Source organism: Pseudomonas sp. B14(2017) (assembly GCF_002113255.1).
In the GTDB taxonomy this organism is placed as follows: domain Bacteria; phylum Pseudomonadota; class Gammaproteobacteria; order Pseudomonadales; family Pseudomonadaceae; genus Aquipseudomonas; species Aquipseudomonas putida_Z.
In genome coordinates this window covers 1-55,751 of sequence record NZ_NEJY01000001.1, presented here as the reverse complement: position 1 = coordinate 55,751, position 55,751 = coordinate 1, and the positions used below count along the sequence as shown (strand labels likewise).

Annotated in this window: 51 protein-coding genes, 2 pseudogenes and 1 riboswitch (1 of these 54 running past the window's edge); of the genes and pseudogenes, 19 read left to right on the top strand and 34 right to left on the bottom strand. The window is 63.7% G+C overall.

Going from position 1 to position 55,751, the window contains the following annotated elements; all coding sequences use genetic code 11:
• On the top strand, nt 1–313 hold the final stretch of the coding sequence (locus tag CAG34_RS00280; protein ID WP_085587385.1) for a TatD family hydrolase. 464 nt of this gene lie to the left of the window's left edge; the window shows 313 of its 777 coding nt (coding positions 465–777); the start codon falls outside the window, past its left edge; it ends in the stop codon at nt 311–313.
• A gap of 126 nt (nt 314–439) precedes the next feature.
• On the opposite strand, the gene ampE is transcribed toward CAG34_RS00280, so the two are convergent.
• From ampE to CAG34_RS00265, 3 genes are all read right to left on the bottom strand, one after another.
• Complete coding sequence (ampE, locus tag CAG34_RS00275) at nt 440–1,270, bottom strand: regulatory signaling modulator protein AmpE (RefSeq protein ID WP_025337724.1); 831 nt, start codon at nt 1,268–1,270, stop codon at nt 440–442.
• The gene (gene ampD / locus CAG34_RS00270) at nt 1,267–1,839 is read right to left on the bottom strand and encodes a 1,6-anhydro-N-acetylmuramyl-L-alanine amidase AmpD (RefSeq protein ID WP_085587383.1); all 573 of its coding nucleotides are present in this window, start codon (nt 1,837–1,839) and stop codon (nt 1,267–1,269) included. Before ampD ends, ampE begins: the two co-directional genes overlap by 4 nt.
• Before the next feature lie 209 nt (nt 1,840–2,048).
• Nucleotides 2,049–4,196 carry a DUF1631 domain-containing protein gene (locus CAG34_RS00265; protein ID WP_085587381.1) on the bottom strand — a complete coding sequence of 716 codons (2,148 nt, stop codon included), beginning with the start codon at nt 4,194–4,196 and terminating at the stop codon, nt 2,049–2,051.
• Nucleotides 4,197–4,438: 242 nt separating this feature from the next.
• Between CAG34_RS00265 and nadC the strand changes: the two genes are divergently transcribed.
• Nucleotides 4,439–5,287, top strand: coding sequence for a carboxylating nicotinate-nucleotide diphosphorylase (nadC, locus tag CAG34_RS00260; protein ID WP_025337721.1), 849 nt, complete (start codon nt 4,439–4,441; stop codon nt 5,285–5,287).
• A gap of 162 nt (nt 5,288–5,449) precedes the next feature.
• Here nadC and trxB read toward each other — a convergent pair whose 3' ends face one another.
• Nucleotides 5,450–6,412: a thioredoxin-disulfide reductase gene (gene trxB, locus CAG34_RS00255; protein ID WP_025337720.1), complete on the bottom strand. Its 963-nt coding sequence runs from the start codon at nt 6,410–6,412 to the stop codon at nt 5,450–5,452.
• A gap of 328 nt (nt 6,413–6,740) precedes the next feature.
• Between trxB and cysZ the strand changes: the two genes are divergently transcribed.
• Entirely contained in the window at nt 6,741–7,469 is a 729-nt protein-coding gene (cysZ, locus tag CAG34_RS00250; RefSeq protein WP_085587379.1) for a sulfate transporter CysZ, read from the top strand.
• Nucleotides 7,470–7,592: 123 nt separating this feature from the next.
• Here cysZ and CAG34_RS29345 read toward each other — a convergent pair.
• A pseudogene (locus CAG34_RS29345) lies at nt 7,593–7,952 on the bottom strand (methyl-accepting chemotaxis protein); the annotation flags it as partial.
• A 228-nt stretch (nt 7,953–8,180) separates the two neighbouring features.
• Nucleotides 8,181–8,780 (bottom strand): annotated as a pseudogene (locus tag CAG34_RS29340) (PAS domain-containing protein); the annotation flags it as partial.
• A 302-nt stretch (nt 8,781–9,082) separates the two neighbouring features.
• Here CAG34_RS29340 and CAG34_RS00240 point away from each other — a divergent pair.
• A complete protein-coding gene (locus CAG34_RS00240) occupies nt 9,083–10,273 on the top strand; it encodes a glycosyltransferase family 1 protein (RefSeq protein ID WP_085587377.1) in 1,191 nt (396 codons plus the stop codon).
• 131 nt (nt 10,274–10,404) lie between these two features.
• On the opposite strand, the gene CAG34_RS00235 is transcribed toward CAG34_RS00240, so the two are convergent.
• Both CAG34_RS00235 and CAG34_RS00230 read right to left on the bottom strand, forming a co-directional pair.
• Nucleotides 10,405–10,887, bottom strand: coding sequence for a glutathione peroxidase (locus CAG34_RS00235; RefSeq protein WP_025337716.1), 483 nt, complete (start codon nt 10,885–10,887; stop codon nt 10,405–10,407).
• Between the two features lie 144 nt (nt 10,888–11,031).
• A complete protein-coding gene (locus CAG34_RS00230) occupies nt 11,032–11,517 on the bottom strand; it encodes a peptidylprolyl isomerase (protein ID WP_003259610.1) in 486 nt (161 codons plus the stop codon).
• Between CAG34_RS00230 and CAG34_RS00225 the strand changes: the two genes are divergently transcribed.
• Together CAG34_RS00225 and pta are read left to right on the top strand one after the other, a co-directional pair.
• Nucleotides 11,516–11,818, top strand: a complete 303-nt coding sequence (locus CAG34_RS00225) for a DUF3565 domain-containing protein (protein ID WP_015268965.1) — start codon at nt 11,516–11,518, stop codon at nt 11,816–11,818. The genes CAG34_RS00230 and CAG34_RS00225 overlap by 2 nt on opposite strands.
• A gap of 31 nt (nt 11,819–11,849) precedes the next feature.
• Nucleotides 11,850–13,937, top strand: coding sequence for a phosphate acetyltransferase (gene pta, locus CAG34_RS00220; protein ID WP_085587375.1), 2,088 nt, complete (start codon nt 11,850–11,852; stop codon nt 13,935–13,937).
• A 134-nt stretch (nt 13,938–14,071) separates the two neighbouring features.
• On the opposite strand, the gene CAG34_RS00215 is transcribed toward pta, so the two are convergent.
• From CAG34_RS00215 to CAG34_RS00165, 8 genes are all read right to left on the bottom strand, one after another.
• Nucleotides 14,072–14,782 carry an OmpA family protein gene (locus CAG34_RS00215; RefSeq protein ID WP_015268963.1) on the bottom strand — a complete coding sequence of 237 codons (711 nt, stop codon included), beginning with the start codon at nt 14,780–14,782 and terminating at the stop codon, nt 14,072–14,074.
• A gap of 108 nt (nt 14,783–14,890) precedes the next feature.
• On the bottom strand, nt 14,891–15,535 hold the full coding sequence (locus CAG34_RS00210) for an MBL fold metallo-hydrolase (protein ID WP_085587373.1): 645 nt from the start codon (nt 15,533–15,535) through the stop codon (nt 14,891–14,893).
• 1,343 nt (nt 15,536–16,878) lie between these two features.
• Nucleotides 16,879–17,571, bottom strand: coding sequence for a sensor histidine kinase KdpD (locus CAG34_RS00195; RefSeq protein WP_025337711.1), 693 nt, complete (start codon nt 17,569–17,571; stop codon nt 16,879–16,881).
• A complete protein-coding gene (locus CAG34_RS00190) occupies nt 17,568–19,175 on the bottom strand; it encodes a response regulator (RefSeq protein ID WP_025337710.1) in 1,608 nt (535 codons plus the stop codon). The genes CAG34_RS00195 and CAG34_RS00190 overlap by 4 nt, the downstream gene beginning before the upstream one ends.
• Before the next feature lie 159 nt (nt 19,176–19,334).
• On the bottom strand, nt 19,335–22,052 hold the full coding sequence (locus tag CAG34_RS00185) for a LuxR C-terminal-related transcriptional regulator (protein ID WP_085587366.1): 2,718 nt from the start codon (nt 22,050–22,052) through the stop codon (nt 19,335–19,337).
• A 339-nt stretch (nt 22,053–22,391) separates the two neighbouring features.
• Nucleotides 22,392–23,756 carry a DUF1329 domain-containing protein gene (locus CAG34_RS00175; RefSeq protein ID WP_085587364.1) on the bottom strand — a complete coding sequence of 455 codons (1,365 nt, stop codon included), beginning with the start codon at nt 23,754–23,756 and terminating at the stop codon, nt 22,392–22,394.
• Nucleotides 23,757–23,781: 25 nt separating this feature from the next.
• The gene (locus tag CAG34_RS00170) at nt 23,782–25,668 is read right to left on the bottom strand and encodes a DUF1302 domain-containing protein (protein WP_085587362.1); all 1,887 of its coding nucleotides are present in this window, start codon (nt 25,666–25,668) and stop codon (nt 23,782–23,784) included.
• Nucleotides 25,669–25,999: 331 nt separating this feature from the next.
• Nucleotides 26,000–27,682 carry a fatty acid--CoA ligase gene (locus CAG34_RS00165; RefSeq protein ID WP_085587360.1) on the bottom strand — a complete coding sequence of 561 codons (1,683 nt, stop codon included), beginning with the start codon at nt 27,680–27,682 and terminating at the stop codon, nt 26,000–26,002.
• Between the two features lie 310 nt (nt 27,683–27,992).
• Here CAG34_RS00165 and CAG34_RS00155 point away from each other — a divergent pair, with 310 nt between their 5' ends.
• The 3 genes from CAG34_RS00155 (at nt 27,993) to CAG34_RS00145 (ending at nt 30,863) form a co-directional block, all read left to right on the top strand.
• On the top strand, nt 27,993–28,958 hold the full coding sequence (locus tag CAG34_RS00155) for a 2-hydroxyacid dehydrogenase (protein ID WP_085587358.1): 966 nt from the start codon (nt 27,993–27,995) through the stop codon (nt 28,956–28,958).
• Between the two features lie 54 nt (nt 28,959–29,012).
• Entirely contained in the window at nt 29,013–30,011 is a 999-nt protein-coding gene (locus tag CAG34_RS00150) for a class I SAM-dependent methyltransferase (protein ID WP_085587356.1), read from the top strand.
• Between the two features lie 39 nt (nt 30,012–30,050).
• Nucleotides 30,051–30,190: riboswitch (yybP-ykoY riboswitch) on the top strand.
• An 88-nt stretch (nt 30,191–30,278) separates the two neighbouring features.
• Nucleotides 30,279–30,863 (top strand): TMEM165/GDT1 family protein, encoded by a 585-nt coding sequence (locus CAG34_RS00145; RefSeq protein ID WP_013970934.1) that lies wholly within the window; start codon nt 30,279–30,281, stop codon nt 30,861–30,863.
• 138 nt (nt 30,864–31,001) lie between these two features.
• Here CAG34_RS00145 and CAG34_RS00140 read toward each other — a convergent pair whose 3' ends face one another.
• The 4 genes from CAG34_RS00140 to CAG34_RS00125 all read right to left on the bottom strand — a co-directional run bounded on the left by CAG34_RS00140 (nt 31,002) and on the right by CAG34_RS00125 (nt 33,095).
• Nucleotides 31,002–31,817 (bottom strand): M48 family metallopeptidase, encoded by an 816-nt coding sequence (locus CAG34_RS00140; protein WP_025337703.1) that lies wholly within the window; start codon nt 31,815–31,817, stop codon nt 31,002–31,004.
• Between the two features lie 199 nt (nt 31,818–32,016).
• Entirely contained in the window at nt 32,017–32,637 is a 621-nt protein-coding gene (locus CAG34_RS00135) for an SOS response-associated peptidase (RefSeq protein WP_085587354.1), read from the bottom strand.
• A 15-nt stretch (nt 32,638–32,652) separates the two neighbouring features.
• Complete coding sequence (locus tag CAG34_RS00130; RefSeq protein WP_025337701.1) at nt 32,653–32,913, bottom strand: putative signal transducing protein; 261 nt, start codon at nt 32,911–32,913, stop codon at nt 32,653–32,655.
• The gene (locus tag CAG34_RS00125; RefSeq protein WP_012270508.1) at nt 32,913–33,095 is read right to left on the bottom strand and encodes a CPXCG motif-containing cysteine-rich protein; all 183 of its coding nucleotides are present in this window, start codon (nt 33,093–33,095) and stop codon (nt 32,913–32,915) included. The genes CAG34_RS00130 and CAG34_RS00125 overlap by 1 nt, the downstream gene beginning before the upstream one ends.
• A 125-nt stretch (nt 33,096–33,220) precedes the next feature.
• Between CAG34_RS00125 and CAG34_RS00120 the strand changes: the two genes are divergently transcribed.
• The gene (locus CAG34_RS00120; RefSeq protein WP_025337700.1) at nt 33,221–34,387 is read left to right on the top strand and encodes a 1-acyl-sn-glycerol-3-phosphate acyltransferase; all 1,167 of its coding nucleotides are present in this window, start codon (nt 33,221–33,223) and stop codon (nt 34,385–34,387) included.
• A gap of 131 nt (nt 34,388–34,518) precedes the next feature.
• Here the strand turns inward: CAG34_RS00120 and CAG34_RS00115 are convergent, their stop codons facing one another.
• Complete coding sequence (locus tag CAG34_RS00115; protein ID WP_012270506.1) at nt 34,519–34,779, bottom strand: hypothetical protein; 261 nt, start codon at nt 34,777–34,779, stop codon at nt 34,519–34,521.
• Nucleotides 34,780–34,976: 197 nt separating this feature from the next.
• Complete coding sequence (locus tag CAG34_RS00110; RefSeq protein ID WP_013970929.1) at nt 34,977–35,561, bottom strand: YajG family lipoprotein; 585 nt, start codon at nt 35,559–35,561, stop codon at nt 34,977–34,979.
• A gap of 146 nt (nt 35,562–35,707) precedes the next feature.
• On the opposite strand from CAG34_RS00110, the gene CAG34_RS00105 reads away from it, so the two are divergent.
• Both CAG34_RS00105 and mqo read left to right on the top strand, forming a co-directional pair.
• Nucleotides 35,708–35,941, top strand: a complete 234-nt coding sequence (locus CAG34_RS00105; protein ID WP_085587352.1) for a hypothetical protein — start codon at nt 35,708–35,710, stop codon at nt 35,939–35,941.
• A 600-nt stretch (nt 35,942–36,541) separates the two neighbouring features.
• Nucleotides 36,542–38,050 carry a malate dehydrogenase (quinone) gene (gene mqo / locus CAG34_RS00100; protein ID WP_013970927.1) on the top strand — a complete coding sequence of 503 codons (1,509 nt, stop codon included), beginning with the start codon at nt 36,542–36,544 and terminating at the stop codon, nt 38,048–38,050.
• Nucleotides 38,051–38,163: 113 nt separating this feature from the next.
• Here the strand turns inward: mqo and CAG34_RS00095 are convergent, their stop codons facing one another.
• The 4 genes from CAG34_RS00095 to CAG34_RS00080 all read right to left on the bottom strand — a co-directional run bounded on the left by CAG34_RS00095 (nt 38,164) and on the right by CAG34_RS00080 (nt 40,214).
• Nucleotides 38,164–38,454 (bottom strand): PA4642 family protein, encoded by a 291-nt coding sequence (locus CAG34_RS00095; protein ID WP_015268954.1) that lies wholly within the window; start codon nt 38,452–38,454, stop codon nt 38,164–38,166.
• A 68-nt stretch (nt 38,455–38,522) separates the two neighbouring features.
• Complete coding sequence (locus tag CAG34_RS00090; protein ID WP_025337696.1) at nt 38,523–38,993, bottom strand: hypothetical protein; 471 nt, start codon at nt 38,991–38,993, stop codon at nt 38,523–38,525.
• 187 nt (nt 38,994–39,180) lie between these two features.
• Nucleotides 39,181–39,654 carry a WbuC family cupin fold metalloprotein gene (locus CAG34_RS00085; RefSeq protein WP_025337695.1) on the bottom strand — a complete coding sequence of 158 codons (474 nt, stop codon included), beginning with the start codon at nt 39,652–39,654 and terminating at the stop codon, nt 39,181–39,183.
• A 2-nt stretch (nt 39,655–39,656) separates the two neighbouring features.
• Nucleotides 39,657–40,214, bottom strand: a complete 558-nt coding sequence (locus CAG34_RS00080) for a hypoxanthine-guanine phosphoribosyltransferase (RefSeq protein WP_003256346.1) — start codon at nt 40,212–40,214, stop codon at nt 39,657–39,659.
• Nucleotides 40,215–40,375: 161 nt separating this feature from the next.
• Here CAG34_RS00080 and upp point away from each other — a divergent pair, with 161 nt between their 5' ends.
• Nucleotides 40,376–41,014: a uracil phosphoribosyltransferase gene (gene upp, locus CAG34_RS00075; protein WP_011532223.1), complete on the top strand. Its 639-nt coding sequence runs from the start codon at nt 40,376–40,378 to the stop codon at nt 41,012–41,014.
• A gap of 2 nt (nt 41,015–41,016) precedes the next feature.
• The gene (locus tag CAG34_RS00070; RefSeq protein WP_085587350.1) at nt 41,017–42,291 is read left to right on the top strand and encodes a uracil-xanthine permease family protein; all 1,275 of its coding nucleotides are present in this window, start codon (nt 41,017–41,019) and stop codon (nt 42,289–42,291) included.
• A 132-nt stretch (nt 42,292–42,423) separates the two neighbouring features.
• Here CAG34_RS00070 and hemH read toward each other — a convergent pair whose 3' ends face one another.
• Both hemH and CAG34_RS00060 read right to left on the bottom strand, forming a co-directional pair.
• A complete protein-coding gene (gene hemH, locus CAG34_RS00065; protein ID WP_085587348.1) occupies nt 42,424–43,437 on the bottom strand; it encodes a ferrochelatase in 1,014 nt (337 codons plus the stop codon).
• A 13-nt stretch (nt 43,438–43,450) separates the two neighbouring features.
• Nucleotides 43,451–44,356, bottom strand: a complete 906-nt coding sequence (locus CAG34_RS00060) for a TIGR01777 family oxidoreductase (protein WP_085587346.1) — start codon at nt 44,354–44,356, stop codon at nt 43,451–43,453.
• A gap of 187 nt (nt 44,357–44,543) precedes the next feature.
• On the opposite strand from CAG34_RS00060, the gene CAG34_RS00055 reads away from it, so the two are divergent.
• The 5 genes from CAG34_RS00055 to CAG34_RS00035 all read left to right on the top strand — a co-directional run bounded on the left by CAG34_RS00055 (nt 44,544) and on the right by CAG34_RS00035 (nt 49,619).
• Complete coding sequence (locus CAG34_RS00055; protein WP_085587344.1) at nt 44,544–45,530, top strand: NAD(P)/FAD-dependent oxidoreductase; 987 nt, start codon at nt 44,544–44,546, stop codon at nt 45,528–45,530.
• 100 nt (nt 45,531–45,630) lie between these two features.
• On the top strand, nt 45,631–46,599 hold the full coding sequence (locus tag CAG34_RS00050; protein WP_085587342.1) for a DUF523 and DUF1722 domain-containing protein: 969 nt from the start codon (nt 45,631–45,633) through the stop codon (nt 46,597–46,599).
• On the top strand, nt 46,589–47,488 hold the full coding sequence (locus CAG34_RS00045; RefSeq protein ID WP_085587340.1) for a MerR family transcriptional regulator: 900 nt from the start codon (nt 46,589–46,591) through the stop codon (nt 47,486–47,488). Before CAG34_RS00050 ends, CAG34_RS00045 begins: the two co-directional genes overlap by 11 nt.
• The gene (phrB, locus tag CAG34_RS00040) at nt 47,479–48,921 is read left to right on the top strand and encodes a deoxyribodipyrimidine photo-lyase (protein WP_085587338.1); all 1,443 of its coding nucleotides are present in this window, start codon (nt 47,479–47,481) and stop codon (nt 48,919–48,921) included. Before CAG34_RS00045 ends, phrB begins: the two co-directional genes overlap by 10 nt.
• Complete coding sequence (locus CAG34_RS00035; protein ID WP_085587336.1) at nt 48,918–49,619, top strand: SDR family oxidoreductase; 702 nt, start codon at nt 48,918–48,920, stop codon at nt 49,617–49,619. Before phrB ends, CAG34_RS00035 begins: the two co-directional genes overlap by 4 nt.
• A gap of 300 nt (nt 49,620–49,919) precedes the next feature.
• Here the strand turns inward: CAG34_RS00035 and CAG34_RS00030 are convergent, their stop codons facing one another.
• The 6 genes from CAG34_RS00030 to hemA all read right to left on the bottom strand — a co-directional run bounded on the left by CAG34_RS00030 (nt 49,920) and on the right by hemA (nt 55,265).
• Nucleotides 49,920–50,438 (bottom strand): acyloxyacyl hydrolase, encoded by a 519-nt coding sequence (locus CAG34_RS00030; protein WP_025337686.1) that lies wholly within the window; start codon nt 50,436–50,438, stop codon nt 49,920–49,922.
• A 101-nt stretch (nt 50,439–50,539) separates the two neighbouring features.
• Nucleotides 50,540–51,337 (bottom strand): glutamate racemase, encoded by a 798-nt coding sequence (gene murI, locus CAG34_RS00025; protein WP_085587334.1) that lies wholly within the window; start codon nt 51,335–51,337, stop codon nt 50,540–50,542.
• Entirely contained in the window at nt 51,330–52,085 is a 756-nt protein-coding gene (locus tag CAG34_RS00020) for a molybdopterin-synthase adenylyltransferase MoeB (protein ID WP_025337684.1), read from the bottom strand. The genes murI and CAG34_RS00020 overlap by 8 nt, the downstream gene beginning before the upstream one ends.
• Complete coding sequence (gene prmC / locus CAG34_RS00015; protein WP_013970910.1) at nt 52,079–52,909, bottom strand: peptide chain release factor N(5)-glutamine methyltransferase; 831 nt, start codon at nt 52,907–52,909, stop codon at nt 52,079–52,081. The genes CAG34_RS00020 and prmC overlap by 7 nt, the downstream gene beginning before the upstream one ends.
• Entirely contained in the window at nt 52,909–53,991 is a 1,083-nt protein-coding gene (prfA, locus tag CAG34_RS00010; protein WP_013970909.1) for a peptide chain release factor 1, read from the bottom strand. Before prfA ends, prmC begins: the two co-directional genes overlap by 1 nt.
• Nucleotides 53,988–55,265 carry a glutamyl-tRNA reductase gene (gene hemA / locus CAG34_RS00005; protein WP_085587332.1) on the bottom strand — a complete coding sequence of 426 codons (1,278 nt, stop codon included), beginning with the start codon at nt 55,263–55,265 and terminating at the stop codon, nt 53,988–53,990. The genes prfA and hemA overlap by 4 nt, the downstream gene beginning before the upstream one ends.
• Between the last annotated feature and the right edge of the window lie 486 nt (nt 55,266–55,751).

The window sequence follows — 55,751 nt, the reverse complement described above, 5'->3', positions numbered from 1 at the left end:
GATACACGCGTTTGCCGGCAGTTACGAAGAGGCCCGCGAGTACATCAAGCTGGGCTTCCGGCTTGGGCTTGGCGGTGCGGGTACCTGGCCGCAGGCCCTACGGCTGCGCAAGACCCTGGCGCGGTTGCCGCTGGACAGCGTGGTGCTGGAGACCGATGCGCCGGACATGGCGCCGGTCATGTTCCCCGGGGTGAGGAACAGCCCGGAGCACCTGCCGGAGATCGCCGAGGCGCTGGCACAGGTGATGGGTGTGGAAGTCGCGGAGCTGGCTGAAGCCAGCACCCGCAATGCTTGCGAGTTGTTTGGCTGGTAGCTGAAGTGCTGGCACCTGCATGGGCCTCTTCGCGGGCTTGCCCGCTCCCACAGGGACCGCGCAAATCGTAGACCGGCGCAGTACCTGTGGGAGCGGGCAAGCCCGCGAAGAAGCCAGCGAGCCAGTTCAGACAAGCACCGTCCACAGCGCAAACCCGGCATACCACAGCACCGCACAGCGCAGCAGCAGCTCCCACAGGCTGTCCAGCCGCCCCAGCCCGCGCTGGCTGTCTTCTTCCTCGGGAATGTCATCAGCAATGCGCCCGACCCGGGCCACCAGGTGTGCGGCGCTGATATGCCAGTTGAGCACCTCGTGCAGCATCACTCGCGTGACCGCGAGGAAGTTGCCGACCAGGGCAAAACTCAAGGCCAGCACCCGTACCGGCAGCCAGTCCATGATATGCCTGAGCTGCTCGGCACGAGCCTTCAACGTCGGTTGCTTGCTGTGTTCGCCACACAGCGCCAGCAGGCGGTAGGCCAGCGCGGCACCCGGGCCCAGCACGAAGTACCAGAAGATCACCGCGAAAAAGCCCTGGTACACCTGCCACAGCAGGTTGCCCTGCACCCGCACCAACAGGCTGTGCGGTTCGTCGGCCGCCAGCCCCAGGTCGCGCTCGGCCACATGCAAAGCGGCCTGGTCATCACCGCGCCGCCAGGCATCGCGGAACGGCCCCAACGATGCCTTGGCATCGCCGCGGCCCAGGCTGTAGATCAGCACCAGCAGGTGCACCGGCAATGCCAGCAAGCCATACGCCACCGGGTCCAGCACATGCAGCAGCAACACCAGCAGCGCTACCGGTGCCAGTACCAGGATGGCCAGCGTCCACCACGGGTGCACCTTGCCGCTGCGCTCCAGGCGCACCAGTTCGCCAAGGAAGAACCCATCGCGCTGCACCTGATGGCGCAGGGCCGAGAACTTCTCGACCCACAGCGCCAGCAACAACACCAGAAAACTCATGCCTTGTCCTCGTTTTGCTGCAGCGCCTGTCGGTAGCGCGGCCAGTCGAAGGCCGGGCCGGGGTCGGTCTTGCGCTGCGGGGCAATGTCGCTGTGGCCCTGGATGCGGCTCAGGTCGATGGCCGGCCAGGCATCGCGGATGTGCCGGGTAAGTTGCTCCAGCACCGTGTACTGGGCATCGGTATAAGGCAGATCGTCGGTGCCTTCCAGTTCGATGCCGATGGAGAAATCGTTACAGCCTTCACGCCCGTCGAAGCACGACACACCGGCGTGCCAGGCGCGGTCGAGCAACGACACGAACTGGGTCACCGCACCGTCACGCTCGACGAACAGGTGCGCCGACACGGTCAGGTGGTTGATGCTGGCGAAGTACGGGTGTTCGTCGGGGTCCAGGCGGTTCTGGAAGAATTGCTGGACCTTGCCGGTACCGAAGCAGGCAGGCGGCAGGCTGATGTTGTGGATCACCAGCAGGGAAATCGATTCGCCTTCGGGGCGGGTATTGAAGTTCGGCGAGGGGCAGTGGGTGATTCCGATTCCGTGGAACCAGCCAGTGGCACGGTCCAATTGCATGGGGCAGATCCTGAAAACGCCGTGAACAGGTCAACAGTATGCCCTGCGACCAACGGCGTTTGCATGTGAATCATTGTAATGCTGTGGGAGCGGGCGTGCTCGCGAACACCGGCGCAGCCGGTGCCATCCACCGCGGCGCTTGTTTCGCGGGCACGCCCGCTCCCACAGAGGTCGTGCCAGCTTGCAGATATTGCGCAAGCCAGTTGTGCCTACCGCCGCAGCCTGTCGAGCACCGCCTCCAGCGCCCGCTCGAACAACAGCCCGTCATCCAGCACTCGCACGTCGCCTCGGTGCAGTGCCTGGGCCAGGCTGGCACCATTCCATTCGCGCACTTTCATGCCGGTGCGGTTGGCGAACACCAGCCGGTCGCTGCTGTCGATGCGTGCCACCAGTTTGCAACGCAACGGTTCGTCCTCGTCCAGCACCTCGACCCAGGTACCGATACGCAGGCGCTGCACCTGGCGCAGCGCCACAGCCTGCCCGTCGGCAAACTGCAACGGAGCACAAGCGGGTTCTTCAGCAATCGCCAGGACGATGTCCTCGTCCACCAGCACCTCGCTCAGGGGTTGGCCCTCACCACCGGACTGCATCGCGGTACCTGCGCAAGCACGCAGGTGCAAGTGCTCCAGTTGCAGGAAGAATTCGCGGGTCGCTGCCGAATCCAGGGCCACGCTGGACAGGCCATCGCGCAGTGCCTTGAGCAGGCCCGGTACCTGCTGCAGCAAGGCATGTGGCTCATGCGGCGGGGTGATGCTGGCCAGCAGCGTGTCCATCGTCTGCAAGGCGTCTCGCCAGGCCTGGGATGCCTCGCCCTGCTTGAGCCAGGCCAGCAGCAGTACCTGGCTCCAGGCCTGCACCAACATCTGTACCACCACCTGCGGCAATAACCGGCCACGTAGCCGCTGGTTGAGTGCATGCTGCACCTGCTGCCTGGCCTGCAGGGCTCGTGCACGCCCTTCTTCGGCGTCGCGGGTACGTTGTTCAAGCAGCTCGTTGCGCCGCCGCTCGTCCTGGTTGAAAGCGAGGAAGTCTTCGAGCAGTTCGGCGAACAGGCTGGCATCTTCGGCAAAATCATTGAGCAGGCGCTGGACGATACGCTCCACCCGCAGGTGCAGGCTGTCGCGCATGCCGTCGCTGCCGCATTCCCAACCGATTGCCGCGCCAGCGATCTCGTTGAGCAGCCGGCGGGCCGGATGGCTGGCCCGACTGAACAGCCCCTTGTCCAGCAGGGCTACCTTCAGCAGCGGAATATGCAGGCGCCCGATCAGCGCACGCAGGCTGGCCGGCAGGTTGTCGTCGTTCTGGATGAAGGCGAACAGCAGCCCAACCAGGTTGATCATGTCCTCGTCGGCCACGTCGATGCGCCGGCGTGTGCCGCTGCGCACGCTGACCCGCAGCAGCAGTTGTTCAAGCTGTTGGCCAAGCTCGAAATCATCGGCCTCGTGGGTAGCGGGCACGTAGTGCTGCAAATGCGAAAGCAGGCGCAGCAGGTCGGCGGTGCTGATTGGCTGGGCGGCGGCCACCGCCTGCAAACGAGGCGCGAACTGCCCGCGCGCCGGGGCCAGCAGTGTTTGCAACGAGGCAAAGAACGCCTGCCCTGCCGCGTCCGCGCCCACCTCGTGCCCCAGGTTCGCCGGCCCGCGTCGTGCGTTCATGCGCCGGTCTTCGGCGCGCCGGCGCGGTGCCGTTGGCAACTCGGGCAACACACCGGCAGCGGCCAGCAACTGGTTGGCTTCGCCATAGATCACATCGGCATCGCGCAACACATAGCGCTCGAACAGTTTCAGCAGGACCAGCTTGACCCGCAGGCAAACCCCCAGGTTGCGGCCAGCGTCGAGGAAGTAGCCGCACAGCGCTGCGGGCCCCAGCGGGTTGTGCTGCTCGTGCAGGGGGCGGTCGAGCAGTACCTGCAAGCGCAGGCCCAGTTGCTGCAGGGCAATGCCGTCGCGTGACAGCACCCGCGCGACCATGCCTTCGATCGCGGCGGCCCGCTCCACCTGGGCCTTGCTGCGCAGGTTGCCCGGCTCGACCAGGTGCGCCAGCAGGTCGACCTGGCCGATACGGGCAAAGGCATCATAGAACGTGTCGAGAAAACCGCGCTCGATGCTCTTGCGCTTCAGGCGCAGGTCGCGCATGGCCTCGAAGTACAGGTTCTGGTCACTGCGGTCGAAGGCCTTGTCGGCCATCTCGAAGAGGGTGTCGTCGGCGTTGTCGAACAAGTCCTGCAGGCCCTGACGCAACTGCAAGGCGGCCTTGTCCCGCACCTGCAGGAGCAACACCGGAAGGCAAGGCAGAGGCGCACGCCCGCCTCGATCGATGGCTGCCGCCAAGGGCACCACCTTGCCTTCTTTTTGCATCCTGTACTCCTTGCAGGGTGTCTCGCCCGAAGGGGCTGAAGATCGTCAAAGTCATGACGCCAAATACTGGTCACCATTATCGGTAAAAACCCGCACAGCTGCCAGCGCCGTTTCACTGGCTGGCTAATGACCCTGATTTACCCCGCTTGCTCACACCGGCCGACCAAAGGTCATCGCCAAGGCGACTGTACACACCGGCCCCCTGCCCTATAATCGCCGGCATCTAGCTTGTGGAGCCGACCATGCCGAACCTACGCCTTGCCGACCTGACCGCTGAAATCGAAGCCAATGTGCGCCGTGCGCTGTTGGAGGACATCGGCAGTGGCGATATCACCGCGCAGCTGATCCCGGCGGAGCGCCTGGCCAAGGCGACCATCATTACCCGCGAAGACTGCGTGATCGCCGGCACCGCCTGGGTCGATGCCGTGTTCCGCCAACTCGACCCACGCGTGGCCGTCCACTGGCAGGTGGCCGATGGCGAGCGCGCCACGGCCAACCAGCCACTGTTCCATCTGGAGGGCCCCGCGCGTTCGCTGCTCAGCGGTGAGCGCAGTGCACTGAACTTCCTGCAGATGCTGTCGGGGGTTGCCACCCGTGCGCGCTTCCTGGCCGACCTGGTGGAAGGCACCCAGGTGCGCCTGCTGGACACCCGCAAGACCCTGCCGGGCCTGCGCCTGGCGCAAAAGTATGCAGTGACTTGCGGCGGTTGCGACAACCACCGCATCGGCCTGTACGACGCCTTCCTGATCAAGGAAAACCACATCGCCGCCAGCGGCGGCGTGGCCGAGGCCGTGGCGGCGGCGCACCGCATTGCGCCGGGCAAGCCGGTGGAAATCGAAGTGGAAAGCCTGGACGAACTGCGCCAGGCACTGGCCGCAGGTGCCGACATCATCATGCTCGACGAGCTGAACCTGGAGGAGATGCGCGAAGCAGTGCGCATTACCGCGGGCAAGGCCAAGCTGGAAGCCAGTGGCGGGGTCAACGAGACGACCTTGCGGGTGATTGCCGAGACTGGGGTGGACTACATCTCGATTGGTGCCATGACCAAGGATGTGAAAGCGGTGGACCTGTCGATGCGGTTGAGCCTGTGAGCTGATCGCAGGCATGAAAAAACCGGCCTCACGGCCGGTTTTTTCTTTGGGGGCGCTTTGCGCCCCTTTCGCGACACAAGGCCGCTCCTACAGAGATCGCATATCCCTGTAGGAGCGGCCTTGTGTCGCGATGGGCTGCGCAGCAGCCCCGGCGATTCAGAATCAGAACGAAGCGTTGGCCAGCCCGTCCAGGTAACGCTCGACATCCAGCGCCGCCATGCAGCCCGCACCGGCCGAGGTAATGGCCTGGCGGTAAACGTGGTCAGCCACGTCACCGGCGGCGAACACGCCCTCGACGTTGGTGGCGGTGGCATTGCCTTCACGGCCACCGTTGACCACCAGGTAGCCGTCCTTGAGGGTCAGCTGGCCTTCGAACAGCGAGGTGTTCGGGGTGTGGCCAATGGCGATGAACACGCCGTCGACCTTGATTTCGTCGCTGCTGCCGTCGTTGTTCTTCAGGCGCGCACCGGTCACGCCCATGTTGTCACCCAGCACTTCGTCCAGGGTGGCGTTGAGCTTGAGCTCGATCTTGCCTTCGGCCACACGGGCGTGCAGCTTGTCGACCAGGATCTTCTCGGCGCGGAAGGTATCGCGACGGTGTACCAGGGTCACCTTGCTGGCGATGTTCGCCAGGTACAGTGCCTCTTCCACGGCAGTGTTGCCGCCGCCCACCACGGCTACCGGCTTGTTGCGGTAGAAGAAGCCGTCGCAGGTGGCGCAGGCCGAAACACCCTTGCCCATGAAGGTTTCTTCCGACGGCAGGCCCAGGTAGCGGGCGCTGGCGCCAGTGGCGATGATCAGCGCGTCGCAGGTGTACTTGCCGCTGTCACCCTGCAGGGTGAAGGGCTTGTTGGCCAGGTCGACGGCGTTGATATGGTCGAAGACAATTTCGGTTTCGAAACGCTCGGCGTGCTCCTGCATGCGCTGCATCAGGGCCGGACCGGTCAGACCATGGGGGTCGCCCGGCCAGTTGTCGACTTCGGTGGTGGTGGTCAGCTGGCCGCCGGCCTGCATGCCGGTGATCAGCAGCGGCTTGAGGTTGGCACGGGCGGCATACACCGCGGCGCTGTAACCGGCAGGGCCGGAACCGAGAATGATGACGCGCGAATGACGTACTTCAGACATGTCGAACTCCTGTCGAGCGGGCCGCAGGGCCGGCATCGGTGTACCGGCTGCGCCAGCAGGAAAATTAAAAAGGACCCACGCAGCACTTGGGGAAGGCTACAACGCGCAGGCCCAGAAAGCGGAAAGTTGAGCGCACTGTAGCGAGGTCGCAAAGATTAAGGAAATATCCTTCGACAATCCACCTCATAGGCATCGTCTATTCAGCGATTTCATCGATAGCCAAGCCCTGCTGCTTTTGTTACAGCCCGTTTCCCGCCCGCTGCCCGCCTTTCGTCGGCGCGGCAAACTCGGTAAGGTCAGCGCGTTTCCTTCTCTGCGGAGTCTCTCGATGCAAGCCCCTGTCCTCTCTGGCCCCCAGTACCTGCGCGAAGGCCTGAAACTGGTGCTGAGCCCCAACCTGCGGTTGTTCGTGCTGCTGCCGCTGGCGGTTAACCTGCTGCTGTTCGGCGGCCTGATCTACTTCGCCGGGCATCAATTCGACCTTTGGCTTGATGCCCTGATGCCGACGCTGCCGGATTGGTTGAGCTTCCTCAGCTACATTCTCTGGCCGCTGTTCGTTGCCTTGTTGGTGCTGATGGTGTTCTTCACCTTCACCTTGGTAGCCAACATCATTGCCGCGCCTTTCAATGGTTTCCTGGCAGAAAAGGTCGAGGTGGTGGTGCGTGGGCAGGACAACTTCCCGGCGTTCAGCTGGGGCGAACTGGTGGCCATGGTGCCACGGACCTTCGGCCGTGAAATGCGCAAGCTGGGCTACTTCCTGCCACGGGCAATCGGCCTGTTCATCCTGTCGCTGATCCCGGTGGTCAACGTGGTGGCGGCGCCGCTTTGGCTGATCTTCGGGGTGTGGATGATGGCTATCCAGTACATCGACTACCCGGCGGACAACAACAAGATGAGCTGGCAGGACATGCTCGCCTGGCTGCGCCAGAAACGCTGGCAGAGCCTGGGCTTTGGCGGCATTACCTACCTGGCGTTGATGATCCCGCTGGTGAACGTGCTGATGATGCCGGCGGCGGTGGCCGGGGCCACGTTGTTCTGGGTGCGGGAACGGAACTGATCCTGTGGGAGCGGGCGTGCCCGCGAACACGGGCGAAGCCCGTGCCATCCACCGCGGCGCCTGTTTCGCGGGCGTGCCCGCTCCCACAGGAAACGCGCAGGCATTGAAAACTGGGTGACGCTCTTACTGCCCCAACCGGCTGGAAAACTGCCCCACCACATCCACCACCCGCTTGGCCCCGTCCTGGATCTCGACAATCACGCTCCCTGTCTCGTCCGCCAGTGCCAGCCCCTGCTCGGCCTGGCGCTTGCTGGTGTCGATGATCGCCACTGCCGCCTGGGCCAGTTGCTCGTTCTGCTGCACCACCCGGGCGATTTCCTCGGTGGCGGTGCTGGTGCGCGAGGCCAGCTGGCGCACTTCATCCGCAACCACGGCAAACCCCCGCCCCTGCTCGCCGGCGCGGGCCGCTTCGATGGCCGCGTTCAGCGCCAGCAGGTTGGTCTGCCCGGCAATGTCGCTGATGGTCTTGATGATCGAGCCAATCACCCGCGACTGGGTATCCAGCGCCTGGATGCCCTCTGCCGCCTCTTGCATCGACGCTTCCAGCCCGCGCATCACGCTGACGCTCTGCGTGACCACATCGGTGGCCTTGCGGGCGCTGGCATCGGTACCCAGCGAGGTGTTGTAGGCAACATCCGCCGCCTCGGCCACCGCCTGCTCCTGGTTGACCTGCTCGGTGATGACGGTGGCGAACTTGACCACCTTGTACAGCACATCATGGGCATCGAAGATGGGGTTGTACGAAGCCTCCAGCCAGACCACCCGGCCATGGGCATCGATACGTTTGAAGCGGTCGGCAACGTACTCGCCACGGCGCAGCTTGTCCCAGAACGCCTGATAGCCGGCCGAGTTGGCCTCCTCCGGCTCGCAGAACATGCGGTGATGCTTGCCACGGATCTGCTCCAGGCGGTAACCGACGGTGGCCAGGAAGCGTTCGTTGGCGGTAAGCACGGTGCCATCGAGATCGAACTCGATCACGGCGGTGGAACGCATCAGCGCCTTGATCAGGCTTTCGTGCTCGCGGGAGGTCTCGATGGTGCGGGTAAGGTCGCTGGAGTGCAGCGTGAAATACTTGATGCGCCCCTCGCTGTTCTTGACCGGCTGCAGGATCGACCGTAACCAGGCCTCCTGGCCATTGCCGCGCAGCAGGCGGAATGCACCGTTCAGGTGTTCACCGCGGCTGATCGCGCCTTTCATGCGCTGGTAGAAATCCAGCGTCTTCACATGGGCGGGGACGATGTCCTCGATGTTGCGCCCAAGCAATTGTTCGGCACGGTAGAGCATCTCGCTCTCGAAGTTGCCGTTGACCATCTCGATCCGCCCCTGGGGGTCGAGTTGCAGTACCAGCATCTCGCTGTCGAGGCTACTCTTGACCTGTTCGATGGACATCAGGTCTTCGCGCAATTGCCGGATTTCTTGCTTGAGCTTGTTGTTGAACATCACCGCTCTCCTGGAGCGCATCGTCGAATGCATCTTCATCGGCTGCCGGTGCCCCCTCTTGAGCATCCTTGCAAGGAAAAATTCACAAGGCGAAAAGCGTCGCCGATCAGGCGTCATCTGTACGTCACATGGCAGTCACATTGGCGCAATCCAGCAGGCGGACACTTTTTGTCATGAATACACCCGCCCTACGCATTACCCTGGTCAGCGAAACCTTCCCACCCGAGATCAACGGCGTGGCCAATACCCTTGGCCGGCTCAGCGAAGGGTTGCGCCAACGCGGCCATGAGATCGAAGTGGTGCGCCCGCGCCAGGCCGGTGAAGCCCCCCTGCACAACGACCCGAACCTGATGCTGTGCCGTGGCTGGCCCCTGCCTGGTTACCCGGGCTTGCAATGGGGCGAAGTGTCGATGCACAAGCTGTTGCGCCGCTGGCGCCGGCAGCGCCCGGATGTGCTGTACATCGCCACCGAGGGGCCGCTTGGGCTCAGCGCACTGCGCGCGGCCCGGCGCCTGGGGGTAGCGGTGGTCAGCGGCTTCCACACCAACTTCCCGCAGTATTCCGGCCAGTACGGGTTGGGCCTGCTGACGCGCCTGCTCACCAACTACCTGCGCTGGTTCCATCGGCGCACGGCGACCACCCTGGTACCCAGCCTCAGTCAGCGCCTGGAGCTAGAACGCCGCGGTTTCGAACGCCTGGAGCTACTGGCCCGGGGGGTCGATGCCTGCCTGTTCAACCCGGCCCGGCGCAGCCCCGTGTTACGGGAACGCTGGGGGCTCGGCCCGGACGACATCGCCGTGCTGCACGTCGGGCGGCTGGCGGCAGAAAAGAACCTGGGTTTGCTGCGGCCAAGCCTGGAGGCCCTGCAGAAAACTTATCCACACAAACGCCTGCGCCTGATCATGGTGGGTGACGGCCCGCAGCGTGCCGCCCTCGAACAGCAGGTACCGGATGCCGTGTTCTGCGGCGCCCAGCGAGGCGAGCTACTGGCCGAACACTATGCCAGCGGTGACCTGTTCCTGTTTCCGAGCCTGACCGAAACCTTTGGCAATGTGGTGCTCGAAGCCATGGCCTCGGGGTTGGCGGTGGTCGCCTATGACGAGGCGGCCGCCGCGCAGCATATTCGCCATGGCCATAGCGGTGCGCTGGCCATGCCGGGGGACCAGGCGGCTTTCATCGATGCAGCCTGCTGGTTGCTGGAGGAAGAAGAGACGTTACGGCGGGTGCGCCTGAATGCGCGAAAGCATGCCAGCCGCCAGGGCTGGCCGGCGATTGTCGAGCAGTTCGAGGGGTATCTGCATGCAGCCCGGAACCAGGCTGCGACTTCACCAGCTTCGAGGCTGGGTGCTACGCGATCTGTGTAGGAGCGGCCTTGTGTCGCGATCGGGCTGCAGAGCAGCCCCTCGATAGTTGCGACAATGCTGATATCCGGGGGCCGCTATGCGGCCCGATCGCGACACAAGGCCGCTCCTACAGAGAAACCGCGCTAGGCGCTTCAGGCCAAGGCTTTCTCGATAGCCTGTACCACCGCCGGATCATCCGGTGCCGTGCGCGGCGAAAAACGCGCCAGTACCCGCCCGTCCTTGCCCACCAGAAACTTCTCGAAGTTCCAGGTAATGTCCCCCGGGAACTCCGCCCCCTCACCCGCCAGCAGGCGGTACAGCGAGTGGCGCTGCGGCCCGTTGACCTCCAGCTTGCCACCCAGCGGGAAGCTCACCCCGTAGTTGAGGCTGCAAAACTCCTGGATTTCCTTTTCGCTGCCAGGCTCCTGGCCGGCAAACTGGTTGCACGGCAGGCCAAGCACGTTGAAGCCCTTGTCCTTGTAAACCTGGTAGAGGTTCTCCAGGGCCTTGTATTGCGGCGTGAGACCACACTTGGAGGCAACGTTGACCACCAGCACCACTTGGCCCTTGAACGGTGCGAGGGGCAGCTCCCCGCCGTTCAACGCGTCCAGTTTCAGGTCGTGAAATGCACTCATGATGAATCCCCTCTCAGGTTCCCGGTTGCCGCGCAGGTGAATTCCGCCCACTAAAAAGGCGCTCGTCCAAACCGTCCACCTCCCGTAGGAAGGCAAATCGGCTTGCCCGAGCGCCTGGCGACTTTCTGAGCTTAGCGCAGAAAATCAGTGGTGATGGCCACCTTCACCGTGGATGTGGCGGTGAGCGATTTCTTCGTCGCTGGCATCACGGACGTTGACTACCTTGACCTGGAAGGTCAGGCGCTGGCCGGCCAGCGGGTGGTTGCCGTCGACGGTCACGTCGTCGCCGTCGATGTCGCGGATGGTGACGATCTGCATCTGGCCATCCGGCGCCGAAGCGTGGAACTGCATGCCCACTTCCAGCTCGTCGACACCTTCGAACAGGCTGCGGTTCAGGGTGCTGACCAGCTCGGCCAGGTACTCGCCGTAGGCATCTTCCGGCTCGATGGAAACGTTCAGCTCGTCACCGGCTTGCTTGCCTTCCAGGGCTTTTTCCAGGCCCGGGATGATGTTGCCGGCACCGTGCAGGTAAACCAGCGGTGCACCGCCGGCGGAGCTGTCGATGGTCTCCCCGGCGTCGTTGGTCAGGGTATAGTCGATGGAGACAGCCTTGTTGGCGGCGATCAGCATGGGGCAAGACCTTTTGCAAAAGTATGTAGAGCGGACAAGTGTAACCAAGCCATCGCCCGATTGCGAACGCACTGCGGACGAGCAACGGCCCATCAGTCGGATCACCGGCTTCCACCAGGACGAAGAGGGCCACTGGGTGGCCGAACTGTCCTGCGGCCACACCCAGCACCTGCGCCACCAGCCGCCGTGGCAGGCACGCCCCTGGGTGCTCGACCCGGCCCAGCGCGCGCAGCGTATCGGCCAGCCTTTCGCTTGCGGCTGGTGCGCACAAGGGGCCGATAGCGCTACCCTTGGCCGTTAATTTCTTGCACCGCTTATTTCGAGAAGCACGCATGCAGACATTTTTCATTGCGCCGACCGATTTCGGTGTCGGCCTGACCTCCATCAGCCTGGGCCTGGTGCGCACCCTGGAACGCGCCGGGCTGAAGGTCGGCTTCTTCAAGCCGATCGCCCAGCCCCACCCGGGTGACACCGGCCCCGAACGCTCCACCGAGCTGGTCGCCCGCACCCACGGCATCAAGCCCCCGGTGCCGCTGAGCCTGGCCCACGTCGAGCGCATGCTCGGCGATGGCCAGCTGGACGAATTGCTCGAAGAAATCATCCGCCTGTACCAGCAAGCCTGCATCGGCAACGACGTGGTGGTGGTCGAGGGCATGGTGCCCACGCGCCACGCCAGCTATGCGGCGCGGGTCAACCTGCACCTGGCCAAGAGCCTGGATGCCGAGGTGATACTGGTATCTGCACCGGAAAACGAAGTGCTCAGTGAGTTGTCCGGCCGGGTCGAACTGCAGGCCCAGTTGTTCGGCGGCCCGCGCGACCCAAAGGTGCTCGGGGTAATCCTCAACAAGGTGCGCACCGACGAAAGCATGGCGGACTTTTCCACCCGCCTGCGCGAACACTCCCCGCTGCTGCGCGGCAACGACTTCCGCCTGCTGGGCTGCATCCCCTACCAGCCCGAACTGAACGCCCCGCGCACCCGCGACGTGGCCGACCTGCTCGGTGCCCAGGTGCTCAATGCCGGTGACTACGAGCAGCGGCGCATGAGCAAGATCATCATCTGCGCACGCACCGTGGCCAACACGGTACCGCTGCTTACCTCGGGTACCCTGGTGGTGACCCCGGGCGACCGCGACGACATCATCCTCGCCGTCAGCCTGGCGGCAATCAACGGCGTACCGCTGGCCGGCCTGCTGCTGACCAGCGACGGCAAGCCAGACCCACGCATCCTGGGCTTGTGCCGCGGCGCCCTGCAGGCTGGCTTGCCGATCCTGTCGGTCAGTACCGGCTCGTACGACACCGCCAACCAGCTCAACTCGCTGAACCGCGAAATCCCGGTGGACGACCGCGAGCGCGCCGAATTCATCACCGACTTCGTCGCCAGCCACCTCGACGCCGCCTGGCTGCACCAGCGTTGCGGCACCCCGCGCGAACTGCGCCTGTCGCCTGCAGTGTTCCGCTACCAGCTGATCCAGCGGGCGCAGCAGGCCAACAAGCGCATCGTCCTGCCGGAAGGCGCCGAGCCGCTGCTGGTGCAGGCAGCGGCAATCTGCCAGGCCCGCGGCATTGCCCGCTGCGTGCTTCTGGCCAAGCCCGAGGATGTCGATGCCGTGGCCCGCGCCCAGGGCATCACCTTGCCGCCGGGCCTGGAAATCCTCGACCCCGAGGTGATTCGCGGGCGCTATGTGGAGCCGATGGTCGAGCTGCGCAAGAGCAAGAACCTCAATGCACCAATGGCCGAGCAGCAACTGGAAGACCCGGTGGTGATCGGTACCATGATGCTGGCCCTGGACGAAGTGGACGGCCTGGTCTCGGGCCTGGTGCATTCCACCGCCAACACCATCCGCCCGGCCCTGCAGCTGATCAAGACCGCACCGGGTTCGAGCCTGGTGTCGTCGGTGTTCTTCATGCTGTTCCCCGAGCAGGTGCTGGTGTACGGCGACTGCGTGATGAACCCGCACCCGAGTGCTGTCGAACTGGCCGAGATCGCCCGGCAGAGTGCCGAATCGGCGCAGGCCTTCGGCATCGCGCCGCGGGTGGCGATGATCAGTTATTCAAGCGATTCGGCCAGCGACGAGGAAGTCGAGAAAGTGCGCGAAGCGACCCGCCTGGCACAGGGCGCGACGCAGGAGCTGCTGATCGACGGGCCGTTGCAGTATGACGCGGCGGCCAACCCGGCGATTGCACGGGAGCTGGCGCCGGGCAGCCCGGTAGCCGGGCGGGCGACGGTGTTCGTGTTCCCTGATCTGAATACCGGCAACACGACCCACAAGGCGGTGCAACGCAGCACTGACGGGGTCAGCCTGGGGCCGATGCTGCAAGGGTTGCGCAAGCCGGTGAACGACTTGCCGCGCGGGGCTCAGGTTGACGATATCGTGCATACCATTGCCCTGACGGCGATTCAGGCGAGCGTGGTGGGCTAAAAGCTGGGCTGCTTAGCAGCCCATCGCCGGCAAGCCAGCTCCCACAGGATTTGCATAGCCCTTGAGCCTCGTGCAGTACCTGTGGGAGCTGGCTTGCCGGCGATGGGCCGCAAAGCGGCCCCAGGATTGATGCCTTACTGCTGAACCTGCCCCTGGTCATACTGCTGACCCGGAATCGGCTTCAGGTTCACTTCCACCCGGCGGTTCTGCGCGCGACCATTGGCGTCGGCGTTGCTCGCGATCGGCTGGTCCGGGCCCATGCCACGTACGGTGATACGCGAGGCATCCACACCCTGCGAGGTGAGGTAGGTGCTGACCGCCTGCGCACGGCGCTGGGACAGGTCCATGTTGTGCTGGCGGCTGCCAGTGCTGTCGGTGAAGCCGACCACTTCGATGGTGTTCTGGTTGAACTGCTTGAACGAGCCGGCCAGGTTGTTCAGCGGCGAGTAGAAGCTTGGCGCGATGTTGGCCGAGTCGGTGGCGAAGGTGATGTTGCCCGGCATGATCAGCTTGATCTGGTCACCCTGGCGCTGCACTTCCACGCCGGTGTTGGCCATCTGCGCGCGCAGCTCGGCTTCCTGCTTGTCGGCGTAGTAGCCATAACCGGCTGCGGCGGCACCTACGGCGGCGGCACCGATCAGTGCACCCTTGCCACGGTTGTTGTGGTCGATGGCGGCACCGGCGATAGCACCGGCCAGCGCGCCCAGGCCGCCGTACTTGGCGGTCTTGCTCATCCCTGTGGAGCCCTGCGCCTGCCCTTGGCTGTCATAAGGGTTCTGCCCGGCACAGCCGGTCATCAGGGCAGCGGCGGTTGCGACGATAATCAGACGACGCATGGTGAACATGGACAAGCTCCTACTGAATTCATGAATGCGGCAGATCATAAAGGGATCTATGCCAGCCTTGGATTGCATCGGCAACAAAAAATTCCATGAAAGTGCCTTCATGTGCCATCAGGCACGCACGAAGGGGTTTTCGCGCATTTCGTCGCCCAGGCGGGTATCAGGCCCGTGGCCGGTCACCACGATGGCCTCCTCGTCCAGCCGATACAGCCGCTCCTTGATCGAACGGACGATGGCCCGCTGGTCGCCACCCCACAAATCGGTACGGCCAATGCCACGGCGGAACAGGGTATCGCCGGCGATCAGCAGCTTGGCGTCGGCAAACCAGAAGCTCATCGAGCCAGGCGTGTGGCCTGGCGTATGCAGGGCCACGCCACAACCGCAGGCCAGCTCCTCGTCATCCCCCAGCCAGCGGTCTGGCGCAGGTACCGGGGTGTAGGGCACGCCGAACATCTGGCACTGCATTTCCAGGTTGTCCCACAGCGCTTGGTCGTCCTTGTGCAGGTGCAGCGTTGCGCCGGTCAGTTCCTTGAGCTTGCCCGAGGCAAGGAAGTGATCGAAGTGAGCGTGAGTGTGGATGATGCTCACCAGCGTCAGCCCGTGGGCCAGCAGGCGAGCAAGGATCTTGTCCGGGTCACCGCCCGGGTCGACGACGATGGCCTTTTTGGTAAGCGGGTCGCCGATCAGGGTGCAGTTGCATTGCAGGGGACCTACAGGGAAGGTTTCGCGGATGAGTGAAGACGGGGGTTGGGTCATTGACGTTCTCATGAGGAAAGCGCAGCGCGCTAAAAGCGTCGAGTCTATTTATTCAATCAAGCGCAGGCAGGTCGCCGGGATTACAAGCTGCCCCCTGAGGCAAACGAAAAACCGGCCAATAGGCCGGTTTTCAGACTAATACGAGTGTGCAGCAAGGCGCATATCCCAGGCCTGACGTGCTGTCGTTCAGGACGGGATTCCTGCCAGAGGGCCTGCGGGCTCAAGCTCTGCCCCCTTCGCCTTCGCGACCTGCAGGAACCGGAGCTGGTTACTGGAGACTCGACCAGCAAGACGTCTGGCTTCAGCTTCGAATCTTGCAATGGCAAGCAATTCTACCTGTCTCGTTTTGGATCGCATGGTTACCCCCAAAAGCTTGATCGACGCAATCGATGTTATTAGGGATCAACCTGGATCACAAGCCGACCCTCGGCGGTCCAGGTGAAGCCAAGCGCCTCATAAACTGACATTGCGCCCTCAATAGGGTCTTGTATTTCAATCTCTTGACAACCCAACATGCGAGCGTAGAAGTCTATCGATGTCAGCGCCAAACCAGCGATCTCTCCCCGGAGTGGATGCCACCTGCTGGGATTACCTTGGAGCAGAATGACCTTGATACATAAGCGACTCTTTCTAGGGCTTGCATAGCAGAGACCACAGAGTTCGCTTCCGAACCAGATGGCAAGATCGAACCCTTTGGGATCGCTATCCTTCCAGTCGACAATTTCCTCCCAAGGAAACATACACCCACTTGTCAGCCATTCCAGGCTAGCACTGACGGCCTCGTGCGTTATGGGCTCTATCCGGACTTGATCCAGCTCGACATCTCGGCTCAGTAGTTCTGGCTGCCGACACAGCAATTCATGAGTGAGGGTTCTGGCTTGGGATCGAAATATTTGGTATCGGAGTTTGCTGATTCGCCTTCTCATGCAAGCCCCGCATTCGAAATGGAGCCTCCGTCCATTTAGAACTCACGACCTACTGGTTGCATGCGGTCCCACACCCGCATGTCTTTCGGTTGCGGGGCATTGAAGTCGCACTGACCGAGGAGCGACGCAAGGTCATAACGGTTTGCGCCGAAGCCCGCATTCCTCTGATGCTCATTCGCTCGGAAGCTTTCAATCGGTGAGCAGTGGTTCAACTTCTGGGTAAATCTCTTCATAACCGCTCTGCTGGTAGTCATCGAAAACCGAATAATTACCAGCGTGAACGCCGATGAAAAAGAGCTCAAAAGCCCGTTTGGTTTAGATCAGATTGCTCCTACAACTCACGACGAAGCGTCGCCGCTGTACTAGCAGGAAGCGTTGCTTGATGTGTCAATACGGGCCGTGCTCTGCAAGCTTCTCTCAAGGCAAGAACAACCTGAACAACCCACCCCCAAGCGCCCCGCCATTGGAGATCTCGATCCGCCCGCGCACCCCGCCGCTTTCATGCAGTGCCGCGATCCGCGCGGCAAAATACAGGCCCAGGCCGGTACTGCCGCTGGTCGAGTCGATACCCTGAATGAATTCTTCCTGGCGTTCGAGCATGCGCTGTGGATAACCCGGGCCGTCATCGTTGACGCAGATGGCCAACTGGTTGTCTGCCTCTTCGATGGTGATCAACAAGGCATGCGCGGCAAAGCGGGTGGCGTTGGTGATCACGTTGGCGATCACCGAGGCCACCAGCTCGCGGTCGAAGAAGCCCAGCGGGTTGTCGGTGTCGATGCGCCAGGTGGCAAGGATGTCCTTGTGCTTGAGCACTTCCTCGTGCGCAGCCAGCTGGGCTTCGATGAAATCGTCCAGTTCGTGGTAGTCCGGGCACACCGGCAACTGGTTCACGCCCAGTTTGTACAACCCCAGCAACTGCACCAGCATGCCATTGAGGTGGCGAAACTCATGCTCCATCACCCCCTGCTCGGCACCACCGCGCAGTTCCTCGGGCAAGCGCTGCATCCACTGGTTGTGGGACTGGATCAACGCCGACAGGGAATTCTTCAGGTCGTGCACGGTGGAGGCGATCACCGTGGAAAAATCCAGCCCCTGGTTGTCTTGATTCATGCGCCGAACACTCGGATGTGCAGTTTGCGGTAGCGGTCGTAGCGGTTGTCGCTGGCGGGGATGCCGGCCACGCTGGTCAGGGCGTCGCGGCACTCCTGCATGATCGCGGGCTGAGGGCTGTCTCCGCCGATGCGCAGCAGCGCCTGGGCAGTGTTGAGGGCGATGCTGATGTTCTTCGGCTGCAAACCCAGCGCCTTGCGGAACAGCTGCAACGCCTCGCCGAGCTGCCCCCCCTGGTAACTGCGCACACCCTGGCGATTGAGGGTGACCGCTTCGGTAATGGCGTTGAGCACGCTGGGGTCGTCCGTCAGCTTGCCGACCCTCTCCATGACCTTGGGGTCGTCGCCATAACTTTCCACACAGCTCCTCAGCACGCCGATGGCGGCGGCTTCCTGCCCCATGGCCTGCAACTGCGCGGCAACGGTCAGGGCCGAATCGACCGAGAAGAACTGGTTCATCTTGTCCAGGCGCTGGATCGCCTGTTCGGTCAGCTTGGCAGCCGTTTCAGGATCGCCGGCCTGCTGCAGGCTGGCGGCCTTCATCATGCGGGCACGCACCTGCAGGCCCTGGTCCTCGGGGTTTTCCTTGGCTACTTCGCTGAGCGTGCTGTTGATCTCGACCCGGGTGCGCGCATCCAGGCCAAAGCCGGCATTCCTGCTCATAAGCGCCTGCACCAGGCCCAGGTTGTTCTCGGGGTCCTTGTAGCGTGAGCTCTGGCCCTGGTTCACCGCATGGCGGAACGCTTTCGAGGCACTCTCGAAGTCTTCGTTTTCCAACGCCAGCTTGCCCAGCGTCGACTGCCGGCGCACCGACAGCGGCGACAGGCGCACGGCTTCTTCAAGCATGTTCTGCGCACGCCTGGTTTCGCCTTGGGCCACCAGCACCTCGGCCATGCCATCGTACAGGCCTGGCATGATCGGGAAGGCCTTGAGCGCCTGCTCGTACACGCCCTGGGCCTGGGCATTCTGGCCGCGCTTGTGCATCAGGCTGCCCAACGCCGAGTACACCCACGGCTGCGGGCGGCTGGCCAGGATGGCCTTGAGGAACTTCTCCAGCTCCTCGAAACGGTTGAGGTTGCGCAAGGCATCGGCCCGATAGCGCAGGCACAGCGGGGCCAGGCGTGGGTCGCGCTTGCACAGCTCGGCGCAGGCCGCCAGCACTTCGGCCGGGCGATTGCGGTCCAGGGCCTGCAGGATCGGCTTGAGCAGGGTCTTGCGCTGGTAAAGCTTCTCCACGCGCTGGGCCAGGCCAACCCGGTTGAACGGCTTGGTCAGGTAGGCATCAGGCTCGTGCTCGATGGCGCTGAGGACAATGGCCTGGCTGCTCTCGGCCGTGACCATGATGAATATGCACTCATGGCTGATGTGCTTGTCGAGGATCAGGTCTTCGAGCACCTGCTGGCCGTTCTTCTTGCCGTCACCCAGGTGGAAGTCCTGCAGGATGACGTCATAGCGCTTTTGCGCGCACATGCGCAGCGCCTGCTCGCCGCTGTCGGCGGTGTCCACGTCACGTACGCCCAGCTCGCGCAGCATGGAACGGGTCGACGTGCGAAAGTCGGTAAAGTCGTCGACGATCAGAAAGCTCTTTTGCCCGTACTGCAGCATCAACACGACCTGCCTTGGAATGATTGAAAAATCGCGCGAGGCGATGCCACCGATAGCTGTATCGGCAGCTGGTCGGGAAAGATGAGGATAGAGCGTTGGCGGCCACGGACCACGGCCTGGCGCCATCACTTTAGCGAGCTAAGCCCTGCAGGGCTATTGTCACGCCAGCATTCCCAGGGACTTGGCCTTGGCCACCGCCTGGGTACGCCGCTCCACCCCCAGCTTGCTGTTGATATGGCTGGCGTGGGTTTTCACCGTGTGCAGGGAAATGAACAGCCGCTCGCTGATCTGCTGGTTGGAACAACCCTGGGCAATCAGCTCGAGCACGGCCAGCTCGCGGCTACTCAGGGCTTCACCGCTGCCGGTACTGGCGCTCGGCAGCGGTGGCAGGCGCTTGAGCAGCTCGGCCTGCACCGAGCAGGCGGCAACTGCCTGCAGCTGTTCGAGAAGCCACTGCGGGTGCTGCTCCAGCAAAGGCTGGAACGGTTGCAGCACGCCGCCTTCGGCTGCCTCCAGCAACCGTGGCAACAACTGGGCGGCCTGCTCGTCCCGGCCTTCGCCCAGCAACAAGCCAAGCCACTGGCACAGGGCACTGACGCTGAGCATCATGCCGCCACTGGCCTGGCCGCGCTCGACCAGGCTGGCCAGGCGTTGCGCCGCGTCGTCGCTATGCGACTGGATACGCTCGAGCGATGCCTGCTGCAAGGCGATGTGCAACGGCAGCAACGGGTGGAACTCCGGGGCCGCCGCCGGTTGCTCGCCGCCATAGGTCTGGCCCAGGCGCAGCAGCCAGGACTCGGCCAGGTCGATGCGTCCCTGTGCCAGCCACAACTCGCATTTGACCAGGGTGATCATGGCCAGGTAGTAGACCGGCGGCACATCCCAGATGTGCATCAGCCGCTCGGCCTCGGCCAGTTCGGCAAAAGCCTCGGCAAAGTGCCCTTCCCGGCCATCGAGCGTAGCGATCACGCAGTGGCCGATGAGCACGCTGATATCGCGGCAGGCCCGCGCCTCGCCCAGCCCCGCACGCAAGCGGGCACGGCCCTGGGACGGCTGCAGGCGCGATACCAGCAGGTAGCCTTCGTAAAGCGTCAGGCGGGCGCGCACGGCATACAGCCGCTGTGCCGACAGCCCTTGCAGGCGCTGCAGCCCCTCGCGCACTTCGTCCAGTGCGCGCAACACCTCGCCACGGGCATGCAGCACCCGCGCCCGGTCGTAATGGGCCAGGGCCTCGAACAATGGGTTGCCAACGCGCTGGGCCAGCTCCAGGGCCTCACGGTTCCAGCCGCGGGCCCGCCAGAAATCGCCATCGGCAATCGCCAGGTTGGACAGCGTCGACAGGCACACCAGGCGTTGGCCATAACGCTTGCTCGGCAGGCTCTGCAGCGCTTCGCCGCAATAGGCCAGGGTGCGCTCGCGGTCGCCACGGCCACGGGCGATCACACCACTCAGCGCCAGCCACTGGGCCAGCATGGACTTTTGCGCGGTCGCCGAAGGCGCGGGCAGGAAGCGGCTGAGATAACCCGCCAGCTCTTCGGCCGCGTCCAGCTGGCACGCCAGGCCCAACGCCCAGCTGTACAGCACGATCAGCCGCGGCGTGCTGATCAGCAGGCTGTCGGGCAGGTCCATCTTCCAGCGCAGCAACATGCCGACGTTCTGTTCGGCCAGCAGTTGCTCCTCGGACAGGCTCTGCACCAGATCGGCGGCGACATCGAGGTGACCGGCCCGCAGCGCCTGCTCCACCGCTTCGTCCAGCAGGCCCTGGCTTTCGAACCAGCGGCAGGCACGCAACTGCAGGCCGGCCAGCGGCTCGCTGGCCTGGCGGCTGCGCAGCAGGTCGGAGAACAGGTGGTGATAGCGGAACCAGTGGCCATGCTCGTCCAGCGGCACCAGGAACACCTGGTGCGCCTGCAAGAAGCGCAGGATCGCGGCGCTGTCGTGGCGGCCGCGCACGGCATCGCACAACGGGGCGCAGAAACGCTCCTGGCAGGCCGTTTCGTACAGGAAGGCCTGCACGTCGGCGGGCAGCATGTCGATGACTTCTTCCAGCAGATAGTCGCGGATCAGGCCCTCACCACCATGCAAGGCCTGTGGCAAGGCCTGCTCGTCAGCGGACTCGCTGGCCGCCAGTTGCCAGAAACGCAACCCGGCCACCCAACCGTCGCTGCGCTGGATCAGGTTGTCCAGGGCCTGGCCACGCAGCCCGGTGGGTTGGCGACCGATCACCGCCAGCGACTCTTCGGCGGTAAGGCGCAAGTCCTGTTCGTTGAGCTCGACCAATTGCCGCGACAGGCGCAGGCGCGCCAGGTGCCAGTCCGGGCGCTGGCGGCTGGTGACCAGCAGCACCAGGCCGGGGGGCAGGTGATTGAGGAAGAACTGCAGGCAACGGTCGAGCACAGGCCCCTGGGCCAGGTGATAGTCGTCCAGCACCAGCAACAAGGGCGTATCGGCTTGCAGGTACAGCGCCAGCTCGTCGAGCAGGCCGTCGAGCCATTCCTCGAAGGCGAACGGCTGGTGGCGCTGGCGCATTTTCAGCAGGCCCATGGCCTGGCCGCCCAGCGCCGGGCAGTACTGCTGCAGGCCTTCGAGCAGGCGTTCGAGGAAGCGGCCAGGGTCGGCATCCCGTTGGCTCAGGCCCAGCCACAGGCTACGCCAGTGCTCGGGCAGCGCTTCGCAAAATTCGATGGCCAGGGAGCTTTTGCCGAAACCCGCCGGAGCATTGACCAGCAACAGCCGCCCGCCGAGGCCGGCTTGCAGCCGCTGGCACAGGCGCAGGCGCGGCACATGGCCGTCCGGCAAGGGCGGCCGGAAGAAACGCCCGTCCAGCAGGCCCAGGGCCTGGCTGGCGAATCCATGCGTACGGGACAGATCTGTCATGGCCGGCTCGTTCTGGTTGGAAGACTACGGCGGTATGGATGCTTGCGAGACTAGCGGGTAACGCTGCGCATTTGAAGATGATGGGCGCAATTCCCCTGGAAAAGACTGCGACAAAAAGCAACATGGCTGATGGACAGGGGCTGGGGCGGGGATTTGGGGAGGTATTCAGCAGATTTATTGCCTGTTCCGGCCTCTTCGCGGGCACGCCCGCTCCCACAGGGATTTCGCAGGCTTCCAGGCCAGCGCAGTACCTGTGGGAGCGGGCGAGCCCGCGAAGGGGCCGGTACAGGAAAATGAAACGCCCCGGACAAGCCGGGGCGCTCCGAGGTTGCGCGATACTTAGCGAATACCCGACTGGCGCAGTGCCGCTGGCTGGAAGTCCGCCTTGCTGGCGCTGAAGCCGAAGTCGTAGGCGCGCTTCTCTTCGTTCTTCATGCCCAGAGCCAGGTAACGGCCCGACTGCAGGTCGTAGATAGTCTCCAGGGTGTACCACGGCACTTCCACGTTGTAGTACGGCTGGGCATGTGCCTCGGACACGCGCCACAGCTGGCCACGGCCGTCGTACTGGTCGATCACCGCAGCCTGCCAGGTATCCTCGTCGATGTAGAAGTCACGCTTGGCATAGATGTGCCGCTGGCCCGGCTTGAGGGTCGCGACCACGTGCCACACGCGGCGCAGCTCGTAACGGGAAAGGTCCTGGTTGATGTGCCCGGCCTTGATGATGTCGGTGTACTTGAGCTTGGGGTCGTCGAGCTTGAAGGCGTTGGACGCGATGTACATCTCCTTCTTGCCTTCCAGCTTCCAGTCATAGCGGTCCGGCGCACCGTTGAACATGTCCAGGTTGTCCGAGGTGCGCAAACCGTCGGCGGCGGTACCCGGGCCGTCGTACGACACTTGCGGTGCCTGGCGCACACGGCGTTGGCCTGCGTTGTAGATCCACGCCTTGCGCGGTTCCTTCACCTGGTCGAGGGTTTCGTGCACCAGCAGCACGGTACCGGCCAGACGCGCGGGCGCGGTCACCTCCTGCTTGAAGTAGAACAGGATGTTGCCCGGGTTGTTCGGGTCGTAATCCTTCATCTTGTCGCGGAAGACGAACTGGTCGGAGAAGTACACAGGGTTGAAGGAGCCATTCTGCTGTGGCGTGGCCTGGGTCACCAGGCGGCTGACGCTGCCACCCCGGTAGCGGGTGATGTGGTTCCAGATCACCTCCAGGCCGCTTTTGGGGATCGGGAACGGTACAGCCGTGCGGAAGTTGCTCAGGCCGTTGCCGCCTTCGACCAGGGTGGTCTTGGTGGCGTTCTCCTTGATGGCGGCGAACACGTCGGCCGGAACCGTGGAACCGCGATGGGTCTTGAATACCGGGATCTTGAAGGTGTCCGGGTAGCGCTTGAGCATGGCCAGCTGGCCCGGCGAGAGCTTGTCCTTGTACTGGTCGGCGTTCTGCGCGGTGATGGTGAACAGCGGCTTGTCGCTGCCGTACGGGTCGGACAGGAAGCCCTTGCCGTCGGCACTGCCCGCGCTCTTCGACAGCGGCTCCCACGGGCCGATCGAGCCATCGGCGTTGCCGGCCTTTTCGGCGCCTATCGGGGTCAGGGTACTGCCCAGCTTGGCCGCCTCGTCGGCGGATACTGCAGCCATGACGCTGGTCGCCAGCAGGGACAGGCCCAGCACACCGGCTTGCAGCAGACTTCTGGTCTTGTTCATGTCGTGTCGTCCTGGATCTGTATGCTTAGAAGTTCACGCCGAAGCTGAGGGCGACGAAGTCGCGGTCATCCACGGTGGTGTACTTGCCATCGAAGAAGTTGGTGTACGACAGGCTTGCCGTGTAGGTGTTCTGGTACTCGGCGTCGAGGCCCAGGCTGACGGCCTTGCGGCCTTCCTCGAAGTTGGCGCCAGGGCCGGGCGAGTAGCCGGAGACATCATGCGACCAGGCTACGCTCGGCTTCAGGTTGACCCCAGCGAAGACGTCGTTGTAGTCCCAGATGACACGGGCGCGGTAACCCCAGGAAGTACTGGTGGTGTAGCCGTCGTTCTCGCAGTTGCGGTTCAGGTTGGCAGTGGATGCACCGGCGCCGGCGCCTGCGATGGTGCTGGCGTTGAGTGCCTGGCAGGTATCGGCACCACCAGTGGAAGGCAGTGGGCCAGGGCCGAACACTGGATCGCGACCGTAGCGAGTGTCATGTGCGTTTTCGAGGCCACCCACATGGGTGACACCCACCTCGCCCACCACGGTCATGCGGCTGGCGCCCATCACCTGGTCGAAGAAGTGCGTCAGGGTGGTCTGGAATTGAGTGATTTCCTTGCGACGATACCCGTGCAGGTCCTGTCCCGGCGTACCGGTCAGCAGCGAAGCATTGCTCAAAGCGCCGCCAATGGGGCGGACCCCGGCGAACAAGATATCAGTGGTATTGAGTTGCACTGGCGCGTTGGGGCGGTAGCTGAGTTCACCGCTCCAGGCTGTCCCTGTAGGCAGCGTGGTGGAGAAACTCAAGCCATAGAGGCGGATATCCTCGGGATATTCGACAAAGTACTCGGAATTACCCGCCACGATCAGGGGTGCCAGAGCGCGCAGCTGTGCAGGCAGGGCGCTCAACCCGGCGAACACAGAAGGCGCAGCCCCTGTAGCGCTGAAGATCGGCGCACGGCTGTGATAGTTCATGAAGTAGGCACCGAACTCGGTGTCCAGCGGCTCGAACATGTAGCGCATGGCCACACCGAACTGGCCGCTGTCACGTGCATCGCGGTCGGCGCCACGGCGCACCATCACCCCTTCCTCGTTGATGTCCACGCCACGGGTGGCAAGGAACTGCTGCGCCGCCCCCGGCACTGTGCGGCTGCTGTTGAGCACGCGCAGGTTATCGGTACAGCCGTCGGCAATGATGTCCGGCTGGGAGAAGAAGGTGCCGCAGTTGTCGACGACCGTCTGGTCCCATTCGATCTGGTAGAAGGCCTCGGCCGACAGGTTGTCGGTCAGGCTTTGCGAGATGTAGAACATGTTGACCGGAATCAGGCCTTCCTTGATCTCGGCTCCCGGACGGCGGAAGGCAGCTACGTCGATCGGGTTGATCGAGTTGATGCCGCCACCGATGAAGGTACTTTCACCCCAGCTCACCACCTGCTTGCCCAGGCGCACCGAGCCTGGCTGATCGCCGATGGAGTAGTTGTGGTAGACGAACGCGTCGAGCAGCTCGGCACCGGACGATTTGGCGCCTTCCTTGCGGTTGGAGTCGCTGATGTCCTTGAACTCGCGGCCTTCGTCCTTCAGTTCGAAGTCATACCAGTACTTGCCACGGACGAACACGCCGGTGTCGCCGTACTTGAGCTCCAGGTCATGGATGCCCTTGAAGATCTTGGAGAAGGTTTCGCCCTTCTTGAAGTTCAGGTGGCCATCGTCGGATGTCTGCGACAGGCCCTTGCCGCCGTTGTTCACCCCGATCAGGTTCTTGTTGGGGTTGGCCGTCGACCAGCTGGCGCCGATGGAGAGCGACGAGTCGAACTGGCCTTCGATTTCACCAATGTTGAAACTGACAGCGAAAGCAGGACTTGCGAGCGTGGAAGCAAGGCTGACAGCCAGGGGCAACTTGGCCCGGCGCCAGAACAGGTTTGCAGATTTCATCGACGCTACTCCATGTACTTTTTTTGTTATGGCAGTGAGTCCTTTCAAGAACGGCCCGAGCGACCGGTTTGCAGGCTTGCGCCCGCGGCGACACGGCTTGCGCATGTCGCCTCCCCCATTCCTGAAAATCCCCTGGCCCCGACTATAGCCAGCAAGGCACAGGCGCTTGATCCCTCTAAAGTGTGATTTGCGCTCCGTGCGGCCAACTCGCTGCCATGTTGCCTCGGCTGCGCGCTGGCAGTGCTAAAGGATGGCGTATTTCTGCCGTTTGGCAAGGCTGCACCCCTCTAGCATGCGGGTCGCGTGTTGCGGTACGCGACCCGCATGGCGGTTACAGCGTGGAGAGGAACGCGCTGTTGCTGGCCTGCCACTGGACGATGTCCTGGCGGATGCGTTTCTTGTCGAGCTTGCCGACACTGGTCTTGGGAATTTCAGTAACAACGGCGATCTGGCTTGGAATCGCCCACTTGTTGATGTGCCCTTGCTCGACGAAGGGCTTGAGGTGTTCCTTCAGCGCCTTGGCGTCGATGACCTGGCCTTCGCGCACCACCAGCAGGGCAAACGGGCGTTCGCCCCACTGCGGGTCGGCCACCCCCACTACCGCCACTTCACGCACGGCCGGGTGGCGGCTGATCAGGTCCTCGAGGTCGAGCGAGGAAATCCACTCGCCACCGGTCTTGATCACATCCTTGATACGGTCGCGGATGTCGATGTAGCCCATGCCGTCGAGCGTGGCGACATCGCCGGTGTGCAACCAGCCACCCTGCCACAGCTCCTCGCTCTTCTCCGGCTCCTTGAAGTAGCCCATGGTCAGCCACGGCGCACGCAGCACCAGCTCGCCCTGGGTTTCACCATCGGCGGGCAGGAAATTGCCGTCGCCGTCGACGATGGCCGCCTCGACCAGCGGCACCGGCACGCCGGCCTTGATGCGGTAGGTGACGCGCTCATCCTCGCTGCCGGCCTGCAGTTCGTCGTTCAGGTGGGCGGCGGAAATCAGCGGGCAGGTCTCGGACATGCCATACGCGGCGGTCAGCTGGATGCCGCGTGCCAGGGCGGCCTGGTACAACGAGCGGTTGAGTGCGCTGCCGCCGATGATGATCTTCCAGCCGCCGAAGTCTTGACCTTGGGAGGTCGGGCAGTTGAGCAGCATCTGCAGGATGGTCGGCACGCAATGGGAGAAGGTGACCTTCTCTTCGCGCCACAGCTTGACCAGCATGTCCGGCTCGTAGCGCCCCGGATACACCTGCTTCATGCCGAGCATGGTGGCGGCGTAGGGAATGCCCCAGGCGTGCACGTGGAACATCGGCGTGATGGGCATGTACACGTCGTTGCTGCCCAGCAGGCGCACGCTGTCGATGCTGCCGGTCACCGAAGCTTCGGCCAGGGTATGCAGCACCAGCTGCCGGTGAGTGAAGTACACCCCCTTGGGGTTGCCGGTGGTGCCGGTGGTGTAGAAGGTGGTGGCCACCGAGTTCTCGTCGAAGTCCGGGAAGTCGTAGCGCGGGCTGGCAGCGGCCAGCAGTTGCTCGTACTCGCCCACCAGGTTGGGCAGCTCGGCTGTCTTGTCCGGGCCGTCGGTCAGCAGCACGGTCTTGTCGACGGTGGTCAGTTGCCCCGCGATGGCCTGGTACAGGCCGACGAAGTCGCTGTTGACCAGCACCACGCGGTCTTCGGCGTGGTTCATGGTGTAGAGAATCTGCTCGGGCGACAGGCGCACGTTGATGGTGTGCACCACCGCGCCGATCATCGGAATGGCGAACATGCATTCCAGGTAGCGGTGGCTGTCCCAGTCCATCACCGCCACGGTGTCACCGGCCTTTACCCCGGCTTCGGTCAGCACGTTGGCCAGGCGCGCGATGCGCTCGTTGAGTTGTGGGTAGGTCAGCCGCAACTGGTCGCGGTAGACGATTTCGCGGGTTTTTTCATAGCGGCTGCCAGACATCAGCAGGCGCTTGATCAGCAGGGGGTAGGCGTAGGCGCCCTCGGCGGGCTTGATGATGCGGGTCTGCAACATGGGTATCCCTTTTCTGAAAAGCGGGCCGGACAAGTCTGGGAACTACTGTAGTTCGCCAATGTGACGGCTAAATCAGCCGAAGGAATGATTTGCATGATGAAGGTATGAGTGGCGGGCGTTGACGGGCGGCAAGGTTGAACTAGACACTGCGGCGGCAGCTTCAGGATTTGTGCTGGAGCCAAAGGCCCTTTCGCGGGCACGCCCGCTCCCACAGGTACTACACACCCCGCAGGTTGGTGGGGTCCTGTGGGAGCGGGCATGCCCGCGAATGGCCACAACACCGAAATCCCGCCCAGCCTCGGAGAACTTCATGCCCAGCCCGCGTCGCGCCGTGTTTCTCGATCACCAGTCCCTGGACCTGGGCGATCTCGACCTCTCGCCCCTGAAGCAGCAGTTCGATGAGTTCGAACTGTTCGCCGCCACTCACCAGGAGCAGGTCGCCGAACGCCTGCAGGGCGCGGTGGCGGTAGTCAGCAACAAGGTCATGCTCGACGCCGCGACCCTGGCCGCCAACCCGCAACTGAAGCTGATCCTGGTGGCCGCCACCGGCACCAACAATGTCGACCTGGCGGCCGCGCGCGCCCAGGGCATCACCGTGTGCAACTGCCAGGGCTACGGCACACCGTCCGTCGCCCAGCACACCCTCGCCCTGCTGCTGGCCCTGGCCACCCGCCTGTGCGACTACAACCAGGCGGTAGCCGACGGCCAGTGGGCCAAGGCCAGCCAGTTCTGCCTGCTGGACTTCCCCATCGTCGAACTGGAGGGCAAGACCCTTGGCCTGCTCGGCCACGGTGAACTGGGCGGCGCGGTGGCGAGGCTGGCCGAAGCCTTCGGCATGCGCGTGCTCAGCGGGCAGCTCCCCGGCCGCCCGGAACGCGCCGACCGTTTGCCACTGGACGAGTTGCTGCCGCAAGTCGACGCCCTGACCCTGCACTGCCCGCTGAACGAGCACACCCGACACATGCTCGGGGCCCGCGAACTGGCCCTGCTCAAGCCCAACGCGTTGGTGGTCAACACCGCCCGCGGCGGCCTGATCGACGAGCAAGCGCTGGCCGACGCCCTGCGCAGTGGCCACCTGGGCGGTGCCGCCACCGACGTGCTGAGCGTGGAACCGCCGGTCAATGGCAACCCGCTGCTCGAACCCGGCATCCCGCGCCTGATCATCACCCCGCACAGCGCCTGGGGCGCAGTGGAATCGCGCCAGCGCATCGTCGGCCAGCTCAGCGAGAACGCCCAGGCCTTCTTCGCCGGGCAGCCACGCCGCGTGGTCAGCTGAGCCCGACGCCCGCCTCTGCTACACTGCGCCACTTTTTTCCAGGAGGCGTCGTCCATGGACCCGCGCAGTGAAGTGTTGCTCCGCCAGGCAGAGCTGTTCCAGGGCCCGCTGCTGCTCGCCGGCGCCCCCGCCGACGGCCTGCTCGGCCAGTTGCCCCAGGCCCGGGCCTGGACCTGGCATGCGGGCGACCAGGCCATGCTCGAGAGCCGCTTCGCCGGGCGCAGCCACTATGCAGTGGAGCCCCCTGAAGTGGCTTTCGACAGCGCCGTGCTGTTCCTGCCCAAGTCCCGCGAACTGGCCGCCTACCTGCTCAACGCCCTGGCCTCGCGCCTGGCTGGCCGAGAGCTGTACCTGGTCGGCGAGAAACGTGGCGGCATCGAGGGCGCGGCCAAGCAGCTGCAGGCCTTTGGCAAGCCACGCAAGCTCGACAGCGCCCGCCATTGCCAGCTGTGGCAGGTGACCATCGAGCACGCGCCAGAAGCCAAGCCCCTGGAAAGCCTGGCCGAACGCTTCGAGCTCAGCCTGGAAGACGGCCCACTGCAAGTGGTCAGCCTGCCCGGTGTGTTCAGCCATGGTCGCCTCGATCGCGGTACCGCCCTGCTGCTCAAGCACCTCGACGGCCTGCCGAGCGGGCATGTGCTGGACTTCGGCTGCGGTGCCGGGGTGCTGGGCGCCACGGTCAAACGCCGTTATCCGCAAAACCGGGTGACCCTGCTGGACGTGGATGCCTTCGCCGTGGCCGCCAGCCGCCTGACCTTGGCCGCCAATGGTCTGGAAGGCGAAGTGATCAGCGGCGACGGCATCGACGCGGCGCCGACCGAGCTGAGCCTGATCCTGAGCAACCCGCCGTTCCACACCGGGGTGCACACCAACTACCAGGCATCGGAAAACTTGCTGAAAAAATCGGCCGTTCATCTGCGAAAAGGTGGCGAAATGCGCCTGGTTGCCAACAGCTTCCTGCGCTACCAGCCACTGATCGAAGGGACGCTGGGCAACTGCCAGGTACGCGAGGAGGCGGACGGTTTCCGCATCTACCAGGCAACACACGGATAAAAACAGCGCTTGCCGAAAGCGTTTTGCCTAGGCAGAATCCGCACCGTCCTAGGGGAGTAGTCTCCCGCGAGCGCCCAGCTCGCCCGGTACGCGTCAACATACTTGGTCCACAGACCATGGCGCGTGCGACCCACCATGCCAGCCTGCATGGCGAGATCCGCATAGACGGATCCAGGGTTTGACAAGACCTATGACACGCACACCTTACCCGGGGCGGGGAGGCTGTACGTGTCATAGCCGTGTCGACCCGCCCCCGTAGGAATCCTGATGCTGGAATCTCTGTTGGTCCCCACCGCCATCGTTGCCCTCGCCGAAATCGGCGACAAGACGCAATTGCTCGCGCTCATACTCGCTGCCCGCTTCCGCAAGCCCTGGCCGATCATCGCCGGCATCATCGCCGCCACCCTGGCCAACCATGCCGCGGCTGGTGCCGTGGGCGCGTGGGTCGGCAGCTTCTTCAGCGACTCGGCACTGCACTGGATCCTGGCTGCGAGCTTCACCGCCACTGCCCTGTGGACCCTGGTTCCGGACAAGATGGATGACGACGAGAACCCGGCGCGCCGCTTCGGGCCGTTCCTGACCACGCTGATCGCGTTCTTCCTGGCTGAAATCGGTGACAAGACCCAAGTCGCCACGGTGATGCTGGCAGCACAGTATCCGTACCTGATCATGGTCATTATCGGTACCACCCTGGGCATGCTGATTGCCAACGTGCCGGTGGTACTGGCGGGTAACTTCGCGGCGGACAAACTGCCGCTGACGCTGATCCGTCGCCTGGCGGCCACGGCGTTCTTCGTGCTGGCGATCGTGGCCGTGTATTCGGCAATGAAAGCCAGTGGCTGGGTGGGCTAACTGCTGACGGGGGCCGCTCTGCGGCCCAATCGCCGGCAAGCCAGCTCCCACAGGGTGCTCTATCGGCCTCAAGGCCTGTGCAATACCTGTGGGAGCTGGCTTGCCGGCGATTGGGCTGCAAAGCAGCCCCTTACGGTCTTACTTCTTGGCCGCCTGATACAGCGGCATCACCTTCGGAATGGCCGCCTGCAACGAAGCAATGCGGCTCTGGGACGCCGGGTGAGTGCTCATGAACTCAGGCGGTGCGCCTTCGGAAGCCTGGCTCATCTTGTTCCACAGGGTGATCGCGGCATTCGGGTCGTAACCAGCACGCGCCGAGAGCTCCAGGCCGATCAGGTCGGCTTCGTTCTCGTTGGCCCGGCTGTTGGGCAGGGTCATGGCATAGTTCACCACGGTATCGGCCATGGCCATGCTGCCCTGGCCGAGGCCAAAGAGGGCACCGGCGCCCTGGCGCGCCATTTCCACGCCATACGCCTTGGACATCGCCTCGCGGCTGTGCTCACGCAGGGCGTGGGCGATCTCGTGGCCCACCACCGCAGCAATTTCCGCATCGGTGAGCTTGAGCTGATCGATCAGCCCGGTGTAGACGATGATCTTGCCGCCAGGGCCGCAGTTGGCGTTGAGCTCGTCGCTCTTGATCACGTTCACTTCCCAGTTCCATTGCGCGGCATCCGGGCGGAACTTGGGGGTCTGGGCGATCAGGCGGTTGGCAATTACCTGCACACGCTTGGCAACAGCGCTGGACTTGTCGAGCACGCCTTTGTTCGATGCTTCACCCAGGGTCTGCTGGTACGACTGGGCGTACATCTGGTTGACCTCATCGGTCGAGAGCATGCTGAACATGTACTGCTGGCGCTCGACGCCGACAGCACCGCCGCTGGTGGTATTCACCGCCTGGCAGCCAGCTAGCAGGATGCCAGCACTCAACAGGCTGACGACAAAAGACTTACGCATGAAAACACTCCCTTTCTACATGCGCCGTATCCTAGGCCGAGTCGCCGGTGGGCCGCCATAGCCGCACGGAAGAATTTATTTGCCTGCACCGGCCTCTTCGCGGGCACGCCCGCTCCCACAGTGAATACAGTAAACCTGAAGGCAGTGTAATACCTGTGGGAGCGGGCATGCCCGCGAAGGGGCCGGTACAGGCAGCCCCTCAAGCCGGGGTCAGGCACTCCGGCGCATCCAGCTTCGGGTCATTGACGAAATGCGCCAGGGCCCGCTCGCGCAGCGTCGCCGGCGGGCTGGCCAGCAACTCATGCAGGCGGGCCAGCGGCGTGTCCGGGTCAAGCCAGGCCGCCTGCCCCGCCTCGTCCAGTATCAGCGGTCGACGCTGGCTCATCGCCGCCTGGGTCACCACCGCACAACTCAGCCAAACCTGGTCCTGCACCGGGTAGGCCTCCCACACGGCGGCGAAGTACAGCGATGCGCCCTCCCCCGGGGTCAGCCAGTACGGGCGCTTGCGCACGCTACCGCGCCATTCGTAAAAGCCGTTGGCCGGCATCAGGCAGCGGCGCTGGCGAAACGCATCGCGAAACATCGGTTGCTCGGCCAGGGTTTCGGCGCGGGCATGGGCGGGAGTACGAGACAGGTCGGTGAGCCAGGCCGGGGTCAGCCCCCAGCGCGCCTTGGCCAGTTGCAGCTGGCCGTCGAGCTGGCGCTGGATCAGCACCGAAGCCCCGGGCGAGATGTTCCATTGGGCTGGCTGGCCAACGGGAAAGCCCGGCAGACTGGCAAGAGCCTGGGGCCAGCGAAACAGGGCGTAACGTCCACACATGGGCGAATTCAGAACCTAGCAGATCAAGGTACCGGGGAAACTCTCCGGTTCGTCACCAACCAGTGGCTGGGCGTCATTGTACGCATCGATCAGCTGCCGTGCGTACTCGGCCTGCTCATCAGCCACGGCAAGCCCCAGCAAACCCTGCATCGGCAGCTCACCGGCAGCACCGACCAGGTCACGGCCAACCAGGTGTGCCTCGATCCCCTCGCTGGCGAGCATGCCCGCCAGCATTTCAGCCTCGAGCAGGCTTTCCGGTTCGTAGATACGCTGCATCAGTCATTCTCACCGAATACATCCAGCATCCACTCCTCGCCATGAACTTGCAGCACGAAGCGGATAGGCTTGCAGCATACCTGGCAGTCCTCGATGTACTCCTGATCGCCACCGGACAGGTCCACCGTGGTTTCGACTTCTTCGCCACAATAGGGGCAATCGTAGATAGCAGTTTCCAGCATCGCGGCCTCCGGGGTGACTTATGCGTATAATTGCCGGTCTGTTTACAGGGCCTGTGTGTGTCCGAGCCGTTTTTCGGAGCCCGTCCCTACCTTATTACCCTAGCCGTTTCCAACAAGAGAGCATGATGGGCGAATTCGATGCCATCCGACCGTACGACGACGCTGAGGTCCCTGCCGTTCTGGCACGCCTGCTCAGCGACCCGGCATTCCTCGATATCCTCACCCACTTCCGCTTCCCGCGTGCGGCCGGTGCTCTCGGCTGGTTGCTCAAACCGCTGATCGCCCGCCGCCTGCGCAAGGAATTCGCCGGTGTCACCTGTGTCTCGACCTTGCAGGACAAAGTCGAGTACTACGTCGACCAGACCATCGACCGCGCCACCGACGGCGTCACCTATTCGGGCGTGGAGCAGCTCAAGGCCGGCACCGCCTACCTGTTCCTGGCCAACCACCGTGACATCGTCATGGACCCGGCCTTCGTCAACTACGCGGTGTACCACGCCGGCCTGCCCACGCCGCGCATCGCCATTGGCGACAACCTGCTGCAAAAGCCGTTTGTCAGCGACATGATGCGCCTGAACAAGAGCTTCATCGTGCACCGCTCGATCAGTGGGCGCCGCGAAAAGCTGGCGGCCTACCAGTTGCTCTCGGCCTACATCAACCATTCGATCCGCAACGACGCCACGTCGATCTGGATCGCCCAGGCCGAAGGCCGGGCCAAGGACGGTGACGACCGCACCGATTCGGCGATCCTCAAGATGTTCCACATGAGCCGCAAGGACGAGCCGTTCGGCGCGGTGATCCAGAGCCTGAACCTGACACCGGTTTCGATCAGCTACGAATATGACCCGTGCGACCAGGCCAAGGCCCGCGAGCTGTACATCCGCGCCACCACCGGCACCTACAAGAAGGCGCCGGGCGAGGACGACAACAGCATCGCCAAGGGCATTACCGGCTACAAGGGCCGGGTGCACATCAACTTTGCCCCGCCGGTGACCGAGTACCACGAGGACACCAAGCAGCTGGCAGTGGAAATCGACCGGCAGATCCTCGGTGGCTACCGGCTGTTCCCAGTGCACTACCTGGCCTATGCGATGTGGGATGGCAAGGATGAGGCGCTGCAGGTGCCGAGCGCCGAGAAGGTGTTCCCGGCTGATGAGCTGGCCCGGGCCAAGGAAGAATGGCAACGCCGCCTGGATGCCTGCCCCGAGGAGCAACGGCCGTACCTGGTGTTGCAGTATGCGACGCCGGTGCGCAACCAGTACCAGGTAAGGCAGCAGGCACCGGTTGCCTGAGCGAATGCCGGGGCTGCTTTGCAGCCCATCGCCGGCAAGCCAGCTCCCACAGAGACCGCATTTCCCTCAGGCTTGTGTAATCCTGTGGGAGCTGGCTTGCCGGCGATGGGCCGCAAAGCGGCCCCGGAATCTCAGACCCAGGTACTGAACCAGGACAACAGCAGCGCCATCGCCAGGCACGAAAACCCAAGAATGTAGAAGTACCGCGGTACCCGCAGGTCGAACGCGTCCACCACCCCCTCGTCCACCGCCATGTATTCGCGGGTCTCGGCCTCGCGCCGCCGCGCACTGTGCAGCAGCAACCCACCCGGGCAGGTCAGCAGCAGCGCCAGCAGATTTATCAGCTTGGTCGGGTGGGCGGCCAGGAACCCCCAGAGCACTTGCAAGGACATCACGCAACCTCGGTATGAGCGACGGCAAAGGCCGGCATTCTACCCAAGTCGTGCCCAGACGCCCGGCCCAGGCGACAAAGTGTCATCAAATTTCATCTGGCATGGCATGAAGATTTGCCGGCCTCTTCGCGGGCACAGACAACAAAAAACCCGCTGCCTGGAACACAGGCAGCGGGTTTTGTTTTACAGCTGAAGCCTTACTGCCCCAGCACCTGACCGATGGTCGGGTCCTTGAACATGCGGGTCAGGGCATCGCTCAGCACATCGCCCACCAGCTGGGTGTTGGTTTCCTGGTTCGGCGCCATGCCGAAACGCTGGTCCAGCGAAGCGCCGTAACGGCCACTGTAGCGGCGGCCGCCATTGGACACGTCGGCACGGAAGGTGGCGCCGATGGTAGCCTCGGTCACGTACAGGTTGTCTTTCGGCGACTGGTACTTCAGCTCCGCCAGGGTCACGGTCAGCTGCGGCGCGTTGTAGGCGTTCGGCGTCGGGGTGAAGCCGAGCAGGCGCACGGCGGCTTCGGCCTGGGCCTGCAGCTTGGGCACGATGTCGTTACCGCTGACGCTGATGGTGCTGGTCTCGGGGTACATGCCACCGCGAGTGCCCAGGGACTGCGAGGCCCGGCCGTCAACCACCCGGACCACTACCGGCTGGCCATGGCCGACCGGGGCGAGCTGGGCCTTGAGCGTGGGTTGCGGATTGAGTTGTTGCGGGCTGTGGGCACAACCGACCAGGCTGAGGCTGGCCACGGCGATCAAACCGAACAACAGACGTTGCAACATGCGCGTTACTCCAGAAAAAAGCGGCGAAGGCCCACAGTATACCTAGCCACGCATCGACCAGTCATCGGCCTGGCCCGCTTGTCACAATCGTTTCATCGCCGCGCCCTTATCCTTGCGCCAAGCCCTAACGCACAGGACTCGCTGCCATGGCCTCGCTCTGGACCCTGCTCTTCCAACGCCCGCGCCACAACACCTATGCCCGCCTCGACGCGAACGGCAAATGCCTGGCCTTCAAGCAATGCAGCCAGGCGCCCAGCGGCAGCGGCTGGGTCCAGATCAGCGAAATCCAGCTCGCCTGGCTGGGCCGCGAACTGCCCGCCAGTGCCCGGGTTTGCGCCCGCGCAAGCCGCCGCTGGCACCAGCGCATCCTCGCGGCCTGACAAACGCTGCAATAAAAACCACGAATGGCGACATTTCTGCCCGCGACATCGCTATAATCTCCCCCCGATTATAAGGACGTCTCCTGATCGGGCCCCGCACTCGCCGATTGACCCCGGCAACTTCAACGCTTCGCCCACAGAGAGCCTTCCACTCAGGTCTTGCATCGGCTGTCGTGCCTGCTTTTCCGGCCCTTCACACTGCATGAACCTGCGGGTTGCCATCGCGCAGTCCCCTTTTGAGGTTCACGTCTCCAAAAGAGCGTGAAAAAACGGTTTTCACAACTTCACAAGAGTGTGGCGAGCAAATGAACAGTCTGGCATGTGCAAAAGCGGCAGATGTGTCCCGAACAGCCCTGAACAGGCGGCAAATGCGCTCATCCCGTATGAGTGTCTGAGCCGTTCCATAACGCACGCACGACACCTTGACCATAAGTCGAATTGCCGCACCCGTGGCAAACCGCGTTCAATACGCGAACCCGAAGACTGATTGGCGGTGTCCGCGGAAGTTGCAAGAACTGCGAAAAGTCGGACATGGCGACCCTGGCGAACCCAGGTCCTATGCTGTCAATTAGGTAGCTGTAGATTGTGGAGACGCGTTAAATGGCGCAGAACGAATCGGTTGATGTGGTACTGGTAGGCGCGGGCATCATGAGTGCCACCCTGGCCGTACTGCTCAAGGAGCTCGACCCGACCCTGAAGCTTGAGGTCGTGGAGGCGATGGACTCCGGAGCCGCGGAAAGCTCCAACCCCTGGAACAACGCAGGCACCGGCCACGCCGGCCTGTGCGAGCTTAACTACACGCCCCAGGCCGCCGATGGCAGCATCGACATCAAGAAGGCCGTGCACATCAACACCCAGTTCGAGGTTTCGCGCCAGTTCTGGGCCTACCTGAGCAAGAAGGGCAACTTCGGCTCGGCACGTGCCTTCATCAACCCTGTCCCGCACCTGAGCTACGTCGAGGGTGACAAGGGTGTTTCCTTCCTCAAGAAGCGCTATGAGCTGCTCAAGCAGCACCATGCCTTCGCGGACATGGAATACACCGAAGACAAGGCAGTGATGAAGGACTGGATGCCGCTGATGATGCCAGGCCGCCCAGCCGACCAGCACATCGCCGCCACCCGCGTGCTCAAGGGCACCGACGTCAACTTCGGCGCCCTGACCAACAAGCTGCTGAAGCTGCTGGGTGACTCGCAGGACGCTCAGGTCAAGTACAGCAAGAAGGTCGTCGGCCTGCGCCGTAACGGCAAGGGCTGGACCGTGAGCATCAAGGACGTCAACAGCGGCGGCAGCCGTGAAGTGGACGCCCGCTTCGTCTTCCTCGGCGCCGGTGGCGCGGCCCTGCCGCTGCTGCAGCTGTCGGGCATTCCGGAAAGCAAAGGCTTCGGCGGCTTCCCGGTCAGCGGCCAGTGGCTGCGTTGCGACAACCCGGAAATCGTCAAGCAGCACCAGGCCAAGGTCTACAGCCAGGCTGCGGTCGGCGCCCCACCGATGTCGGTACCGCACCTGGATACCCGCGTGGTCGATGGCAAGAAATCGCTGCTGTTCGGCCCATATGCCGGCTTTACCACCAAGTTCCTCAAGCACGGTTCGCTGATGGACCTGCCGCTGTCGGTGCGCATGGGCAACATCGGCCCGATGCTGGCCGTGGCCCGTGACAACATGGACCTGACCAAGTACCTGGTCAGCGAAGTGATGCAGTCGATGGAGCAGCGCCTGGAAGCCCTGCGTCGCTTCTACCCGCAGGCCAAGGCCGAAGACTGGCGCCTGGAAGTGGCTGGTCAGCGCGTGCAGATCATCAAGAAAGACCCGAAGAAAGGCGGCGTTCTGCAGTTCGGTACCGAGCTGGTCTCGGCCCAGGACGGCAGCCTGGCTGCACTGCTCGGCGCATCGCCGGGTGCTTCGGTGACCGTGTCGATCATGCTGGAACTGATCGAGCGTTGCTTCCCCGAGCAGGCCAAAGGTGCCTGGGCTGCCAAGCTCAAGGAAATCTTCCCGGCTCGCGAGAAGACCCTGGCGACCGATGCTGCCCTGTACCACAAGATCAGTGCCGACAACGACGTGGCGCTGGACCTGGTGGAAAGCAGCCCGGCGGCCAAGCATTACGCCTGATTCGGCCGGTAACGAAAAAACGCCCCTCGGGGCGTTTTTTTGTGCCTGGTTGCTCATTCACCTGTGCCGGCCTCTGCGGGCATGCCCGCGAAAGGCCCGTCACAGGTTAAAAATCAGCCACGGGCCTTGGCGATGATCTCGATGTAATCCGACGCATTGCGCTGGTCGGCAATCTGCTCGACAAAGGTCTTGCCGTGCTCATCCTTGCCATCCAGGTCCAGCCCAGCCTCGACGAAGAAGCCGACAAAACGCTCGAAATCGTCGATGCGCAGGCCGCGGTAGGCCTTGACCAGCTTGTGCAGCGACGGCGATGTCACGCCATCGGCCGGCTCGAACTGAAGGAACGACTTGATGTAGTCGTCGCTGATCTCGTCACCGATTACCTGTTTCTTGTCTTTACGCATTGCCGACTCCAACTGGACCATCACGAAATTTCGAAGGCCGGCAGTGTACCCCCCGCAGGCCGGGCGCCTCAACGCGTACGTACGGTACCGGTGTGCAGGTCGGCCCAGACGTGGCCGTTGCCGTACGTGAGGAACTGCACATACAGCGTCTCGTTGCGCAGCAGGTCCATGATCACGCGGTAGTCGCTGAGCGGGTAATTCAGGCTCAGGGTGCGGGTTTTGTCGTCGTATACGGGTTTCTTCAGGCTCTTGGCCGCTTCACCGTCAAAGGTCAGCAGCACCTGGGCTATGGTCGCGCCCTTGCTCAGCGGCTTGCCCTTGAGGCGCACCTGCAACGACGAGGTGATCGGGATCGGCTGCTGGTCGGACTGGCGCTGGGTACCCACTACCACCGAGTAGTCGGTCACTTGCAGCAATTGCTGGCCAGTCGGCGCTTCCTGGCGCAGGGACTGGTCATCAGGTGGCAGGAACTGGCTGTGCAGCGGTGCGGCGGCGAGTGGCAGGCTGACCGCCAGCAGGAGGGGAAGAAACGCACGCATGTGAGGCTCCTTGAATGAAGGAGCACTCTAGCACGGCCTGCACAGGCTCTTGTAGGAGCGGCCTTGTGTCGCGATGGGCCGCAAAGCGGCCCCGGCCATGTTGGTGGCGAAGCTTCAATCGAGGGGCTGCTGCGCAGCCCGATCGCGACACAAGGCCGCTCCTACAGTTGAGTGCGCCGGCCTGACATCAATCGAACTGCGCGCGCATCCAGGCCTGGTACTCGGCCACGCCTTCTTCACCTTCGCGCGGAGCCCAGTGCGCATGCTCGCCTTCACCCACCGGCCGATACGGCCCGGCCTTGCACTCGAACATGATGCTGTCCGGCTCCAGCACCACCAGCCCATGATAAATACCAGGTGCCAGGTCCACACCCAGGCAATCACCCCCCGCCTTCAGCACTCGCTTGTCGGTCACCGCCCCCTGCTCGTCGAAGAGCAGCAGGCCCAGGCAACCCTTAAGCACGACCAGCGTTTCGGCTTTGTCATCGCGGAGGTGCCGATGCGGAGGGATGTAGGTGCTCGGTTGCAGCCCGACCGCCATGCGGTGGCAAGGCTCTTCCATCTCATGGAAATTGTGATGCTGCCGCCCGCGTGGGTTGGCGGCAGCCTGTGCAGCCAGCCCGGCGAACAACGATTGGTCGATGAACGCAGGCTGGCGCATGATCACAGCCCCTTTACGGCGAAGATGCCGTTGGCGTTGCGCCAGTAGCCTTTGTAGTCCATGCCATAACCGAAGATGTAGCGGTCGACGCAGGGCAGGCCCACGTAGTTGGCCTTGAGCTCCGGGCTGGCCTTGCGGTCATGGTCCTTGTCGATCAGTACCGCGGTGTGCACCGAGCGCGCGCCGGCATGCTTGCAGAACTCGATGATGGCGCTGAGGGTGTGGCCTTCGTCGAGGATGTCATCGACGATCAGTACGTCACGGTCGATGAACGACACTTCGGGCTTGGCCTTCCAGAACAGCTCGCCGCCGCTGGTCTGGTTGCGGTAGCGGGTGGCGTGCAGGTAGCTGGCTTCCAGTGGGAACTGCAGGTGGGTCAGCAGTTTGCCGGAGAAGATCAGGCCGCCGTTCATCACGCAGAACACAACCGGGTTCTTGTCGTGCAGGTCCTTGCAGATCTGCTCGCCGACTTTGGCGATGGCCGCTTCGACTTCGGCTTCGGTGTACAGGCAGTCAGCTTCACGCATGACTTGACGGATATGCTCGAGATCGGCGGACATGGCGCTCTCCGGGGGTGCATTTTGGAAAAGCGGGCAAAGGTACGCATCCGCTCGTCACAGATCAAGCATTTATGGACTAACGTCCAGAATGACCAGACGACAGCACAGGCTGAATAGATTAATCTAGCGCGGTTTTTTTGCCCGCCTTTCGGAGCCCCCCTATGCCCACTCGTGAGATCCGCCATCCGCTGATCCGCCACAAGCTCGGCCTGATGCGCCGTGCCGATATCAGCACCAAGAATTTTCGCGAACTTGCCCAGGAAGTCGGCGCGCTCCTGACCTACGAAGCCACCCAGGACCTGCCGCTCGAAACCTACGAGATCGATGGCTGGTGCGGCAAGGTGCAAGTTGAAAAAATCGCCGGCAAGAAGATTACCGTGGTGCCGATCCTGCGTGCCGGCATCGGCATGCTCGACGGCGTGCTCAGCCTGATCCCGGGTGCCAAGGTCAGCGCCGTCGGCGTTGCCCGCAACGAGGAAACCCTCGAAGCCCACACCTACCTGGAAAAGCTCGCGCCGGACATCAACCAGCGCCTGGCCCTGATCATCGACCCGATGCTGGCCACCGGCGGTTCGATGGTCGCCACCATCGACCTGCTGAAGAAGGCCGGCTGCAAAGAGATCCGCGCCATGGTCCTGGTCGCCGCGCCAGAAGGCATCGAAGTGGTGGAAAAAGCCCACCCGGACGTGCAGATCTACACCGCCTCGATCGACCAGCGCCTGAACGAACACGGCTACATCGTGCCGGGCCTGGGCGATGCCGGTGACAAGATCTTCGGCACCAAGCAAAAGGACGCCTGACCATGCAGGACGGCTTCAACGACCCGCTCTGGCGCCAGGTCGTTTCGGGCGCGCAGATGCTCTTCGTGGCATTTGGCGCGCTGGTGCTGATGCCACTGATCACCGGCCTCGATCCGAACGTCGCGCTGTTCACCGCCGGTATCGGCACCCTGCTGTTCCAGCTGGTCACCGGCCGCCAGGTACCCGTGTTCCTGGCCTCGAGCTTTGCCTTCATCACCCCGATCATCCTCGCCAAGGGCCAGTTCGGCCTGGCCGAGACCATGGGCGGCGTGATGGCCGCAGGTTTCGTGTACACCTTCATGGGCCTGATGGTGAAAATCAAAGGCACCGGTTTCATCGACCGCATGCTGCCACCGGTGGTGATCGGCCCGGTGATCATCTCCATCGGCTTGGCCATGGCGCCGATCGCCGCCAACATGGCGATGGGCAAGGCCGGTGACGGCAGCGTGCTGCTGCCCTACAAGACCGCCATGATGATCTCGATGCCGGCCCTGCTGACAACGCTGATCGTCGCCGTGTTCGGCAAGGGCATCTTCCGTCTGGTGCCGATCATTGCCGGCGTGTTCGTAGGCTTTGCCCTGTCGTTCGCCTTTGGCGTGGTCGACACTGCCAAGATCGCCGCCGCACCGTGGCTGGAGCTGCCCAACTTCACCGCGCCAGCGTTCAACTGGCAGGCCATCCTGTTCATCGTCCCGGTTGCCCTGGCACCGGCGATCGAGCACATCGGCGGGGTGATCGCGGTCGGCAGCGTGACTGGCCGCGACTACCTGAAGAAGCCCGGCCTGCACCGCACCCTGCTGGGCGACGGCCTGGCCACTACCGCAGCCGGCCTGTTCGGCGGCCCGCCCAACACCACCTATGCCGAAGTGACCGGCGCGGTGATGCTGACCAAGAACTACAACCCGAAGATCATGACCTGGGCGGCGGTCTTCGCCATCACCCTGGCCTTCATCGGCAAGTTCGGCGCACTGCTGCAAAGCATCCCGGTACCGGTGATGGGTGGCATCCTGTGCCTGCTGTTCGGTTCGATCGCGGCGGTGGGCATGAACACCATGATCCGCCACAAGATCGACCTGGCCGAAGCGCGCAACCTGGTGATCGTGTCGGTGACCCTGGTGTTCGGTATTGGCGGCGTACTGATCGGCAGCGGTGACGGCCCGGATGACTGGGGCCTGAAGGGCATCGCCCTGTGCGCCATCGTGGCAATCGCCCTGAACCTGATCTTGCCGGGCAATGATGGCTGGAAGCACAAGAAGCTGGATGATCAGTTGCCTTGATCCGGCTTTAGCCTGATCTGGCCCTATCGCCGGCAAGCCAGCTCCCACAGGTATCCCACAGATTTCGAGAACTGTGGAATACCTGTGGGAGCTGGCTTGCCGGCGATAGGGCCAGTACAGGCAACCTGAAAGTCAGGCCTTTTCGCACATCCCCGCCAGCGCCTTCACCCACTCCGGGTGATCATTCAGGCAAGGCACCAGCACCAGCTCCTGCCCGCCGGCCTCGACAAACTGCTCGCTCCCGCGCATGCCGATCTCTTCCAGGGTCTCGATGCAATCGGCCACGAACGCCGGGCACATTACCAGCAGCTTCTTCACCCCGGCCTTGGCCAGCTCGTCCAGCCGCGCCTCGGTATAGGGTTCGATCCACTTGGCCCGCCCCAGCCGTGACTGGAACGACACCGACCATTTGCCATCGGGTATGCCCATTTTCTGCGCAAAGGCCCTGGCCGTTGCCAGGCACTGCCCGCGGTAGCACACCGCGCGCATATCGGCACTGGCATCCTTGCAGCAGTCGGCCGCCTGGAAGTCATGCTTGCCGGTCGGGTCCAGCTTCTTCAGGTGCCGCTCCGGCAAGCCATGGAAGCTCAGCAACAGGTGATCGTAATCCTGCTCCAGGTAAGGCCGGGCGCTGGCGACCAGTGCCTCGATGTAGTCCGGGTGCTCGTAGAACGGCTGCAGCACGCGCAGCTGCAACGGCAACTGGCGTTCATTGACTGTCTGCCTGGCCAGTTCCACCACAGTGGTCACCGTGCTGTCAGCGAACTGTGGGTACAGCGGCGCCAGGGTCACCTTGCGCACACCCTGTGCCACCAGGCGCTCCAGCACCTCGGGCAAGGCCGGCTGGCCATAGCGCATGGCAATCTCCACCGGGCCATGGGGCCAGTGCTCGACCATCGCCGCCTGCAGGCGACGGGTCAGCACCACCAGCGGCGAGCCCTCCTCCCACCAGATCGAGCCATAGGCGTGCGCCGACTGCTCCGGGCGCTTGACCAGGATCAGCGACACCAGCAGGCGCCGCACCGGCCAGGGCAGGTCGATCACGTACGGGTCCATGAGGAACTGGTTGAGGTAGCGGCGCACATCGGCCACCGAGGTGGAGGCCGGGGAACCCAAGTTGACCAGCAGCAGGGCGTGATCGGTCATGCAGCGTCCTATGTCAGAGGCGGCTGGACAGGTTGTCCAGGGCCGATTGCAAATCGTTGAAGCGGAAGGTGAAGCCTGCCGCCAGCAAGCGTACCGGGCGGGCGCGCTGGCCGCCGAGCAGCAGGGTCGACAGCTCACCCAGCCCCGCTTTGAGCAGCAGTGCCGGCACTGGCAGCAGCGCCGGCCGGTGCAAGGTGCGGCCAAGGCGCCTGGCGAACTCGCGGTTGCGCACCGGCTCCGGGGCGCAGGCATTATAAGGACCGCTGGCATCCTTGTGCTGCAAGAGAAAATCAATCAGGGCGACCTGGTCGTCTATATGGACCCAAGGCATCCACTGCCGCCCGTCGCCCAAAGGCCCGCCCAGCCCCAGTTTGAAGGGCAGGCGCAGGCGCGACAAAAAGCCGCCGTCACTGGCCAGCACCAACCCGGTACGCACCAGCACCACGCGAATGCCCTGAGCCTGCGAACGCATCGCTGTCTCTTCCCAGGCAATGCACAGTTGGCTGGCGAAATCTTCGCGCACCGGCGGTGAAGCCTCGGTCAGCTCACGTTCGCCACCGTCTCCGTACCAGCCCACCGCAGAGCCGGAGATCAGCACTTCCGGGCGCTGTTCGCGGCTGCCCAGCCAGGCCAGCAACTGCTCGGTGAGGGTGACGCGGCTGGCCCACAGCAGGTTGCGCCGGGCCGCCGTCCAGGGCCGATCGGCAATCGGCGCGCCGGCCAGGTTGATCACTGCGTCCAGATGATCATCCGCCTCCAGTTGCTCCAGGCGGGCAATGCCACGCACGCCGTTCCCACAAATTTTCGGCACCTGCTCAGGTCGCCGGCTCCATACCGTCAAGCGATGACCCTGGCCGAGCCAGTACTGGCACAGGTGCTTGCCAATCAACCCGGTGCCGCCTGTCAGCAATATATGCATGGCTGTGTCCTCGCAGAATGCGGCGGTGGTCTATTTTTAACATCAAGGCACTTTTTTGACCCGACGCTCTCGGATAAACATAGGCCAACCTGCCTGCCAACACGGAATAACCTTATACAAAATTTGATCATTGTACAGGTTTGCCTGACAGCGTAGTCTGCTTACAGCAAGGTTTGAAGAGGCCATCATGACAGTACCTATTGCCATCATCGGGGCCGGTATCGCCGGTCTGTCAGCCGCCCAGGCCTTGCAGAAGGCCGGGCAATCCGTGCATTTGTTCGACAAGGGCCACGGCAGTGGCGGTCGCATGGCTAGCAAGCGCAGCGAAGCTGGCGCGCTGGACCTCGGCGCCCAGTATTTCACCGCCCGTGACCGGCGCTTCGTCGAGCAGGTACAGCAGTGGGTTGCCGCTGGTTGGGCCGAGCAATGGAAGCCACAGCTGTACAATTACCGCGATGGTGAACTCACCCCTTCACCCGACGAGCAGACGCGCTGGGTGGGCGTGCCGCGCATGAGTGCAATCACCCGCGGCCTGCTCAAGGATGTGACGGTCAACTTCGGCTGCCGCATCGCCGAAGTGTTCCGCGGCAAGCAGTACTGGCACCTGCAGGACACCGAAGGATGCAGCCACGGCCCCTACAGCCGCGTGGTGATCGCCGTGCCGGCACCACAGGCCACGCCGTTGCTGGCCGCTACCCCGAAGCTCGCTGCCGTGGCCGCCGGTGTGCAGATGGAGCCCACCTGGGCCGTCGCCCTGGCCTTCCAGACCCCGCTGGACACCCCGATGCAAGGCTGCTTCGTGCAGGACAACCCGCTCGACTGGCTGGCGCGCAACCGCAGCAAGCCCGGGCGTGACGAGCAGCTCGACACCTGGGTACTGCACGCCACCTCGGACTGGAGCCGGCAACACATCGACCTGCCCAAGGAAGAAGTGATCGAACAGCTGTGGGGCGAGTTCGCCGAACTGGTCGGCTGCGTGGTGCCGGCACCTAATTTTGCCTTGGCCCACCGCTGGCTTTATGCCCGCCCGAGCAGCAACCATGAATGGGGCGCGCTGGCCGATGCTGACCAAGGTTTGTACGCCTGCGGTGACTGGTGCCTGTCCGGCCGTGTCGAAGGCGCCTGGCTCAGTGGTCAGGAAGCGGCGCGTCGGCTGCTCGAACACCTCGAGTGATGTAGGGTTATACAAAAAAACTGGTTTGCATAACTTCCGGGCTGTGCTGGAATGAACCTGTACAACTTTTTAGTCTCGTACAGGTTTTTGGAGGCAGCACATGCACGACTCATTTGCCCACAGCAAGCCGCGTATCGCCATCAGCGCCTGCCTGACCGGGCACAGCGTGCGCTATAACGGTGGCCACAAGGCCTCCGACCTGTGCCGTATGCAACTCGAGGAACATTTCGACTGGTTGCCGGTGTGCCCGGAGGTGGCCATCGGCCTGGGCGTGCCGCGCGACCCGATCCGACTGGTCGGCAACCCCGAGCAGCCGGAAGTGGTAGGCACCCGCAACCCCGGCATGGACCTGACCGGCCCGCTGCGCAACTACGGCGAGCAAATGGCAGCCGAACTCGACGATATCTGCGGCTACATCTTCATGCAGAAATCGCCTTCCTGTGGCCTGGAGCGGGTCAAGGTGTACCAGGACAATGGCCACCCGGCCTTCCACGGTGGGCGGGGCGTGTATGCCCAGGCGTTCTGCGCACGGCGCCCGGACCTGCCGGTGGAAGAAGAAGGCCGCCTGCACGACCCTGTGCTGCGCGAGAACTTCATCAGCCGTGTGTACGCCTATGCCGACTGGCAGCGCCTGCTGGCCGAAGGCCTGAGCCGTGGCGCCTTGGTGCGGTTCCACTCGCGCTACAAGTACCTGCTGATGGCCAACAACCCGCAGGCCTACCGCAGCCTCGGGCGCCTGCTCGGCAACATGAGCAAGGACGATGACCCGCAAAGCATCGGCCCGCGCTATTTCAGCCAGCTGATGCAGGCCCTGCGTCGCTGTGCCAGCCGTGGCACTCATTGCAACGTGCTGCAGCATCTGAGCGGCTACTTCAAGGACACCCTCACACAGCAGGACAAAGCCGAGCTGCAAGCCATCATCGGCCAATACCACCAAGGCGTGGTACCGCTGGTAGTGCCGCTGACCCTGCTCAAGCACCATTTGCGCAAGCACCCCGACCCGTATCTGCAGCAGCAGGCCTACCTGCAGCCGCACCCCGAGCGCCTGGGCCTGCGCAATGGCGTCTGAAATCCTGTTGCCCATCGGCGAGCTGGCTCGCCGCACGGGCGTCAATCCCGTCACCCTGCGCGCCTGGGAGCGCCGCTATGGCCTGCTCAAGCCCCAGCGTACCGCCAAGGGCCATCGCCTGTATCCGCTGGAGCAGGTCGAACGCGTCGAGGCGATCCTCGCCTGGCTGCAACGCGGCGCCTCCGTCGGCCAGGTACGCGAGCTGCTCGACAAACCGGCCAGCACGCCACCGAAAGGCGACTGGCAAGCCCGGCAGTTCCAACTGGTCGAGGCCATCGCCACGCTGTCGCAGCGCGCCCTCGACCAGCAGCTCAACCAGGCGATGGCCCTTTACCCGGCTGTCACCCTGTGCGAGCAATTGCTATTGCCGCTGCTCGACCTCCTCGACCTGCGCTGGCGCAACTATTTCAATGCACGGCTGGAGCAGGTGTTTTTCCACAGCTGGCTGCGCAGCAAGCTGGGCGCCCGGGTCTACCACGACAACCAGTTGCTGCAAGGCCCTGCCATCTTGCTGACCGAACACAGCGAACACACCTTCAGCCCCGGTTTGTGGTTGTGCGCCTGGCTGTTCACCAGCAACGGCCTGCCGGTCGAAGTACTGGAGCACACCATTGCCGGCGCGCACCTGCAACGCGCCGTAACCATGCTCAAGCCGCGCGCCGTGCTGCTGCACCTGGGGCCACGCATCGATGACAAGGCGCTGCAACGCACCCTGTCCAACCTGCCCGTACCGACCCTGGCCGGCGGGCCGATGCTGGCGCTGCACGAAGCCCGGCTGCGTGCCCTCAGGCTGCCCAACCTTGCCCTGTTCGATACCCCTCAGGCGGCATTGCGTTTGCTGCAAGCCCATGACCGCCAGCCTGGAGAGATGACCGCACCATGCACCTGACCTGGCTGCGCAGCGACCTGCGCATCGATGACAACACCGCGCTCAGCGCCGCCAGCGAACGCGGCCCGGCCCTCGCCCTGTGGCTGGTCAGCCCCGGGCAATGGCTGGCCCACGACGACGCCGCCTGCAAAGTCGACTTCTGGCTGCGCAACCTGCGCGACCTGCGCCAGGCGCTGGAGCGCCTGAACATCCCCCTGCTGATCCGCAGGATCGACACCTGGGACCAGGCGCCACAGGCCGTACTCGATGTCTGCCGCCAGCATCAGGTGCAAAGCGTGCACTGGAACGAGGAGTACGGCATCAACGAGCAACGTCGCGACGACGCCACCCGCGCGCTGCTGGAAAAGTCGTCCATCCAGGCCCACAGCCACCTCGACCAGCTGTTGTTCCGCCCAGGCACCATCCTTACCCGCAGCGGCGACTACTTCCAGGTGTTCAGCCAGTTCAAGAAGAACTGCCTGGAGCACCTGCACCGCGGCCTCCCCGCCCTGGCCCAGCGGGTGAAACGCCAGGCACCGCTGCAGGTCAGCAGCGACCCGATCCCCCAGCACGTGGACGGCTTCGAAAAACCCGCGCAAACACTGCGCGACCACTGGCCGGCCGGCGAAGCCGAAGCGCAGGCGCGGCTGACCCGTTTTCTCGACGAAACCATCGACGACTACCAACAGCTGCGCGACTTGCCTGCCAAGCCCGGCACCAGCCAGCTCTCGGCCTACCTGGCCGCAGGCGTGATTTCACCGCGCCAGTGCCTGCACGGCGCCCTGGCCAGCAACCGCGGCGAGTTCGACAGCGGCAGCAGCGGCGTGCAAACCTGGATCAACGAGCTGCTCTGGCGCGAATTCTACAAACACATCCTGACCGGTTATCCACAGGTCTCGCGTCACCGCGCCTTCCGCGCCCAGACCGAAGCCCTGCCCTGGCGCGATGCACCGGCCGACCTCGAAGCCTGGGAACAGGGCCGGACCGGCTTCCCGATTATCGACGCCGCCATGCGCCAACTGCTGGATACCGGGTGGATGCACAACCGCCTGCGCATGATCGTGGCCATGTTCCTCAGCAAGAACCTGTTGATCGACTGGCGCAAGGGCGAGCGGCATTTCATGCGCCACCTGATAGACGGCGACCTGGCCGCCAACAACGGTGGCTGGCAGTGGAGCGCGTCCACTGGCACCGACGCAGTGCCCTATTTCCGCATCTTCAACCCGGTTTCGCAGTCGCAGCGTTTCGACCCGCAGGGGCGTTTCATTCGGCACTGGCTGCCGGAATTGCAGGGGCTGGATGAAAAAGCCATTCATTTCCCCGTGAAGTCGGCCGATCTTTTTGCTAGATATTCCTATCACAGTCCAATTGTCGATCTCGACAGCAGTCGTCAGCGCGCACTGGAGGCATTCAAGAACCTCCCGCGCCGGCAGGATCAGAGGGCAGCATCTTGAACAACGCACGCAGTATCTGGGTGACGGGAGCAGGCAATGGACTTGGCCTGGCGTTAGTGGAAGGGTTACTCGAGCAAGGACACCGGGTAGCTGCAAGCGGCAGGCATGGCGAGGCACTGGATGCCTTGGCTGCACGCTATGGCAGCCAGCTGTTGCGCTTGCCGTGGCAGTTGCACGAAGAACACCAGGCGGCCCAGGCCAGCCAGCAGATATGCCATGCCTGGTGCGCGCTGGACGGTTTGATCATCAATGCCGGTACCAGCGACTACCTGGCGGACGATGTGGCGGACAGCGAGTTGTTCGAGGCGATCGTCACTGACAACCAGTTGGCCGGCGAGCATTGCCTGGCCAAAGCGCTACCTTTGCTGGCGAAGGGTGACTCACCCCAGGTGATGGCGGTGTTCAACCGTTATTCGGCGCTGCAGTTGCATGCACCGACGCAGGCGCCTGCGGGCTGGAACAACATGCCGCAGTGGATGCGCGAGCAGCGTCAGGCGTTGAAGGCGCAGGGGGTCGAGCTGACCGTGGTGGGGCCGCAGTCGCTGAAGACACCTGTGACACCGGCGCAGGCGATACCGGAGGCGTGGACGCCGCAGAATGCGGCAGAAGAGCTGCTGCGGCGGTGGCCGCAGAGGGAGCCCGAGCTTGTGCTGGAGGCTTTGGATCTGACTAGCCTGTGGCCTTTGCCACTCAAGTAATCGATGTGGTGACCGTTCCGGCCCTATCGCCGGCAAGCCGGCTCCCACCTCGACCGCATCGGCTTGAAGTCATGCGCATAACCTGTAGGAGCAGCCTTGTGCTGCGAAGAGGGCAGTAGGGCAGCAGATGTTCTTCTGCAGCAATGGCTTCTTCGCAGCACAAGGCTGCTCCTACAAGGTGATGAGGTAGCCTGAGTAATGGAGCAAGACAGTTGCTCCTCCAGGTACCTCATAGATCTCAAGCTATGTAAGCCCCCTGTGGGAGCGGGTTCACCCGCGAAAAGGCCGGCACAGGAGAGCTCAGAGCGCCATGCGGTAATGCAGGCTATAGCTCTCCACCCCATCGTTGGGCTGCTTGATGCCTGCGTTGGAATAGTGAATCGCCCGCACGCCAATCTCATGCCCACCGGCAAAGCGCAATCCAAAGCCGATACGGTCCTCGAACTGGAATGCCGAGCCCAGCTCGTTGTCTTCCAGCTCGGTGCTGGAGAATGCCGCCACGCCAATCCCCGCCTCTATATAAGGCTTCACCGACTCCCCGGCAAACTCGTAGACGAACACCGGCGCGAACGACAGGCTATGGTTGCTCGCGGTCTCGTCACCATCCCAATAGGTGTAGGCCCCATCCCAGTACCCCGTCAGGCGCCCGACGCTGGTCTGCCACCAGCTCGCATCCCAATTCGATTGCAGCCCCAACCGATAGACCATGGTCGAGTCACCGGTCTGCCCCACCGAAAACGAAACGTCGGCAGCCTGCGCCGCCAGTGAGTGCCCCAGGGTGAAGACGGCAGCCGCCGCCAAGCCAAGCAGCTTCTTCATGAGCAACATCCTTCTTTGCTGTTATTGGTATCCGCCTCATGTCAGGCAAAGCGATAGAAAACGGCAGTGGTACGATAGTTCAGCTTCTTTTCACGTTTTTTTCACAATGAAAAGCTTTGCACACTGTCGGACTTATGCCACAGCAAAGGTAGGATTTTTCTGAGTGATTGCGGATCGGCGCTGGTCCAGAAGCGGGTATCCCGGGCTGGCCCATCGGCCAGCAGGTCATCCGCGCCCAGCAGCCGCTGCAGTTGGCGCGCCACTGCGGCACCGGTGTCGATGATGGCCACGTCGGCTGGCACCATGCCGGCCAGCAACGGGCGCAGGAAGGGGTAATGGGTGCAGCCGAGGATCAACGTGTCGCAGCCAGCGGCCAGCAACGGCTGCACATAACCTTGCAGCAACTGGCGCAGCGCCGGACTGGCCAGGTCGCCGGTCTCGATCAGCTCGACCAGCCCCGGGCAAGGTTGGGTGATGACCTGCACGTCATTGGCAAAGCGGTCGAGCAAGGCGGCGAACTTGGCGCTCTGCAGGGTACCTGTGGTGGCCAGCACACCGACCACGCCCGAGCGCGTGGCGGCGGCAGCAGGCTTCACCGCCGGCTCCATGCCCACCAGCGGCCAGGTCGGGTACAACTCGCGCAGGTCGGCCACCGCCGCCACCGTGGCGGTATTGCAGGCCAGTACCATGGCCTTGGCACCCTGTTCATGGAAGAACGCAGCAATGCGTCGGAGACGCTCACGGATATAGTCCGGCGACTTCTCGCCGTAGGGTATGTGCCCGCAATCGGCCACGTAAAGCAGCGTCTCGTTGGGCAGCAGGCGCTGGATCTCTGCGAGCACCGACAAGCCGCCGACTCCGGAATCCATCACGCCGACCGGCGCCGAGCGCTCAGCCATCGCGCTTGCCGCAGACCGCACAGGCCGGGTCGCGCTTGACCCGTAGCTCGCGGATACGAGTGCCGAGAGCATCGATCAGCAGCAGGCGGCCGACCAGCGGCTCGCCGAACCCGGCCAGCAGCTTCATCGCCTCCAGCGCCTGCAGGCTGCCCACCAGGCCCACCAGCGGGCCGATCACACCGGCTTCGCTGCAGGTCAGTTCGGCTTCGCTGCCATGGCCGTACAGGCAGTGGTAGCAAGGGCTGTAGTCACGCCGTGGGTCGAATACCGACAACTGCCCTTCCAGGCGGATCGCCGCACCGCTGACCAGCGGCTTGCCAGCCGCGACACAGGCGACGTTGACCGCCTCGCGGGTACCGAAATTGTCAGAGCAGTCCAGCACCAGGTCCACCGCTGCCACCGCTGCCGCCAGCGAGTCCTCGTCCAGAGCCTGGCGATGGGCAACCAGGCTGATTTCCGGGTTGATCGCCTGCAAGCGCTGCAAGGCCGAATCGACCTTGCTCATGCCGACGCTGGCACTGTCGTGGATCACCTGGCGTTGCAGGTTGGTCAGGTCGACGGTGTCGAAGTCGGCCAGGTGCAGCTCACCCACCCCGGCAGCGGCCAGGTACAAGGCGACTGGCGAGCCAAGGCCACCGAGCCCGACGATCAGCGCCTTGCTCTGCTTGAGCCGCAACTGGCCGTCGATGTCGATCTGGGCCAGCAATACCTGCCGGCTGTAACGCAGCAGTTCCTGATCACTCAGCATGGCAGGCGCCCCAGGGTAATGCGTTCATGGCCGCCCAGGTCCGTGCGGCTGGCGACCTCGATGAAGCCTTGTTCAGCCAGCAAGGCGCGCACCGCCGCTGCCTGATCGTAGCCGTGTTCCAGCAGCAACCAGCCACCCGGCACCAGGTGCGCGGGGGCCTGGGCAGCGATTACGCGCAAGTCGTCCAGGCCATCGGCGCCGGCCACCAGCGCGCTGCTGGGCTCGAAGCGTACATCACCGGCGACCAGGTGCGGGTCTGCGGCGGCGATGTAGGGCGGGTTGCTGACAATCAGGTCGAAACGCTCGCCGGCCAGGCTGTCGAACCAGTGGCTGAGCCGTACCTGGGCGTTCGCCAGGCCCAGGCGCTGGCGGTTCCGCTCGGCCAGGGCGGCGGCCTCCTCCACCCGGTCCACTGCAGTTACCTGCCAGGCCGGGCGATCGCTGGCCAGGGCCAGGGCAATCGCGCCGGTGCCGGTGCCCAGGTCAAGGACCTTGGCCGGCGTGGCGGGTTGCAGTTCAAGCGCGGCTTCGACCAGCAGCTCGGTATCCGGCCGCGGGATCAGGGTATGCGGCGCCACCTCCAGGTCGATCTTCCAGAAGCCCTGCAGCCCGAGAATGTAGGCGACCGGTTCGCCGCCACGGCGGCGCTGCAGGTAGCCGGCATAGGTCTCGGCATCTTCGCTGCTGACGATTCGCTCGGGCCAGGTGTGCAGGTAACTGCGCGACTTGCCGATGGCCGCGGCCAACAGCAGCTCGGCATCCAGCCGCTCGGTGGGCGATTCTGGCAACTGCGCGTTGCGCAGCAGGCTGGCGATGATGGTCATCAGTCCCCCAGGGCGGCCAGTTGATCGGCCTGGTATTCGGCCAGCAGCGGTTCGATCACCGCCTCCACGCCACCGGCGAGGATGTCGTCCAGCGAGTACAGGGTCAGGTTGATGCGGTGATCGGTCACCCGGCCCTGTGGATAATTGTACGTACGGATGCGCTCGGAACGGTCACCCGAGCCGACCAGCAGCTTGCGCTCGGTGGCGATGGCGTTCTGCGCGGCGCTGGTCTGCATGTCGTTGAGCTTGGCCGACAGCCAGGACATGGCGCGGGCACGGTTCTTGTGCTGCGAGCGCTCTTCCTGGCACTCGACCACGATACCGGTGGGCAAGTGGGTGATCCGGATCGCCGAATCGGTCTTGTTGACGTGCTGGCCACCGGCACCGGATGCTCGGTAGGTGTCCACGCGCAGGTCGGCCGGGTTGATCTCGATGGCCGCCTGTTCGTCCGGCTCGGGCAGTACCGCCACGGTGCACGCGGAGGTGTGGATACGGCCCTGGGATTCGGTTTCGGGCACGCGCTGTACGCGGTGCGCGCCGGACTCGAATTTGAGCTTGCCGTACACGCTCTCACCCTCGACGCGGGCGATGATTTCCTTGTAGCCGCCGTGCTCGCCTTCGTTCTCGGAGAGGATTTCCAGGCGCCAGCCACGCTTTTCGGCGTAGCGCGAATACATGCGGAACAGGTCGCCGGAGAAGATCGCCGCCTCGTCGCCACCGGTGCCGGCACGGATTTCGAGGAACACGTTGCGGCCGTCGTTGGGGTCCTTGGGCAACAGCATGCGTTGCAGCTGCGACTCCAGCGTCAGCAGTTGTTCCTTGGCTTCACGCACTTCTTCCACGGCCATTTCGCGCAGGTCCGGGTCACTGTCCTTGAGCAGCGCCTGGGCACCTTCGAGGTCGTCCTGGACTTTGCGCCACTCTTTATAAGCAGCGTAGACCGGCTCGACTTCGGCGTATTCACGGGAATAGGCGCGAAAGCGCGTCTGGTCGGAAATGACCTCGGCATCACCGAGCAGTGCGGTGAGTTCTTCGAAGCGGTCCTGGAGGATTTCCAGTTTGTTCAGCAGCGACGCTTTCATTGCGGGGATTTGTCCGTCGAGCCCTCGTTGAGGGCAAAGAGTTCCTGGGCCATGGCCAGCGCATCGAGGCGGCCCTCGGCCGAGAGCCTTTTCAATTGCACGCTGGGTGCGTGCAGGAGTTTGTTGGTCAGCCCCCGGGCCAGTTGGGCCAGTACCTCTTCGGGGTTGCCGCCGTTGGCCAGCAGTCGCTGGGCCTTTTGCAGTTCTTCGTCGCGCAGGCGCTCGCTTTGCTGGCGATAGGCCTTGAGCACATCCACCGCGGCCAGCTCGCGCAGGCGCAGCATGAAGTCTTCGGCCCCCACCGACACCAGCTCTTCGGCGGCCTGGGCCGCGCCCTGGCGACTCTTGAGGTTTTCCGCCACTACGTCGTGCAGGTCATCGACAGTGTACAGGTAGACGTCGTCGAGTTCGCCGACTTCGGTTTCGATATCGCGCGGTACAGCAATGTCGACCATGAAAATCGGCTTGTGCCGGCGCTGTTTCAGCGCGCTCTCGACCGCGCCCTTGCCGAGGATCGGCAACTGGCTGGCGGTGGAGCTGATGACGATGTCGCTGTTGGCCAGTTCCTGGGGGATGTCGGCCAGCAGAACGGCGTGCGCACCGAACTGCTCGGCCAGGATGCTGGCCCGCTCAAGGGTACGGTTGGCCACGACGATGCGGCGCACGCCCTGCTCATGCAGGTGGCGGGCGACCAGGGTGATGGTTTCGCCGGCGCCGATCAGCAGGGCCTGGCTGCGGCCCAGGTCGCTGAAGATCTGCTTGGCCAGGCTGACCGCGGCAAACGCCACCGACACCGGGTTTTCACCGATGGCGGTGTCGGTGCGCACCTGCTTGGCGGCGCTGAAAGTGGCCTGGAACAGGCGCCCGAGCAATGGGCCGACGGTGCCAGCCTCACGCGCCACGGCGTAGGCGGACTTCATCTGGCCGAGGATCTGCGGCTCGCCGAGCACCAGGGAGTCCAGGCCGGAGGCCACCCGCATCATGTGCTTCACCGCCTCGTGCTCTTCGTGCACGTAGGCGCTGGCGCGCAGCTCGTCCAGGCTGAGGCGGTGGTAGTCGGCGAGCCATTGCAGCACCACATCGGCGGACAGGTGGTCCTGCTCGATATAGAGCTCGCTACGGTTGCAGGTCGACAGAATCGCCGCTTCGCGGCTGGATGTCAGCCGGCAGAGCTGCTGCAGGGCGTCTACCAGCTGCTCTGGGGTAAACGCCACGCGCTCGCGTACGTCTACCGAGGCAGTCTTATGGTTGATACCAAGTGCAAGAAAGGCCATGCAAGGTCGCTGGTTGTGACGGGAAGCCGATAATTGTCCTCTTTCGCAGGTTTTTGGACAACCACCGTTCGCTATTGCGCTGATAGCGCTGCGGCTATCGCCGGCTTCAGGCCAGCATCAGCGGCAACTTCAGCTCACACCCCCGCTTTTGATCTGGCTTTTGATCTTGATCTTGATCTTGATCTTGATCTTCGCGACTTCAGGAGGCCGAACGCAGGCCTTGCGGAGGGAGGTGACGGGCATGGATGCCCGTCAAGCGCTGAGGCCCCATGGATGGGGCCTGCAGCGCGTACTCCCGGGAGCAAGGCCGGAGTGAGGGAACCCCGGAGCGCAGCGTAGGGGCCGGATGATGGGAGCGCAGCGTTTTTTGGTTACTTTTTGCCGCGTTTGGCAAAAAGTGACTCGCCGTAAGGGCGAAAAGGTGAGTCAGCGTCGCCATCGCAAACGGACTGTTCGCCATATCAAAACCGTCGCTTAAGCTTTTTG

Bases quoted from the DNA above. Each gene is read 5' to 3' on its own strand.
- phrB (WP_085587338.1), top strand. From the start codon at position 47,479: ATGCACCTGACCTGGCTGCGCAGCGACCTGCGCATCGATGACAACACC.
- CAG34_RS00045 (WP_085587340.1), top strand. From the start codon at position 46,589: ATGGCGTCTGAAATCCTGTTGCCCATCGGCGAGCTGGCTCGCCGCACG.
- CAG34_RS00070 (WP_085587350.1), top strand. From the start codon at position 41,017: ATGCAGGACGGCTTCAACGACCCGCTCTGGCGCCAGGTCGTTTCGGGC.
- CAG34_RS00150 (WP_085587356.1), top strand. From the start codon at position 29,013: ATGGACCCGCGCAGTGAAGTGTTGCTCCGCCAGGCAGAGCTGTTCCAG.
- trxB (WP_025337720.1), bottom strand. From the start codon at position 6,412: ATGTCTGAAGTACGTCATTCGCGCGTCATCATTCTCGGTTCCGGCCCT.
- CAG34_RS00105 (WP_085587352.1), top strand. From the start codon at position 35,708: ATGGCCTCGCTCTGGACCCTGCTCTTCCAACGCCCGCGCCACAACACC.
- upp (WP_011532223.1), top strand. From the start codon at position 40,376: ATGCCCACTCGTGAGATCCGCCATCCGCTGATCCGCCACAAGCTCGGC.
- CAG34_RS00060 (WP_085587346.1), bottom strand. From the start codon at position 44,356: ATGCATATATTGCTGACAGGCGGCACCGGGTTGATTGGCAAGCACCTG.
- CAG34_RS00095 (WP_015268954.1), bottom strand. From the start codon at position 38,454: ATGCGTAAAGACAAGAAACAGGTAATCGGTGACGAGATCAGCGACGAC.
- prmC (WP_013970910.1), bottom strand. From the start codon at position 52,909: ATGACCATCATCGCCAGCCTGCTGCGCAACGCGCAGTTGCCAGAATCG.
- CAG34_RS00080 (WP_003256346.1), bottom strand. From the start codon at position 40,214: ATGTCCGCCGATCTCGAGCATATCCGTCAAGTCATGCGTGAAGCTGAC.
- cysZ (WP_085587379.1), top strand. From the start codon at position 6,741: ATGCAAGCCCCTGTCCTCTCTGGCCCCCAGTACCTGCGCGAAGGCCTG.
- CAG34_RS00130 (WP_025337701.1), bottom strand. From the start codon at position 32,913: ATGCAGCGTATCTACGAACCGGAAAGCCTGCTCGAGGCTGAAATGCTG.
- CAG34_RS00165 (WP_085587360.1), bottom strand. From the start codon at position 27,682: ATGTTGCAGACCCGCATCATCAAGCCCGCCGAGGGCGCCTACGCCTAC.
- CAG34_RS00115 (WP_012270506.1), bottom strand. From the start codon at position 34,779: ATGTCCTTGCAAGTGCTCTGGGGGTTCCTGGCCGCCCACCCGACCAAG.
- mqo (WP_013970927.1), top strand. From the start codon at position 36,542: ATGGCGCAGAACGAATCGGTTGATGTGGTACTGGTAGGCGCGGGCATC.
- ampE (WP_025337724.1), bottom strand. From the start codon at position 1,270: ATGAGTTTTCTGGTGTTGTTGCTGGCGCTGTGGGTCGAGAAGTTCTCG.
- CAG34_RS00170 (WP_085587362.1), bottom strand. From the start codon at position 25,668: ATGAAATCTGCAAACCTGTTCTGGCGCCGGGCCAAGTTGCCCCTGGCT.
- CAG34_RS00265 (WP_085587381.1), bottom strand. From the start codon at position 4,196: ATGCAAAAAGAAGGCAAGGTGGTGCCCTTGGCGGCAGCCATCGATCGA.
- CAG34_RS00020 (WP_025337684.1), bottom strand. From the start codon at position 52,085: ATGCTGAGTGATCAGGAACTGCTGCGTTACAGCCGGCAGGTATTGCTG.
- ampD (WP_085587383.1), bottom strand. From the start codon at position 1,839: ATGCAATTGGACCGTGCCACTGGCTGGTTCCACGGAATCGGAATCACC.
- CAG34_RS00235 (WP_025337716.1), bottom strand. From the start codon at position 10,887: ATGAGTGCATTTCACGACCTGAAACTGGACGCGTTGAACGGCGGGGAG.
- CAG34_RS00140 (WP_025337703.1), bottom strand. From the start codon at position 31,817: ATGCGTAAGTCTTTTGTCGTCAGCCTGTTGAGTGCTGGCATCCTGCTA.
- CAG34_RS00225 (WP_015268965.1), top strand. From the start codon at position 11,516: ATGGGGCAAGACCTTTTGCAAAAGTATGTAGAGCGGACAAGTGTAACC.
- CAG34_RS00030 (WP_025337686.1), bottom strand. From the start codon at position 50,438: ATGAAGAAGCTGCTTGGCTTGGCGGCGGCTGCCGTCTTCACCCTGGGG.
- CAG34_RS00190 (WP_025337710.1), bottom strand. From the start codon at position 19,175: ATGCTGCAGTACGGGCAAAAGAGCTTTCTGATCGTCGACGACTTTACC.
- pta (WP_085587375.1), top strand. From the start codon at position 11,850: ATGCAGACATTTTTCATTGCGCCGACCGATTTCGGTGTCGGCCTGACC.
- CAG34_RS00240 (WP_085587377.1), top strand. From the start codon at position 9,083: ATGAATACACCCGCCCTACGCATTACCCTGGTCAGCGAAACCTTCCCA.
- hemH (WP_085587348.1), bottom strand. From the start codon at position 43,437: ATGACCGATCACGCCCTGCTGCTGGTCAACTTGGGTTCCCCGGCCTCC.
- hemA (WP_085587332.1), bottom strand. From the start codon at position 55,265: ATGGCCTTTCTTGCACTTGGTATCAACCATAAGACTGCCTCGGTAGAC.
- CAG34_RS00195 (WP_025337711.1), bottom strand. From the start codon at position 17,571: ATGAATCAAGACAACCAGGGGCTGGATTTTTCCACGGTGATCGCCTCC.
- CAG34_RS00050 (WP_085587342.1), top strand. From the start codon at position 45,631: ATGCACGACTCATTTGCCCACAGCAAGCCGCGTATCGCCATCAGCGCC.
- CAG34_RS00090 (WP_025337696.1), bottom strand. From the start codon at position 38,993: ATGCGTGCGTTTCTTCCCCTCCTGCTGGCGGTCAGCCTGCCACTCGCC.
- CAG34_RS00085 (WP_025337695.1), bottom strand. From the start codon at position 39,654: ATGCGCCAGCCTGCGTTCATCGACCAATCGTTGTTCGCCGGGCTGGCT.
- CAG34_RS00155 (WP_085587358.1), top strand. From the start codon at position 27,993: ATGCCCAGCCCGCGTCGCGCCGTGTTTCTCGATCACCAGTCCCTGGAC.
- CAG34_RS00145 (WP_013970934.1), top strand. From the start codon at position 30,279: ATGCTGGAATCTCTGTTGGTCCCCACCGCCATCGTTGCCCTCGCCGAA.
- CAG34_RS00230 (WP_003259610.1), bottom strand. From the start codon at position 11,517: ATGCTGATCGCCGCCAACAAGGCTGTCTCCATCGACTATACCCTGACC.
- CAG34_RS00120 (WP_025337700.1), top strand. From the start codon at position 33,221: ATGGGCGAATTCGATGCCATCCGACCGTACGACGACGCTGAGGTCCCT.
- CAG34_RS00215 (WP_015268963.1), bottom strand. From the start codon at position 14,782: ATGTTCACCATGCGTCGTCTGATTATCGTCGCAACCGCCGCTGCCCTG.
- nadC (WP_025337721.1), top strand. From the start codon at position 4,439: ATGCCGAACCTACGCCTTGCCGACCTGACCGCTGAAATCGAAGCCAAT.
- CAG34_RS00110 (WP_013970929.1), bottom strand. From the start codon at position 35,561: ATGTTGCAACGTCTGTTGTTCGGTTTGATCGCCGTGGCCAGCCTCAGC.
- prfA (WP_013970909.1), bottom strand. From the start codon at position 53,991: ATGAAAGCGTCGCTGCTGAACAAACTGGAAATCCTCCAGGACCGCTTC.
- CAG34_RS00135 (WP_085587354.1), bottom strand. From the start codon at position 32,637: ATGTGTGGACGTTACGCCCTGTTTCGCTGGCCCCAGGCTCTTGCCAGT.
- CAG34_RS00210 (WP_085587373.1), bottom strand. From the start codon at position 15,535: ATGACCCAACCCCCGTCTTCACTCATCCGCGAAACCTTCCCTGTAGGT.
- CAG34_RS00125 (WP_012270508.1), bottom strand. From the start codon at position 33,095: ATGCTGGAAACTGCTATCTACGATTGCCCCTATTGTGGCGAAGAAGTC.
- CAG34_RS00175 (WP_085587364.1), bottom strand. From the start codon at position 23,756: ATGAACAAGACCAGAAGTCTGCTGCAAGCCGGTGTGCTGGGCCTGTCC.
- CAG34_RS00055 (WP_085587344.1), top strand. From the start codon at position 44,544: ATGACAGTACCTATTGCCATCATCGGGGCCGGTATCGCCGGTCTGTCA.
- murI (WP_085587334.1), bottom strand. From the start codon at position 51,337: ATGGCTGAGCGCTCGGCGCCGGTCGGCGTGATGGATTCCGGAGTCGGC.
- CAG34_RS00185 (WP_085587366.1), bottom strand. From the start codon at position 22,052: ATGACAGATCTGTCCCGTACGCATGGATTCGCCAGCCAGGCCCTGGGC.